The organism is Microvirga sesbaniae, assembly GCF_025460805.1.
Taxonomy (GTDB): domain Bacteria; phylum Pseudomonadota; class Alphaproteobacteria; order Rhizobiales; family Beijerinckiaceae; genus Microvirga; species Microvirga sesbaniae.
The window spans coordinates 31700-81200 of record NZ_JAMXFJ010000022.1; the positions used below are offsets into that span (position 1 = coordinate 31700).

General features: G+C 65.5%; 39 protein-coding genes. 22 read left to right on the forward strand and 17 right to left on the reverse strand.

Features of this window, described 5'->3' with window-relative positions; all coding sequences use genetic code 11:
- Positions 1 to 268 precede the first annotated feature (268 nt).
- Complete coding sequence (locus OCW50_RS23540; protein WP_373371497.1) at positions 269 to 1750, forward strand: methyl-accepting chemotaxis protein; 1482 nt, start codon at positions 269 to 271, stop codon at positions 1748 to 1750.
- A gap of 32 nt (positions 1751 to 1782) precedes the next feature.
- On the opposite strand, the gene OCW50_RS23545 is transcribed toward OCW50_RS23540, so the two are convergent.
- Complete coding sequence (locus OCW50_RS23545; RefSeq protein WP_262268684.1) at positions 1783 to 2064, reverse strand: hypothetical protein; 282 nt, start codon at positions 2062 to 2064, stop codon at positions 1783 to 1785.
- Between the two features lie 254 nt (positions 2065 to 2318).
- On the opposite strand from OCW50_RS23545, the gene OCW50_RS23550 reads away from it, so the two are divergent.
- Positions 2319 to 2516 carry a hypothetical protein gene (locus OCW50_RS23550; RefSeq protein WP_262268685.1) on the forward strand — a complete coding sequence of 66 codons (198 nt, stop codon included), beginning with the start codon at positions 2319 to 2321 and terminating at the stop codon, positions 2514 to 2516.
- Positions 2517 to 2581: 65 nt separating this feature from the next.
- Here the strand turns inward: OCW50_RS23550 and OCW50_RS23555 are convergent, their stop codons facing one another.
- Both OCW50_RS23555 and OCW50_RS23560 read right to left on the reverse strand, forming a co-directional pair.
- The gene (locus OCW50_RS23555; RefSeq protein WP_262268686.1) at positions 2582 to 3574 is read right to left on the reverse strand and encodes a phasin family protein; all 993 of its coding nucleotides are present in this window, start codon (positions 3572 to 3574) and stop codon (positions 2582 to 2584) included.
- Between the two features lie 77 nt (positions 3575 to 3651).
- Entirely contained in the window at positions 3652 to 3849 is a 198-nt protein-coding gene (locus OCW50_RS23560) for a hypothetical protein (RefSeq protein WP_262268687.1), read from the reverse strand.
- Positions 3850 to 4431: 582 nt separating this feature from the next.
- On the opposite strand from OCW50_RS23560, the gene OCW50_RS23565 reads away from it, so the two are divergent.
- Together OCW50_RS23565 and OCW50_RS23570 are read left to right on the forward strand one after the other, a co-directional pair.
- On the forward strand, positions 4432 to 5640 hold the full coding sequence (locus tag OCW50_RS23565) for an efflux RND transporter periplasmic adaptor subunit (protein WP_262299176.1): 1209 nt from the start codon (positions 4432 to 4434) through the stop codon (positions 5638 to 5640).
- Positions 5640 to 8786 (forward strand): efflux RND transporter permease subunit, encoded by a 3147-nt coding sequence (locus tag OCW50_RS23570; protein ID WP_262299205.1) that lies wholly within the window; start codon positions 5640 to 5642, stop codon positions 8784 to 8786. Before OCW50_RS23565 ends, OCW50_RS23570 begins: the two co-directional genes overlap by 1 nt.
- A 22-nt stretch (positions 8787 to 8808) precedes the next feature.
- Here the strand turns inward: OCW50_RS23570 and OCW50_RS23575 are convergent, their stop codons facing one another.
- Positions 8809 to 9183 carry a hypothetical protein gene (locus OCW50_RS23575; protein WP_262299177.1) on the reverse strand — a complete coding sequence of 125 codons (375 nt, stop codon included), beginning with the start codon at positions 9181 to 9183 and terminating at the stop codon, positions 8809 to 8811.
- Between the two features lie 147 nt (positions 9184 to 9330).
- Here OCW50_RS23575 and OCW50_RS23580 point away from each other — a divergent pair, with 147 nt between their 5' ends.
- A complete protein-coding gene (locus OCW50_RS23580; protein WP_262299178.1) occupies positions 9331 to 11364 on the forward strand; it encodes a prolyl oligopeptidase family serine peptidase in 2034 nt (677 codons plus the stop codon).
- 229 nt (positions 11365 to 11593) lie between these two features.
- Positions 11594 to 14029, forward strand: coding sequence for a helicase-related protein (locus OCW50_RS23585; RefSeq protein WP_262299179.1), 2436 nt, complete (start codon positions 11594 to 11596; stop codon positions 14027 to 14029).
- A gap of 144 nt (positions 14030 to 14173) precedes the next feature.
- On the opposite strand, the gene OCW50_RS23590 is transcribed toward OCW50_RS23585, so the two are convergent.
- A complete protein-coding gene (locus tag OCW50_RS23590; protein ID WP_262299180.1) occupies positions 14174 to 15343 on the reverse strand; it encodes a M20 aminoacylase family protein in 1170 nt (389 codons plus the stop codon).
- Positions 15344 to 15439: 96 nt separating this feature from the next.
- Here OCW50_RS23590 and OCW50_RS23595 point away from each other — a divergent pair, with 96 nt between their 5' ends.
- From OCW50_RS23595 to OCW50_RS23620, 6 genes are all read left to right on the forward strand, one after another.
- A complete protein-coding gene (locus tag OCW50_RS23595) occupies positions 15440 to 16153 on the forward strand; it encodes a phosphoribosyltransferase (protein WP_262299181.1) in 714 nt (237 codons plus the stop codon).
- Between the two features lie 159 nt (positions 16154 to 16312).
- Positions 16313 to 17353 carry an ABC transporter substrate-binding protein gene (locus OCW50_RS23600; RefSeq protein ID WP_262299182.1) on the forward strand — a complete coding sequence of 347 codons (1041 nt, stop codon included), beginning with the start codon at positions 16313 to 16315 and terminating at the stop codon, positions 17351 to 17353.
- A 10-nt stretch (positions 17354 to 17363) separates the two neighbouring features.
- The gene (locus OCW50_RS23605; protein WP_262299183.1) at positions 17364 to 18212 is read left to right on the forward strand and encodes an ABC transporter permease; all 849 of its coding nucleotides are present in this window, start codon (positions 17364 to 17366) and stop codon (positions 18210 to 18212) included.
- The gene (locus tag OCW50_RS23610) at positions 18209 to 19000 is read left to right on the forward strand and encodes an ABC transporter permease (protein ID WP_262299184.1); all 792 of its coding nucleotides are present in this window, start codon (positions 18209 to 18211) and stop codon (positions 18998 to 19000) included. The genes OCW50_RS23605 and OCW50_RS23610 overlap by 4 nt, the downstream gene beginning before the upstream one ends.
- A 6-nt stretch (positions 19001 to 19006) precedes the next feature.
- Positions 19007 to 20074 (forward strand): ABC transporter ATP-binding protein, encoded by a 1068-nt coding sequence (locus OCW50_RS23615; RefSeq protein ID WP_262299185.1) that lies wholly within the window; start codon positions 19007 to 19009, stop codon positions 20072 to 20074.
- Positions 20074 to 21399: an amidohydrolase family protein gene (locus tag OCW50_RS23620; RefSeq protein WP_262299186.1), complete on the forward strand. Its 1326-nt coding sequence runs from the start codon at positions 20074 to 20076 to the stop codon at positions 21397 to 21399. Before OCW50_RS23615 ends, OCW50_RS23620 begins: the two co-directional genes overlap by 1 nt.
- A gap of 3 nt (positions 21400 to 21402) precedes the next feature.
- Here OCW50_RS23620 and OCW50_RS23625 read toward each other — a convergent pair whose 3' ends face one another.
- A complete protein-coding gene (locus tag OCW50_RS23625; protein WP_262299187.1) occupies positions 21403 to 23277 on the reverse strand; it encodes an adenine deaminase in 1875 nt (624 codons plus the stop codon).
- An 83-nt stretch (positions 23278 to 23360) separates the two neighbouring features.
- On the opposite strand from OCW50_RS23625, the gene OCW50_RS23630 reads away from it, so the two are divergent.
- Positions 23361 to 24284: a nucleoside hydrolase gene (locus OCW50_RS23630; RefSeq protein WP_262299188.1), complete on the forward strand. Its 924-nt coding sequence runs from the start codon at positions 23361 to 23363 to the stop codon at positions 24282 to 24284.
- 36 nt (positions 24285 to 24320) lie between these two features.
- Positions 24321 to 24854 carry an ankyrin repeat domain-containing protein gene (locus tag OCW50_RS23635; RefSeq protein WP_262268701.1) on the forward strand — a complete coding sequence of 178 codons (534 nt, stop codon included), beginning with the start codon at positions 24321 to 24323 and terminating at the stop codon, positions 24852 to 24854.
- Between the two features lie 99 nt (positions 24855 to 24953).
- On the opposite strand, the gene OCW50_RS23640 is transcribed toward OCW50_RS23635, so the two are convergent.
- From OCW50_RS23640 to OCW50_RS23665, 6 genes are all read right to left on the reverse strand, one after another.
- Complete coding sequence (locus tag OCW50_RS23640) at positions 24954 to 25811, reverse strand: SAM-dependent methyltransferase (protein WP_262299189.1); 858 nt, start codon at positions 25809 to 25811, stop codon at positions 24954 to 24956.
- Positions 25808 to 26962, reverse strand: a complete 1155-nt coding sequence (locus tag OCW50_RS23645; protein ID WP_262299190.1) for an NAD(P)/FAD-dependent oxidoreductase — start codon at positions 26960 to 26962, stop codon at positions 25808 to 25810. The genes OCW50_RS23640 and OCW50_RS23645 overlap by 4 nt, the downstream gene beginning before the upstream one ends.
- Positions 26959 to 27672: a methyltransferase domain-containing protein gene (locus OCW50_RS23650; protein ID WP_262299191.1), complete on the reverse strand. Its 714-nt coding sequence runs from the start codon at positions 27670 to 27672 to the stop codon at positions 26959 to 26961. Before OCW50_RS23650 ends, OCW50_RS23645 begins: the two co-directional genes overlap by 4 nt.
- An 8-nt stretch (positions 27673 to 27680) precedes the next feature.
- Positions 27681 to 28772 carry a type III polyketide synthase gene (locus OCW50_RS23655; RefSeq protein WP_262299192.1) on the reverse strand — a complete coding sequence of 364 codons (1092 nt, stop codon included), beginning with the start codon at positions 28770 to 28772 and terminating at the stop codon, positions 27681 to 27683.
- 111 nt (positions 28773 to 28883) lie between these two features.
- Positions 28884 to 29804 (reverse strand): DMT family transporter, encoded by a 921-nt coding sequence (locus OCW50_RS23660; RefSeq protein ID WP_262299193.1) that lies wholly within the window; start codon positions 29802 to 29804, stop codon positions 28884 to 28886.
- A gap of 90 nt (positions 29805 to 29894) precedes the next feature.
- Positions 29895 to 30200 carry a hypothetical protein gene (locus OCW50_RS23665; RefSeq protein WP_262299194.1) on the reverse strand — a complete coding sequence of 102 codons (306 nt, stop codon included), beginning with the start codon at positions 30198 to 30200 and terminating at the stop codon, positions 29895 to 29897.
- A gap of 386 nt (positions 30201 to 30586) precedes the next feature.
- Here OCW50_RS23665 and purT point away from each other — a divergent pair, with 386 nt between their 5' ends.
- The 4 genes from purT to OCW50_RS23685 all read left to right on the forward strand — a co-directional run bounded on the left by purT (position 30587) and on the right by OCW50_RS23685 (position 36101).
- The gene (gene purT, locus OCW50_RS23670) at positions 30587 to 31759 is read left to right on the forward strand and encodes a formate-dependent phosphoribosylglycinamide formyltransferase (RefSeq protein ID WP_262299195.1); all 1173 of its coding nucleotides are present in this window, start codon (positions 30587 to 30589) and stop codon (positions 31757 to 31759) included.
- A gap of 171 nt (positions 31760 to 31930) precedes the next feature.
- Positions 31931 to 34621 (forward strand): PAS domain-containing protein, encoded by a 2691-nt coding sequence (locus OCW50_RS23675; RefSeq protein WP_262299196.1) that lies wholly within the window; start codon positions 31931 to 31933, stop codon positions 34619 to 34621.
- On the forward strand, positions 34621 to 35052 hold the full coding sequence (locus OCW50_RS23680) for a response regulator (RefSeq protein ID WP_262299197.1): 432 nt from the start codon (positions 34621 to 34623) through the stop codon (positions 35050 to 35052). Before OCW50_RS23675 ends, OCW50_RS23680 begins: the two co-directional genes overlap by 1 nt.
- Positions 35049 to 36101, forward strand: a complete 1053-nt coding sequence (locus OCW50_RS23685) for a sensor histidine kinase (protein ID WP_262268711.1) — start codon at positions 35049 to 35051, stop codon at positions 36099 to 36101. The genes OCW50_RS23680 and OCW50_RS23685 overlap by 4 nt, the downstream gene beginning before the upstream one ends.
- A gap of 496 nt (positions 36102 to 36597) precedes the next feature.
- On the opposite strand, the gene OCW50_RS23690 is transcribed toward OCW50_RS23685, so the two are convergent.
- Positions 36598 to 36765, reverse strand: coding sequence for a hypothetical protein (locus OCW50_RS23690; RefSeq protein ID WP_262299198.1), 168 nt, complete (start codon positions 36763 to 36765; stop codon positions 36598 to 36600).
- Between the two features lie 590 nt (positions 36766 to 37355).
- Between OCW50_RS23690 and OCW50_RS23695 the strand changes: the two genes are divergently transcribed.
- Positions 37356 to 38999 (forward strand): Na/Pi cotransporter family protein, encoded by a 1644-nt coding sequence (locus OCW50_RS23695; RefSeq protein WP_262268713.1) that lies wholly within the window; start codon positions 37356 to 37358, stop codon positions 38997 to 38999.
- Between the two features lie 8 nt (positions 39000 to 39007).
- Here the strand turns inward: OCW50_RS23695 and OCW50_RS23700 are convergent, their stop codons facing one another.
- Positions 39008 to 39208, reverse strand: coding sequence for a hypothetical protein (locus tag OCW50_RS23700; protein ID WP_262268714.1), 201 nt, complete (start codon positions 39206 to 39208; stop codon positions 39008 to 39010).
- Between the two features lie 126 nt (positions 39209 to 39334).
- Between OCW50_RS23700 and gcvA the strand changes: the two genes are divergently transcribed.
- Positions 39335 to 40252 carry a transcriptional regulator GcvA gene (gene gcvA, locus OCW50_RS23705; protein WP_262299199.1) on the forward strand — a complete coding sequence of 306 codons (918 nt, stop codon included), beginning with the start codon at positions 39335 to 39337 and terminating at the stop codon, positions 40250 to 40252.
- A gap of 39 nt (positions 40253 to 40291) precedes the next feature.
- Here gcvA and mdoH read toward each other — a convergent pair whose 3' ends face one another.
- Together mdoH and OCW50_RS23715 are read right to left on the reverse strand one after the other, a co-directional pair.
- Positions 40292 to 42487, reverse strand: a complete 2196-nt coding sequence (gene mdoH, locus OCW50_RS23710; RefSeq protein ID WP_262299200.1) for a glucans biosynthesis glucosyltransferase MdoH — start codon at positions 42485 to 42487, stop codon at positions 40292 to 40294.
- A complete protein-coding gene (locus tag OCW50_RS23715; RefSeq protein WP_262299201.1) occupies positions 42463 to 43983 on the reverse strand; it encodes an OpgD/OpgG family glucan biosynthesis protein in 1521 nt (506 codons plus the stop codon). Before OCW50_RS23715 ends, mdoH begins: the two co-directional genes overlap by 25 nt.
- A 235-nt stretch (positions 43984 to 44218) precedes the next feature.
- On the opposite strand from OCW50_RS23715, the gene glmU reads away from it, so the two are divergent.
- Positions 44219 to 45595, forward strand: coding sequence for a bifunctional UDP-N-acetylglucosamine diphosphorylase/glucosamine-1-phosphate N-acetyltransferase GlmU (gene glmU, locus OCW50_RS23720; protein ID WP_262299202.1), 1377 nt, complete (start codon positions 44219 to 44221; stop codon positions 45593 to 45595).
- Between the two features lie 103 nt (positions 45596 to 45698).
- Complete coding sequence (gene glmS / locus OCW50_RS23725; protein WP_262299203.1) at positions 45699 to 47525, forward strand: glutamine--fructose-6-phosphate transaminase (isomerizing); 1827 nt, start codon at positions 45699 to 45701, stop codon at positions 47523 to 47525.
- A gap of 541 nt (positions 47526 to 48066) precedes the next feature.
- Here the strand turns inward: glmS and OCW50_RS23730 are convergent.
- Positions 48067 to 48300 carry a hypothetical protein gene (locus OCW50_RS23730; protein WP_262299204.1) on the reverse strand — a complete coding sequence of 78 codons (234 nt, stop codon included), beginning with the start codon at positions 48298 to 48300 and terminating at the stop codon, positions 48067 to 48069.
- Positions 48301 to 49501 lie beyond the last annotated feature (1201 nt).

Genomic DNA, 49501 nt, shown 5'->3' on the forward strand with positions numbered 1-49501 from the left:
GCGCCGGCGCCCCCAAGGGCCGGCGCCCCCTATCCGCGGCCCTGCGGGTCACTGGCGCGGCCCTGCGGGTCACTGGCGCGGCCCTGCGGGTCACTGGCGCGGCCCTGCGGGTCACTGGCGCGGCCCTGCGGGTCCGTCCGATGCGCTAGGTGGAATTACGTAGTTCCGCACTTACCAGTCATTATCCTTTTCTCCTCACCCTCGATAACAGCAACAGTCGCAGTTTCGTGGCGAGTCCTGTCATTGTTTTGAGTGTCGGAGCCGATCTATGTTGGGTATCTTGTCTCAAGTCCGATCCGAAATGGATGCGAAACTTGCAGCGCTCGACAGAGCGCAGGCGATCATTGAATTTAATCTTGACGGCACCATCGTCACAGCCAACGAGAATTTCCTTCGCACGGTCGGCTACTCCCTTCAGGAGATCCAGGGGAGGCATCACAGCATGTTCGTCGAGCCCGCCGACCGGGAGACGCCGGCCTATGACGAATTCTGGCGCAGGCTGAGAGCCGGTGAATATCAGGCGGCGCGTTACAGGCGCCTCGGCAAGGGCGGTCGGGAGGTCTGGATCGAGGCGAGCTACAATCCCCTGATCGGGCGCGATGGAAGGCCCTTCAAGGTCGTCAAGTTCGCGACCGACATCACCCGGCAGATGAACGACCAGGCCGATCTGAAGGGGCAGGTCGAGGCGATCGGGAAGTCTCAGGCGGTGATCTCGTTCGATCTCGATGGACACATCCTCGACGCGAATGACAATTTCCTCGCGGCCGTCGGGTACACTCTTCCGGAGATCCAGGGACGGCACCACAGCATGTTCGTCGAGCCGGGACAGAGGGCCAGCCCGGAATACCTGGAGTTCTGGCGCCGGCTTAAGAACGGCGAGTTCCAGGCGGCACAATACAAGCGGATCGGAAAGGGCGGGCGGGAGATCTGGATCGAGGCGAGCTACAACCCGATCCTGGACGCCTGCGGACGCCCGTACAAGGTCGTGAAATATGCGACCGACGTGACCCAGCAGGTCGGACTTCTGATCAGTCTCAGGGGCATGATCGAGACCAACTTCGGCGAGATCGATGCGGCCGTCGGCCAATCCTCTCGGGAGGCGACCTCCGCCGGGCAAGCCGCGACCGCGACCTCCAGCAATGTGCAGATGATGGCGTCCGCCTCGGAGGAACTGGCCGCCTCGGTCCGTGAAATCGCCCAGAGCATGGCGACATCGCGGGCCGCGACCGACACCGCCTTTGCCGAGGCGGAAAGCGCGAACGAATACACGAACAAGCTCTCCGCGGCCGCGGAGGCGATGGGGGGCATCATCGGCCTCATTCAGAGCATCGCCGGTCAGATCAACCTGCTGGCCCTGAATGCGACGATCGAGTCCGCCCGGGCCGGCGAGGCTGGTCGCGGCTTTGCCGTGGTTGCCAGCGAGGTGAAAAATCTGGCCTCGCAGGCGGCCAGGGCCACCGAGCAGATCTCCACCGAAATCGACGGGGTCCGGACCGTGTCGAGCGGGGTGGTCGAGGCGCTCGCGAAGATTCGCGGATCCATCGAGACCATGCGGGCGCACGTGGTCGGAGCGGCCACCGCTGTCGAGGAACAGAGCGCCGTCACGCAGGAGATGTCGTCCAACATGCAGGATGCGTCCCATGCGGTGACGCGCATCGCCGGCAGCATCGGGGCCATCTCGGCGGCGGTCGGACGGGTGTCGGACGCGGTCGACACGACGAAGAAGGCCGCGCAGGTGCTGGCCCGTTAGACGAAAACCCTGAGACCGGGGACGTGGTCCCGTCAGGCGAAGGTTGCCTCCATCTGCTCCTCGATCGCCATGAGTTCCCGGATGTAAGGGGCTCGCCGCTCCCGGTGCTCGTGCCGGAGGCTCGCGATCGTCGCGCTCTTGCGCGCCTCGTCGTCGGCGCTCTGCCTGACCGCGTCGAGGCTTTTCTCATGGGCGAAGTCGAGATCGGCGAGGTCCGCGAGAACGGCCTGCAACCGGGGCAGGAGATCGGGCGCGTAGCACCCGGCCCCGTGTGACACACTCGCGGAACGGACACGTTCGACAGCACTGGTCATGCCTTCCTCCGACGTGTTCTTGAAGCCAGCATTTCCTTCGAGGGATTAATCTAGGTTAGCGCCACGACTTTGGTCAGGATGGGGCAGCTTGGCGCTGCAAATTTGCCGTCCCGTGTTTCCCTTAAGGCTCGCGCGCCTTGCCGGATCGGCCTCGCGGCGGTCGGACGCGGCGACGGGAGCCCTGCCATAATGGCAATCGGTTTGACGTTTAGTCTGCAGTCCTGTCGTCGTTCGGGCGGGCCGTGGAGGCACACATGATCAGCTGGATCGTTCGGATATTGATGGTTGCCGCCGGAGTCGTCACGAGCTGGTTCGTCGCCAAGGACGCCCCGATCTTCGGAGTGGCCCAGATGATGGTAGCGCTCCTCCTGCTGACCTTCGTGGTTGCCGTCCTGGCCTTTTGGCCGCATCGCTGGACGGCGGCCCTCGACCGGTCCGACAAGCCGCTCTGACCCGCGTCGCGCGGACCCGAGGGACGCCCCCGGCTCGTGGCCGGGAGCGCGATTGCACCGGACGGTCAAGCTGCCCGGCCGACCCGTTCCGCGAGCTGCTTCACTTCGACTGTCGCGTTGCGGGCGGCCTCGTCGGCCAGCTGCATCGTGAGTTCCGCCATGCGGCGGCTGTTGTCGACGGTCTGCTCCAGATTGTCCCGGATGAGGGAACTTTGAACCGTCACGAAGTCGTTCATGGAGCGGCAGCGGGCGAGGGCATTCAGGCCGTCGAGATTCGTCTGCAGTCGCTTCTGGCTCAGTTCGAACCATTCCCGCGACACGTCCTGGAAGCCACGCACGAAGACCGCGTTCGATCGGGCCGCGCCCGGGGCGGTGCCGGAATCCTGCGCCGCGAGGCCGCGGGCCTCTCCGTCGTTGCGAGCGAACATCTGCATGGCTTGGCCCGTCGAGCGGCGGGCGAGTTCGGAAAACAGCCCAAAACTGTTCTCGACGACCTGCTGCATCGACTTGGCGATGGTCTGAGCCCCTTCAGTCCCGGCTCGCACCGTCTCGGCGAGATCCTCGGTGACGCGTTGAACCGCCTCGACCGGTTCGCGGAGCCGGCGCGCCTCGGAGCGCTTGCCCTCGTCGAATGCCACCATGTCGTCCTCCACCTTCTCTGCGACCGCCTCGGCCTCGTCGTCGCTCAGAACCTTGAGCACGGCCGGCAGAAGCTCCTTTCTGTCGTCCCGGATATGCTGCTGGAACACCCGTCTCAGCTCTGCCACCTTGGCGAGGAACTCGCCGTTGTTCTTCGGCATGCGCTCGATGTCGGCCAGAAGTGCGGTGGTTTCCTCATGATCGCCGAGAGCCTGGCGCAGGAGGTCGTCCATTCCGTGCCGGCGCAGAACCGGCAGCAGATGCTGCTCCTGGAGGGCCGCCAGAAGGGTCAGCTCCTCCTGCAGCTCCGCGAACAGACGCTCACGGGTTTTGACCGCGTTGTCCGACGTGGCCAGAAGCTTTTCGAAGAGATCCCGCGCCCGGTCGGGCGGGGCTTGGGTGATTTTTCGTGTGGTCATGATTCGACCTCCAGGTTCCGATGAGACATGATCCTGCGCTCGGCGCAGGCTGCACCATGGCGGGTGTGAGATTTCGACTAGTGCTGCAGCCCCAATGGCCAGGGAGCAAAAAGGTTCGGACGCCTCCACAAGACGAAATGGTCCTGTGTGGCGAGATCGAGACGGGTGTCTTTCTCCAGCAGGGCGATCTGCGCCTCCACGGCCTTGAGCTCACGCTCGAGCTTGGCCGTGCGCCGGAGCTCGGAAGAAATAGGCTTTCGTTTCTTGCTCTTCATCAAGCACTCCATGGTCCGGCGCAGCCCATCGCCTTCGATGAAGGAGCGGACGGCGTACGGATGGCCATGATTGTGCCCCCGGTGAATCGTTCATTGTCGTGGTTGCTGAGGATGATACCGAAGCATCGCTGTTCGTCTGTCAGAAACCCGACACAAGGAAAGAATTTGTTAACACAGGTTAAAGTGCCGCAGGCATTCCCGGGCCGGGTTCCGGCAGCCGGCCGGGCCGTCTCGGAACCGAGGCATGGCCCGGATGTTCATGCCTAGCGCATCGGACGGAAAAGTGGACCCGGTTTTCCGCCTCATCCGATGCGCCAGTCAAGAGAAGGAGCCTCGGACCCAAAAGTGGTGTCCACTCTTGGGTCCGAGGCTGTAGCGCATCGTGCGGACCCGGCGGGTCCGCGCCGAACGATGCGCCGCTTAAGGGGTTGAGCATCGGATCGATCCCAAAAGTGGGTTCAAATTTGGGATCGATCCGATGCTCTAGGGTCGGCGATCTGCGGCCTGCCGCTCGCCCTTGAGGAATCGCTCAAGGTCAGTGCGTCCGATCGGAGCAGTTCGTGTCGCGGTCTGGAGGGCACATTGATCAGGCGCATCCTTCTCATTGCCGTCTTGGGCTTGGCGCTGGCTTGCGGCATCTATCTCTCTATGAGCCGCGCACCGGAGACCGCGGCGCGGCCGCAGGCCCCCGTGGCCCCGGCGCAGCCTCCGCCGCAGGTCGGGATCATCGTCGCTCAGCCGGCCGAAGTGCCGCTTCCCGTCGTGTTCGCCGGTCGCGTGGCGGGCTTCCGCGACGTCGAGGTGCGCCCGCGCGTCGGCGGTCTCCTGCTCAAGCGTGAGTTCGAGGAGGGGGCGCCCGTCAAGCAGGATCAGGTGCTCTTCCGGATCGATCCGGCGAGCTACGAGGTGGCTCTGAGCCGTGCGGAGGCGCAGCTGCTCCAGGCACAGGCGGCCCTGCGCCAGGCCGAGGAAAATTTCAACCGCATCGAGCCGCTGGCCCGGCGCGGGGTGTCGACGGACGTGCAGCTCGAGGAGGCGCGCTCCCAGCGCGACCAGGCCCGCGCCGGTGTCCAGCTTGCCGAAGCCGAGGTTCAGAACGCGAGGCTCAACCTCGGCTACACGACCGTCACGGCGCCCGCTGCCGGAATCACGGCGCTGAAATCGCCCCCGGTCGGAGCCCTGATCCAGGCCCAGCAGACGCTTCTGACAACCATATCGCAGCTCGACCCGGCCTATGTGAACTTCTCCTTCACGGACGAGGAGGGGCGGGAGTTCCGCGCCCTGAACGAGCGGCGGGAGAAACCCATTTCCGAGAAGGACCTGAAGGTCGAGCTGCGGTTCGGCCAGGGGGCCGAGTACCCGCAAACCGGCAGGATCGACACCGCCGCCCAGCGGGTCGACCCGCAGACCGGGACGATCCAGGCACGGGCGATCTTCCCGAACCCGGACGGCGCCTTGCTGCCGGGCCAGTTTGTGCGGGTGCGTCTGATCGGCATCACATTGCCCGGAGCCATCGTCGTGCCCCGTCAGGCCGTAAGCCAGGGGCCGCAGGGGCCGGCGATCTACGTGGTCGGGGCGAACGACGTCGCACAGGCGGTGCCGGTCCGGCTGGGACCGGAGGTGCCCGAAGGATGGGTGATCCAGTCCGGCCTGAAGGGAGGCGAGCGGGTCGTGGTCGACGGCGTCATCCGGGTGCGCCCCGGCCAGCCCGTCCGGCCCGTTCCGGTCGACCCGCAGGCCGCGCAGACGACCGGGACGGCCAGCGGCCAGCAGCCTGGAGCGCGGCCATGATCTCGAAATTCTTCATCGATCGGCCGATCTTCGCCTCCGTCCTGTCGATCGTGATCGTGCTCGTCGGTCTGATCGCCATGCGGGTGCTGCCGGTTGCCCAGTACCCCGAGATCGTTCCTCCGCAGGTGGTGGTCTCCGCCACCTACCCGGGCGCCAGCGCTCAAACCATCGCTGAAACCGTCGCGGCTCCGCTCGAGCAGCAGGTCAACGGCGTCGAGGACATGATCTATCTGCAATCCACCTCCACGGGCTCGGGGACCATGAGCCTGTCGGTGTATTTCCGGACCGGCACCAATGCCGATCAGGCGACGATCAACGTCAACAACCGGGTCCAGCGGGCCACCGCGGTTCTTCCCGAGGAAGTGCGCCGCCAGGGTGTGACGGTGACCAAGCGGTCGTCCTCCATCCTCCAGATCGTGGCGCTGTCGTCGCCGGATCGCCGCTACGACACGATCTACATCTCCAATTATGCGCTGGTGAACATCATCGACGAGCTGCGGCGTACGCCGGGCGTCGGCGACGCGTCCCTGTTCGGCGCCTCCGATTACTCCATGCGCATCTGGCTGAAACCCGACAAGGTCGCCCAGTACAACCTGACGCCGAGCGACATCGCTGCCGCGATCCGCGACCAGAACGCCCAGTTTGCTGCGGGGCGATTCGGCGAGGAGCCGAGTCCGGGCCAGCAGGCCTTCACCTACTCGGTCACGACCCAGGGGCGCCTGGCCGATCCGCGCGAGTTCGAGCAGATCATCCTGCGTTCGGACGAGAACGGCGGGGCGCTGCGCCTGAGGGATGTGGCCAGGGTGGAGCTCGGGTCGCAGAACTATTCGACGGTCGCGTCGCTGAACGGAGCCCCGACCGTTCCCATAGGCATCTACCTTCAGCCGGATGCCAACGCCCTCGACGTATCCAATGCCGTCGCCGCCACCATGAACCGGCTGGCGCAGCGCTTCCCCGAAGGTCTGCGCTACGATGTGCCGTTCAATACCACCAGGTTCATCGAGGTCTCCATCGAGGAGGTGGTCAGGACGTTCATCGAAGCGATCGTGCTGGTCGTCCTCGTGGTCTTCCTCTTCCTGCAGAACTGGCGCGCGACGCTGATCCCGCTGCTCGCCGTTCCGGTGTCGATCATCGGAACGTTCGGAGGCATGTATCTCCTCGGTTTCTCGATCAACCTGCTCACCCTGTTCGGCATGATCCTCGCCATCGGCATCGTGGTGGACGATGCGATCATCGTGCTGGAGAACGTCGAGCGGATCATGACGACGGAGCGCAAGCCTCCCCGCGACGCCGCCATCCAGGCCATGCAGGAGGTGAGCGGCCCGGTGATCGCGGTGGTGCTCGTTCTGTGCGCGGTCTTCATCCCGGTGTCGTTTCTCGGCGGCCTCGCCGGCGAGCTCTACCGCCAGTTCGCCGTCACCATCGCGGTGTCGGTGGTGATCTCCGGAATCGTCGCCCTGACGCTCACGCCGGCCCTGTGCGCGCTGCTGCTAAAGGAGGGGCACCGGGAGCCCTGGCTGCCCTTCCGGATCTTCAATCGTGGCTTCGACCGGGTGACGCGCACCTTCACGGCCGGCACGGCATTCTTTCTTCGCCACGCCGCGGCCGCCCTCGTCGTCATCGCCGTGATGCTCGGCGCGACCTGGTGGCTGTTCGAGCGGGTGCCGGGCGGCCTCGTGCCGGCAGAGGATCTCGGGTCGGTTTTCGTCGTGACGTCCCTGCCGCCCGCGGCATCTCTCGACCGCACCCTTGCGGTGACGGGCAAGGTGACCGAAGGGGTCATGCAGAACCCGGCCGTGGCCGATGTGGTGACCCTGGCGGGGTTCGATCTCCTGTCCGGCGCGCAGAAGACCAACGCGGGCGTCTCCTTCGTGTCGCTGAAGGACTGGTCCGAGCGCACCGACCCGCGGCTCGACGCCCGCAACCTCGCTCCGGCCTTCGCGGCCCTCAACGCCAATTTCCGGGACGGCGTCGCCATCGGGTTCAACCCGCCGCCGATCCAGGGGCTGAGCACGACCGGAGGCTTCGAGTTCTATCTTCAGGACCGCTCCGGCGGGAGCCTGGACAACCTCGCGCAGGCCGCGCAGCGCGTCGTTCAGGCGGCCGGACAGCGCCCCGAAGTGACGGGCGTTTCCACCACTTTCAACACCGGCGTGCCGCAGTACCGGATCGACGTGGATCGCGACAAGGCGAAGGCGCTCGGCGTTCCCATCTCGGCCATCTTCGACACGATGCAGAGCACGTTCGGCAGCCTCTACGTCAACGATTTCAGCCTGTTCGGGCGCACCTACCGGGTCAGCCTCTCGTCCGAGGCCGAGTTCCGGCAATCGCCCGACGACCTGCGGCACGTATTCGTCCGGTCGGACAACGGCACGATGGTTCCCCTCAACGTGCTCCTCACGACCGTCCGCATCGTGGGGCCCGACGTGGTCGACCGGTTCAATGTCTTTCCGGCCGCGAAGATACAAGGCAATCCGGCGCCGGGCTTTTCCTCGGGACAGGCCATCGCGGCCATGGAGCAGGTCGTCGCCCAGACCCTGCCGTCCGACTACTCGATCGGCTGGACGGGATCGGCCTATCAGGAGCTGCAATCGGCCGGCACCGGATCCCAGGGGTTCCTCCTGGGCCTCGTCATGGTCTTCCTCATCCTGGCCGCCCAGTACGAGCGGTGGTCGCTGCCCTTCGCCGTCATCACGGCCGTGCCCTTCGCGGTCTTCGGCGCCATCCTGGCGATCTGGTTGCGCGGGATCGAGAACGACATCTACTTCCAGGTCGGGCTCGTCACCCTGATCGGGCTTGCGGCCAAGAACGCAATCCTGATCGTCGAGTTCGCGGCCGAGCGCTACAGGGCCGGGGAAACGGCCTTCGATGCCGCCCTGGATGCGGCCCGGCTCCGCTTCCGTCCCATCGTCATGACGTCGCTCGCCTTCATCCTCGGCGTGGTGCCGCTCGCGATTTCGACGGGCGCAGGCTCGGCGAGCCGTCATTCCGTCGGCACCGGCGTCATCGGCGGAATGCTGGCGGCAACCTTCCTGGTCGTCCTGTTCGTACCGCTGTTCTTCCGCCTTGTGACGCGGGACCGCAAGCGTTCGGACAGGGACGCGGCGGCGGTCGTGCCCGAGAGCGTGCCGGCGAAGGAGGTTTAGAGCGAACGGGCGCGGCGGAGCCTCAGCGCTTGCGCAGGCGCTCGATGGCCTCCTTGTGCGCGGCTGGGTCGACATCGTACTCCGCGGCCAGACGGGCGATCTCGGCCTGCCTCTCGTCCGCGGAGAGCCTGGGGTTGAGGCTCGCGACCGCGGCCAGGAACGAGGCGCCCGCGAAAACCGGGTCGCGGCGCCTCGCGGTCTGCTCCCGCTCCTTCTTCAATTCGGCCTGACGCTGCCTGTAGGTCTCGAGCGGGCCCAGTGCCCGCAGCGCCCGGTTGCGCAAGGCCGGGAGGGGCACGCCATGCTCCTCGGCGATCTCCGGAAGGACCTCTTCCGGATCTTCTCCCGCCAGGAGGGCATCGGAGAGTTCTTCGAGTGCAGCGACGAATGGATCCATGTCGGCCCCTTCAGATGCGTTCATCGTCAACGGATGGTGATAGGTTCGGTTCTCGGCGAGATGTTGCCCGGGACCCGGGGTGCCCAATAATCCATCGAACCGATTCTCGCCCGCCGAAACGCAACAACCTGAACGGAAAGCACGATCATGGCCGAACGGACGCAGGAGCGACCCGATCCCTATCTCTGGCTGGAGGATGTGGAGGGCGATGAGGCGCTCTCCTGGGTGCGGGCGCACAACGAGATCACGAGGGCCGCCTTGTGCGATGCAGGCTTCCAGGCCGACAAGCAGGCGCTCTACGAGATCTCCACACGCCCCGACAATATTCCCTTCATCACGAGAAGGCGCGGCCTTCTCTACAATTTCTGGCAGGACATGAACCACGTGCGCGGCCTGTGGCGGCGCACGTCGATGGAGCGCTATCGGACCTCGGATCCGTCCTGGGAGACGGTGCTCGACGTCGACGCGCTGGCGAAGGACGAAGGCGCGGACTGGGTCTGGAAAGGGTGCGGGACGCTCCAGCCAGAGCAGCGCTACGGCCTGGTCAGCCTCTCCCGCGGGGGCGCCGACGCCGCGGTCGTGCGCGAATTCGACCTCGTCGAGAAACGCTTCGTGGACGACGGCTTCGCGCTTCCCGAGGCCAAGGGCGGGGCGACCTGGCTCGACAAGGACCAGTTGCTGGTGTCCACGACGCTCGGCGACAATGCCGCGACCGCTTCGGGCTATCCGCGGACGGTGCGGCTGTGGCAGCGCGGCACCGACTTCCATCAATCTCCGCTGCTGTTTCAGGGCGAGTTCAACGACATCTACATCTCGGCATCGGTCGACCTCGAGCCGGGCTATGAACGAATCTTCTATCGGCGCCAGATGACCTTCGAGGAGGGGATCAGCTACCTGGCGCAGGAGCAGGGCGATCCGCTGCTCATCGATCTCCCGCGGGACGCCCGGTTCGACGTGGAGAAGGACTGGCTGCTCGTGAAGCTGAAAAGCGACTGGGCCCTGCCGGACCGCGCCTATCCGGCCGACGCGCTTCTGGCGATCAGCTTCTCCCGGTTCATGGCGGGCGACCGTCGCTTCGAGGTCCTGTTCGAGCCCGGTCCGCGGCGTGTCCTGTCCGGGTTCTGGTGGACCAGGACCCGCCTCGTGCTGACGGTTCTCGACAATCTGGCGAGCCAGATCTGGTTGGCGACGCCGGGAGCGTCCTGGCAGATGGAGCGGCTCGCGGGCCTGCCGGAGACCGCGGCGGTTCACGCCATGGCGCTCGACGCGAGCCAGCTCGAACGGACGGACGAGTTCCTGCTCTCGGTCTCGAGCTTCATCGAGCCCACGAAGCTCGCCCTCGTGACCGAGGACAAGCGGATCGAGGTTTTGAAGGAATCGCCTCCCGCCTTCGATGCCTCGAACCTGGAGGTGACCCGGCACGAGGCGGTGTCCGTGGACGGCGAGCGCATTCCCTATTACCAGATCGGTCCGAAGGAGCAGGGTGGCCAGCGTCCGACCGTGCTCTACGGCTATGGCGGCTTCTCGGTTTCCCTGACGCCCGGCTATTTGGGCGGGATCGGCAAAACCTGGCTGGAGCGCGGCCATGTCTGGGTGGTCGCCAACATCCGGGGGGGCGGCGAGTTCGGAGCCGCCTGGCATAAGGCGGGAATGCGTGAGGGCAAGCGCCTGTCCCACGATGATTTTGCCGCCATCGCCCAGGATCTCGTCGGGCGCGGCGTCACCTCGGCAGGGCAGCTTGCGGCCTATGGCGGCTCGAATGGCGGACTGCTGGTCGGCAACATGCTGACCCGTTACCCGGAGCTGTTCGGGGCGATCTGGTGCACCGTGCCGCTCCTCGACATGCAGCGCTACACCCGTCTGCTGGCAGGACCGAGCTGGGTGGCCGAATACGGGGACCCGGACCGTCCCGAGGATTGGGCCTACATGGCGGGTTTCTCGGCCTATCAGAACCTGCAGGAGGGGCAGACCTATCCGCCTGTGCTTCTGGTGACGTCGCGACGGGACGACCGGGTTCATCCGGGCCACGCCCGCAAAATGGCCGCCAGGCTCGAGGCCATGGAGCAGCCGGTGCTCTTCTACGAGCCCGAGGATGGCGGTCACGGGGCGGCCAACAAGGAGCAGGCGGCCTTTCTCACCGCCCTGGGATTGTCGTTCCTTCGGAAGACCCTCATCCCTTGATATTCGGCCGTTTCGTCGTCACATAGAGGGAGAAAGATTCGGCCGCCCAATGCTTTAGATCGCCTCCCGCGGCAGAAGGGGACGATCCTCGGCCAGGCCGGAAACCCTTCCCCGCAAACATCTGCGCCTTTCGGGTGTTGAAACCGGTGTGAAACCGATCCGTCCTGAGGCGCTCCTCAAATGGACCGGGGCGGCCCCGCCTGGGCTGCTCCGGTCAGCGAAAGTCTGAATGTCCAAGAAGTCGAAACATCTCGTCAGTCTCAATCACCTGCCCGGGATCCTGCTCGCCAGCACGGCCGAATGCGAGCGCTGGATCGACGCCGGTCTGATCCCCGTGGCTGAGCGCCGGACCTTCCAGAAGCGCGGACGCAGCTTCGAGGCTCCCATGTTCGATCCGGACGTGGTCGCCGCGCTGGCGGCCGAGGTTCCGGCCTGGCGCGTGCAAGGAGGCGAGACGCCCGAGCGCAATGGACCTGCCCGCCGGAACGCGGACGAGGACAGGACCCAACCCGTGGATGAAGCCGCGCATCGCCGCCGGCAGAGCATTCTCGCTCCGGTTCGGAAGAACACCGGGATCTATGTCGCCGAGGACATCCGCCGGATCGAGAGCGGTCGCTGGAAGCCGGAGCGGGTCTTCGCCGGATACCGGGCGGTGTTCAGCCGGCCCATGCAGATCCTCCCGGACGGCGTTCCCGTCGACATCGCGGTCGAGTACGCGTTCGCCGAACCGGTCGAGGTCGCGGCGGTCGTGCTCGCGCCGGCGCGCGTGGAGCGGACCGAGCTCGCGGCCGCGTCCGAGGCGCTCGAGGCTCGCCTGATCGCGCTCCAGGATGCAACCTTTGCGGCCTGCGAGCAGGAGTTGGCCGCCTGGCGCGACGAACTCGAGACCTATCTCGATGCCTATGAGGATGCGAACGAGCGGCAGGCGATCCTCGGCGGCATCCGCTCGGCCCTCGAAAGGCTCGACCGGATCCATGCCTCGGACAAGAGCGGTCCCGCGGGAGCCGGGCGCAAGCTCCGGCAGAAGCTCGACGATTTCCGCTCCAAGGCGGCCGCCCGGCGGCTGCGGCACCTGCGCGAGGCGCAGATCCGGGAGGCGTCGGGCTACGAGAGCTATGCGGCGATCTTCCCCGTGGCGCGGTCCCTGAACCGCCGGTTCCTGTTCCTGGCGGGGCCGACCAATTCGGGCAAGACCCACGAGGCGCTCAGGCTCGCCGGCGAGGCTCAGTCAGCCGAGATCCTGTCGCCCCTGCGGCTCCTCGCGCTCGAGCATTACGAACGCATGAATGAGCAGGGCTTCGCGGCCGGCATGATCACCGGTGAGGAGCGTGTGCTTCCGGAAGGCGCGACCCATATCGCCCGCACCATCGAGACCCTGGATCTGCACCGGGTGGTCGACGTGTGCGTGATCGACGAGGTCCAGATGCTGGGCGACCCGAGCCGCGGCTGGGCCTGGACCCAGGCGATGGTCGGAGCGCCGGCGAAGCTCGTGGTCCTGACCGGCGCACCCGAGGCGATCCCCCTCGTGGAGCATCTGCTTGCCATGACCGGCGAGCCGCTGGAGGTGAAGATCCTCAAGCGCAAGGGCAAGCTGCGCGTCGAAGGTGTTCCGGCCAATCTCAACAAGCTGATGCGGGGCGACGCGGTCGTGGCCTTCACCCGCCGCGACGTGCACGATCTGCGCACGCGCCTGGTCGCGGCCGGGCGCACGGTGGCCACCGTCTATGGCGCCCTCGGGCCGGAGGTCCGCCGCGCCGAGGCGGCGCGGTTCCGCAACGGCGAGGCGGACGTTCTCGTCGCAACCGACGCCATCGGCATGGGGTTGAACATCGGCCCGCTGAGGCGGGTCGTGTTCTCGACGCTGCGCAAGTTCGACGGCGTGCGGGAGCGGCAGCTCAACGCCATGGAGATCAAGCAGATCGCCGGCCGGGCAGGGCGCTTCGGCCACCACGACGAGGGCCTCGTGACGGCGCTGCCGGAGGTCGGAGCCTATGCGCAGGTCGAGACCGTCATCCGCAACGCGCTGAACGGGGATGCCGCGAAGCTGCGCGGCAAGGCGTTCGTCCGTCCGAACCAGGAGACCGTGCTGTCCGCAAGCGAGGTCCTGCAGACGGACCGCCTCGGCCGCGTGCTGCGCCACCTGAACGACACCCTCGTCGCAGGGCACCCTGACCTGCGCATGGCCGACATGGACGAGATGATCGAGCTGGCATCGCTCCTCGATACGGTGGACCTGCCGGTCCTCGACCGCCTGTCCTATTCCATGGCGCCGGTCGACGGTCGCGAGCGGCTGGCGGTCGAGCTCCTCCTCGACTGGGCGCGGCAGCATGCGGCGCACGGCCGGGTCCAGGCTCCGGATTTCGGCGTGAACACGGATCTTCTCAAGCTGGAAGCCAGGGTGAAGATCGCCACCAGCTGGCTGTGGCTGGCGCAGCGCTACCCGCAGGTCTTCGAGGATGTGGACGCGGTGGTCGACCTGCGCGCGAGCCTCAATGCGAAGATCGAGGAGAAGCTCGTTGCGACCTCCGTGTCGCACCGCCGGAGACCCGACGAGAAGGTGCGGCGCGACCGGAGCGCGAAGCCCCGACGGCAGAAGAACAGGCGCCGCGGTCGGGACGAGGCTCCCGCGGGCGAGACGGAAACCTATCGTGCCGGGGGCCGGTGAGCACCAGACCTTGAGGGCTGCCGTTTGAATGCCATGGCCCGCCTCGTGTCGGCCATCCCGGTGCGATTGAGCGCGGCGCTTCACGGCATCGGGATCACCGGGACGGGCCCGGTGATGACGGAGCATGCAGACCGCCGGTAAGCCTCAAGCCGCCAGTTCCTGCTCCACGAGGGCGACCCAGAAGGCAACGCCGGTCGGAATGGCCTCGTCGTTGAAGTCGTAAGCCGTGTTGTGGTGCAGGGCTCCGTCGACGGCAGGCCCGTTGCCGAGCCAGACATAGGCTCCCGGTGCGGCCTCGCTGAAGAACGCGAAGTCGTCGCCTGCGGTCGAGGGCTCGAAATCCGTCACGACCTTGGCGCCACACACGGCCCGCGCCGCTTCGAGCGCACGGGCCGTGGCATCGGCCTGGTTGACGACCGGCGGGATGCGGCGGCGGAATTCGTATGACGCCTCGATCCCGAACATCGCCGCGACCCCGCGCGCCAGACGCTCGATCTCCTCTTCGAGCTGATCGCGCACATGTGCGGAATAGGCTCGCGCCGTTCCGCCGATCTCCACCACGTCCGGAATGACGTTGAGGGCCCGCGGATCGCCGGCCTGGACGGAGCAGGCGCTCACCACGGCGGGCTGGAGCGGATTGACCACCCGGCCGACGATCGTCTGGAGCGCGGAGAGGAAATGACCGCTCGCCGTGATCGGGTCCTTGCCGAGATGAGGTTTCGCCCCGTGAGTCCCGATGCCCTTGAAGGTCACGAGCCAAGTATCCGACGAGGCGAGCTGCGGGCCCGCGGTAACGGCCATTTCGTCGATCGCCAGTCCGGGCATGTTGTGCAGCCCGTAGACGGCGTCGCAGGGAAAGAGGTCGAACAGGCCGTCCTCGACCATCTTCTTGGCACCGCCGCGGCCTTCCTCGGCCGGCTGGAAGATGAAATGCACCGTGCCGGAAAAGTTGCGGGTCTTGGCCAGATGACGGGCCGCTCCGAGGAGCAGCGTCGTATGGCCGTCATGACCGCAGGCATGCATCCTTCCGGCAACTCTCGACTTGTAGGGACGCTCCGCCTGCTCCGGCATGGCGAGAGCGTCCATGTCGGCGCGCAGGCCGATGGTCCGGGCGCCGTCGCCGATCTGCAAGGTGCCGACGACGCCCGTCTTCCCCAGGCCCCGATGCACCCGAAGACCGGCCTCTTCCAGCAGGGAGGCCACGATCCCGCTCGTGCGCTCCTCCTCGAAACCCAGCTCCGGATGAGCATGGAGATCCTGGCGGAGTTCGCGCAGGAAGGAGAGATCCGCTTGAATGAGGTCCTGTCGGGGCATCGCGATGTGGTCCTGGATTTGCGGCCGGAATCGTTCGATAACGCGGCTGAAGACCCACCACAATCATCCTGTGCGACCCAAGGAACGAGACGAGCGATGCAGCCGCACGACTTCTGGCAGGAGATCCACCCGCCTCGGACCTTCGAGCGGTCGCCCTCCGACGGGCATCGCGGGTTCTTCCCGGCCGAGTTCGCGGATGGGCGCCAACTGCGCCTCCCGATCCGCGAGCTGGCTGACGGAGATCACGCGCTGGCGTCGCTCATCATCAACCAGGCGGGCTTCGCCGTCGAGGAAGCCCTGTGCGCCGGCCTCGCCGAACTGGCCCGACCCTTCGACCCGGAGGTGGTGGTCGGACTGCCGACCCTGGGCCTGACTCTGGCGAGCGGCACCGCGAAGAGGCTGGGACACGCCCGCTACGTGCCGCTCGGGACCTCGCGCAAGTTCTGGTACCGCGAGGAGCTCTCCGTCCCGATGAGCTCCATCACGAGCCCCGAGCAGGTGAAGCGCCTCTATCTCGATCCGCGCATGCTGCCGCTGGTGGAAAACCGGCGCGTGCTGCTCGTGGACGACGTGATCAGCAGCGGCCGCTCCATCGTCGCCGCCCTGCGGCTGCTCGACGCCTGCGGCGTCCGACCCGTCGCCATCGGGGCGGCGATGCTGCAGACGAATGCGTGGCAGGAGCCGGTTTCGGCCGTCTATCCCGGAGCACGGGACCGGGTCGTGGGAGTGCTCCGGACACCGCGCCTGAAGCGGAACCCGGCCGGAGGCTGGACTCCCCGACAGGCCGACATCGATTTGCAAGTTTTTTGAGCAGAATGGCTGTAAGGTGGGCAGGGTCCCCGACGTGCGGGGCTTTCCAGAGGCCGTGGTTGTGTTAATGCGTGGACCCCACAGGGCGGTCAACGACCGCGTAAGGGGCATCGGCACCCTTTCCTTGGCCGTGAAACAGTGAACCCGGGAGACACTCAGATGGCAGGGCGTTGGCAGAAACCTTTGGCGGGCATGGCGTTTGTTCTGACGGCGCTGGCCGGGGCCCCGGCCATGGCCCAGAACAAGACGCTGACGATCTCCTGGTGGGGCTTCAACGGTGACAAGCTGGAAGAAATCATTCTCAAGCCCTTCCGCGCCCAGTGCGGCTGCGAGCTGGTCTTCGAGACGGGCAACAACGCCGACCGCCTGAACAAGATCAAGATCCGCGGCGGCAGCGGCGTGGACGTCGTCTACCTGACCGACAGCTATTCGCAGCTCGGGATCCAGGAAGGACTGTTCCAGCCGGTCGACCGCTCGAAGATCCCCAACGTCAACGGCATCTACGATCTCGCCAAGGAGCCGCAGGGCAAATACGGCCCGGCCTACACCATCGGACGGGTCGGCATCATCTACGACAGCGCCAAGGTGTCGGCCCCGATCACGTCCTGGAACGACCTGTGGCGCGACGATCTCAAGCGCCGCGTTTCGCTGCCGGGCATCACCACCACGGCGGGCCCGATGACGGTTCTCGTCGCGGCCAACAAGGCCGGCGTCGATCCGTACAAGGACGAGAGCGCGGCCTTCAAGGCGCTCGAGCAGCTGAAGCCCAACGTGGTGAAGAACTACAATACGGGTTCGGAGCTCGTGAACCTGTTCTCCACCGGCGAGGTCTCGGTGGCCATGGCCCAGGACTTCACCCTGGCCCAGATCCAGGCCGCGGTCCCGACCGTGCGCTGGGCCGAGCTGAAGGAGGGCGACTACGCCACCCTGAACACGGTCAACATCGCCAAGGGAGCCGCGAACCCCGAACTGGCGCACCAGTTCATCAACTTCATCCTGGATCCCAAGATCCAGCAGACCCTGGCCGAGCGGGGCGTGGATGCTCCGGTGGCCACCGCCGTTCAGCTGAAGCCCGAGGAGGCCGCCCGCTGGACCTATGGCCAGAAGATGATCTCGTCGCTGAAGCGTCTCGACTACGAAAAGCTCAACGCGGCCAAGGGCGACTGGCTCGACGCCTGGAGCGAGGTCTTCGGGAAATAAACCGGCCATCATGACAGCAAGACGCTTCTGGCGCCGGAACGGCGCAACCGGGTGGGCGCTGACGGCGCCTGCCACGCTCGCCGTGGTGGCGTTCCTGATCGTGCCGATCGGGGCTGTGATCGCCGGCACCTTCATGGATCCGCGCGGGGTCTTCGCTCCCTACATTTCCTATTTCAACAGCGGCTTCCGCACGACCGTCCTGTTCCGGACGCTGCAGATCTCGGCCTTCACGACGGTCATCTCCCTGATCTTCGGCTTCATGACCGCCTATGTGGTGTCCCGCGCGCCGGGCAAGGTGAAGAGCCTGCTCATCGTGGCGGCCGTATTTCCCCTTCTGACCGGCGTCGTCGTCCGCGCCTTCGCCTGGCTCATCATCCTGGGCCGCAACGGGATCCTGAACCAGGCCCTTCTCGCGCTCGGCATCGTCAACGAACCGCTCGAGATGCTCTATACGCAGGGCGCCGTCATCGTCGGCATGGTCTATCTCTTCGTGCCGCTGATGGTCCTGTCCCTGGTGGGAGTCCTCGAGAACATCCCCAAGGATGTGCTGCAAGCCTCGTCGTCGCTCGGCGCCTCGCCCATGGCGACGTTCTGGCAGGTGCTGCTTCCTCTGGCCGTCCCGGGACTCATCGTCGGCGCCGTGCTGGTCTTCACCGGCAGCTTCACGGCCTACGCGACCCCGCAGCTTCTCGGCGGCGAACGCCAGACCGTTCTCGCCACGCTGCTGCAGCAGCGCGCCATGGTGTCGTTCGACTGGGTCGGGGCTTCGACCATCGCGGCCATCATGACGGTTATCACGATCTCCATCGTTCTCGCGATGAGCCACGTCGCCCGCCGAATCAACCCCATGGCCACGTGATGTCCGACAGACCTCATCCCCTCCTGATCGTCATCGCGGCGCTAGTCTATCTCTTCCTGATGGTGCCGCTCGTCATCGTGGTCGGCGCGGCCCTCAGCGACACGACGTACCTGACCTTTCCGCCGCAGGGGCTGTCCCTGCGGTGGTTCGAGAACATCTTCCAGATCAGCGCCTTCCGGCGAACGATCGTCACGAGCCTGCAGATCGCGTTCCTCGGGACGCTGATCGCGCTCCTGATCGGCATCCCGGCCGCCTATGCGCTCAACCGCTTCCGGGTCGAGCTTCCGAAATGGCTCGGCACCCTGTTCCTGCTGCCGATCCTCGTGCCCGAGATCGTGTTCGGCTTCGCCCTGCTGAAGTCGCTCACGGTCGGGACAGGGGCGCCGATTTTCCTGGCCCTTCTCATCGGCCACACGCTCATTGTCCTGCCCTACGTGGTGCGGGTGATCAGCGCGAGCCTCGCGTCCTTCGACTTCTCCATCGAGGAGGCGGCAATCAGCCTGGGCAGCGCTCCGGTGAAGACCTTCTTCACCATCGTTCTGCCGAATGTCCGGGGAGGGGTCATCGCGGCATTCATCCTGGCCTTCATCACCTCGCTCAACGACGTGTCGGTGTCGCTCTTCCTGACAGGACCGGGCATCAGCACCCTGCCGATCCAGATCCTCGCCCATGTGGAGCAGTTCTTCGATCCCACGGTCGCGTCCGTGTCCGTCCTCTTGATGGTCCTCACGGTCGCCGTGATGGCCATCGTGGAGCGGACCCTCGGCCTCACCTTTCTAGCGAAGTAGCTTTCCGTGACACAGCCTCTCCATATCGAAGCCGTTTCCGCCCATTATGGAACGACCAGGGTTCTCGAAGACCTCTCGCTCTCTGTCCAGGCAGGCGAGCTCGTGTCCCTTCTGGGCGCCAGCGGCTGCGGCAAGACCACGACCCTGCGCCTGATCGCCGGGTTCCTGTCGCCCACCAGCGGGTCGATCACGCTCGGCGGCCGCGACCTGACCCGTCTGCCGACCCACAAGCGCGATATCGGCCTGGTCTTCCAGAACTACGCCCTGTTCCCGCACCTCTCGGTGCTCGACAACGTTGCCTTCGGGTTGAAGCAGCGCGGGATCGCCGCCGACGAGCGCCGCAGGCGAGCCATGGCGATGCTGGACCGCGTCGGGCTCTCTGTCCTGGCGGACCGCGCCCCCGGAGCGCTCTCCGGCGGCCAGAAGCAGCGCGTCGCCCTGGCCCGGGCTCTCGTCATCGAACCGCCGCTGCTGATGTTCGACGAGCCGCTCTCGAATCTCGATGCGAAGCTCCGGGTCGACATGCGCGTCGAGATCCGCCAGCTCCAGCGGGCCAACGGCACCACGTCGGTCTACGTCACGCACGACCAGGAGGAGGCGTTCTCGATCTCCGACCGTGTCGCCATCATGAACGCCGGACGTCTGATGCAGTTCGACCGGCCGGAGGTGCTCTACCGGCGCCCGGCCAATACCTTCGTGGCCCGTTTCGTCGGGTTCGAGAACGTCATCCCGTTCCAGGTGGTCGCGCGCGACGGCGACATGGTGACGGCCGAAACGGCCGGGATGAGGCTGGGGCTCTCGCAGAGCCTGTACGGGACCATTCCCGACGCCTTCCTGCTCGCGACGCGCCCGGACGGCCTGACCGTTTCGTCCGATGCGGCTGCCGACGGCCTTCCGGCGCGGCTGGGCTTGCGGACCTATCTCGGTCGGGCTTACCAGTATCAATGCGAGACCGCGGCCGGCCATCTCGTGGCCAACGGCAGCCTCACGGCGCCCCTGCAGGCCGGAGCCCGGGTGAAGCTCGTGCCGGTTCCCGAGCAATGCACCATCCTGGCGGCCGGGGGGGACGAGTGATGGCGTCGATCCTCATCGCGAATGCCTGCCTGCTCCCCATCGACGAGACCATGAGCGTCATCGAGCCAGGATGGGTGCATGTCGAGGGGAGTACCATCCGGGCGCTCGGCTCCGGTGAGCCGCCGCCTATCGAAGGCGCCGAGATCGTGGACGTCGGCGGCGACCTGGTCATGCCCGGCATGGTCAATCCCCACGCGCATCTGGCCATGACGCTCTTCCGCGGCCTCGGCGAGGACGTGGACGACCGGCTGTTCCGCTATGTGCTCCCCATGGAGCGCAAGTTCGTGACGCCCGAGATGGTCCGCGTCGGCACCCTTCTCGGCGCGCTCGAATCCATCGAGGCGGGCGTCACCACCATCGCGGACATGTATTACTTCGAGACGGAGGTCGGCCGCGCCCTGGACCAGGCCGGGCTGCGGGGCGTCGTCGGCCAGACGCTCGCGACCTTCGATCCGCCCGATCACAGGACCGTCGATGAGGGCTTCGCGCTTGTCGAGGAACTGGCGGCCGAGTTCTCCGGGCATGAGCGGATCGTTCCCTCCATTGCGCCGCACGCGCCCTATTCGACCGATGTCGCCATCATGGCCCGCGTCGCCCGCTGGGCCGAGGCGCATCCCGGCGTTCCGGTGCAGCTCCATCTCGCCGAGATGGACAGCGAGATGGAATGGTGCCGCAAGAACCATGGGCTGCGGCCCGTCGCGGTGGTCGAGAAGGCGGGTCTTCTTCGTCCGGGGCTGATTGCGGCGCATTGCCTGCACGTCGATCCGTTCGAGATCGAGCGCATGGCGAAGGCGGATGTGCGCGTCGCCCACAACGCGCGCTCGAACGCGAAGGCGGGACGCGGCATCGCCCCCATCGAGGCCATGCGTGCGGCCGGCATCAAGGTCGGCATCGCCACGGACGGTCCGATGAGCGGCAACACTCTCGACCTGTTCAGCCAGTTCGGTCCGGTCTCCATGTTCCAGAAGCTGCTCGGTCACAGCCGCAAGCCCATGCCGGCCGCCCAGGTGATCCGCATGGCGACCCTGGAAGGCGCGCAGGTGCTCGGCCTCGACGGACGCATCGGCTCCCTCGCGCCCGGCAAGCAGGCGGATCTCATCCGCATCGATCTGTCCGCGCCGCGCCTGCAGCCGGTCTACGACATCTACGCCACGCTGGTGTTCTCCGCCATGCCGGTGGACGTGCAGGACGTGATGGTCGGCGGCCGCTGGATCATGCGCGGGCGCCAGGTCGAGAGCCTGGAGCGCAAGAAGGTCCTGCGCGACGCAGGGCAGATCGCGGCCGCGTTCAAGGCCGAGATGGCCCGCATCGACGCGGCCGGATGAGGTCTACCAGACGACCGGGTGCGTCTGCCCGGTCGCCACGTTGACGAAGCCCTGCGGGGCGGCCTCGCAGGGCGCCACCAGGACCCAGCGCCAGGGCGCGCACGTCAAGGTCGCGAACTGGAGTCGCTCCGGGAAGCCCGGGTACCAGCGCGGCGAGAATGTGGGCTCGTAGAGCCACTCGATCTCTTCCGCCGCCGCATAGAGCCGCTGCATCTCCGCATCGAGGTCCTCCGCGGAGCGCTGCGTCATCAGCCCGCCGATCTCATAGCGCACTTCGGCCAGGATTTTGCCGCCGCTCGCCAGAACCCAGCCGCCGCCGATCTCCGCGACCCGGTTCGCCACCATGGCCATGGCTTCGTCGGAGGAGCCGACGATCCAGAGATTGTGCTTGTCGTGCGCGACCGTGCAGCCGACCGCCGTGTCGGACGTCTTGGGTCCGCAGCCGAGCCAGAACATGCGCGAGATATGTGCCTCGCCCGAGAAGCGGTCGACGATGGAAAACTTCGTGACGTTCCGGCCCGGATCCCGCTGCACGGCGCCGTTCTCGACCGGGAGCTCCATGGTGATGAAATCGTCGTGCCAGTGGAACGGGCGCAGCAGGGCGGCCTGCATCGTGACCCGGCCCGGCGCTGCCGCGATGGCGAAATCTTTCGGTTCGATCCGGCGCTGGATGTTCACGGTCCGCGAAGCCCAGTCGGGCCAGTCGATGGCGGGCAGGGGGCCGAGATAGTCCGGTCCTTTGGACACCGGCTTGCCGTCTGCCCAGACCTCGGCGATGGATACCTTCGCGACGTCGTCGAGCAGCACGATGTCCGCGAAGCGGCCCGGCGCGATGCTGCCGACCCAGGGCGTCAGCCGCATGTGGCGGGCCGGGTTGATGGTCACGCACTGGATCGCGATGTCCGGGGACAGACCCGTCTCGATGGCGAGACGGGCATTGTGGTCCGTGGCGCCCATCCGCAGGGTGTCCGAGGCGCTGCGGTCGTCGGTCGCAAAGGCGATCTGCGACCAGTCGGAGAGGCCGCGCTGGAGGAGGCCGGAGATGATCTCCGGCATCGAATGCGGCCTGATCTCGATGAAGATGCCGTGGCGAAGCTTGTCCCACACCTCCTCGGCCGTCCAACCTTCGTGGTCCGAGGCAAGGCCCGCCGCCGCGAAGGCGTTGATGGAATTCAGATCACGCAGGCCTGCCCCATGGCCTTCCACGACGCCGCGTTTCTCGAAAGTGGCCTGGATCATGCCCCAGAGCCGCCGGTGCGAGGGATTGTCCGGGTTGCAGACGGCCGGCCAGTCCATGACCTCGTCAAGGCCCGCCACCATGAGGCTCTCTTTCAGGAATCCTGCCTGCTCGTCGTAGCCGTAATGGCCGCCGCCCCATTCATAGGCGGTCGGCGGAACGGCCGATCCCGGCAGCGGGAAGATCTTCATCGGCGAGCCGTGACGCCGGGCGGTCAACCAGAATTCGAGGTTGTGAGGCCCGTCCACGTTCGAGAATTCGTGGCTCGCCTCGCAGGTCCACGTGTTGCCGCGCGGCAGGACGAGCGCGGCCTCGTATTCCGGCGTGAGGTGCGAGCTCTCGATATGCTTGTGCACCTCGCCGAAGCCGGGAACCGCAGCAAGACCGCGCCGATCCACCCGAGCCTCGGCCGCACCGGGGAAGGTGCCCGCCGGCCCGGTCCAGGCGATGCGGCGGCCACGGATGGCGATCTCCTGATCGTCGAGCCAGGTGCGGGTATGGACGTCGAGCAGGCGCCCGACGCGCAGCAGCAGGTCGGCAGGTCTCTTGCCCAGGGCGACCAGAACCAGATCCTGTCTTATCGCCACCTCGTCCGCGGCATTCACGAGACGATCGTCGGGGAGCGAGGCTGAAGGGTTCACGGGGCACCTGTGGCTATGGTCAAATCCCGTCCGGTGTCGGATAAGCGATCGAACGGACTCACAGCAAGGTTTCTAGCCCCATCATGCCCGACGCAAAACCCCGGCGGATCGTCATCGACACGGACCCGGGCATCGACGATGCCATCGGGATCCTGCTTGCTCTCGCCTCATCCGAGTTCTCGATTACCGGCCTGACGACGGTCGCCGGGAACATCGGCATCGAAACGACGACCCGCAACGCCGGCCGTCTGCTCGCCTTCGCCGGCCGGGAGGATATCCCGGTCGTTCGGGGGGAAGCGGCGCCGCTCTCGCGGCCGGGACCCGAACCGTTGAACCTCCATGGCGAGAACGGGATCGGCGGCGTCTCTCTGCCCGATCCCGGCCGACCGCCCGAGAGCCGGCCTGCCGTCCCATGGCTCGCGGATCTCCTGCTCGATCAGCCCGCCGGCACCATCGAGATTCTCGCTCTCGGGCCGCTCACGAACTTGGCTCGGCTGTTCCTGGACCATCCCGATGCGGCCCGGCGGATCGGCGGGATCATCGCCATGGGGGGCGTGATCCATGAGACCGGCAATGTCGGCCCGCGGTCCGAGTTCAATCTCTGGGCCGATCCCGAGGCCGCCGAGGTGGTCGTGTCGTCGGGATTGCCCCTGGTGCTGGTGCCGCTCGACGTCACCCGGCGGGTGCGAGCGTCACGGGAGTTCGCGCTGGCCTTGCGGGCGGCCGGAACGCCTCTGGCCGTCATGGTGGCCGATCTCGTCGAATCCTATTTCGAGACGAAGACGCATCAGGAGAGCCGTCCGCTGCATGACCCCTGCGTGATGCTCTTCGCCTTGGCGCCTGAGCTCTTCCGCCTCGAGGATCTGCACCTGGTCGTCAACACCGGATCAACCGGGGAGGCGGGAGCGTTGACCGTGGACGCCAGGGGGAGTGCGGTTCGGGTCGCCACCGGCGTCGACGGACCGGCGGTCCTCGATCTTCTCGCCAGGACCTTGACTGCCGCCTGACGCATGATGCGCCGCAGGCGGGACTCGGAGAGCACGATGCAGAATGAACCGCCCAAGCCCGAACTGGACGAGGAGACCATCGCGTTCGCCCAGCGGGTGTTCCAGCATGCGAGAGCCGGACAGGCGCAGGAACTCGGCGAATTGCTGCGCATGGGCCTGCCGCCGAACCTGCGCAACGAGAAGGGGGATTCGCTGCTGATGCTGGCGAGCTACCACGGCCATGTGGACGCGGTGCGGGTGCTCCTTGCGCAGGGGGCGGATCCGGACCTCGCGAACGATCGTGGCCAGACGCCGCTCGCCGGTGCCGCCTTCAAGGGCGATATGGCCACGGTCCAATGCCTGCTGGACGGCGGTGCGGATGCCAACGGTCGCAGCGAAGGCGGCAAGACCCCGCTCATGGTCGCCGCCATGTTCAATCGGACCGAAATCGTCGATGCGCTTCTCGCGCGGGGAGCGGTTCTCGATGCGCAGGACGCGGGCGGCCTCACGGCCGAAGCGCTGGCCGGTGCCATGGGAGCCGCCGACACCGCGGATCAACTCTCCAGGGCAGCGCGCCAGTCCCGAGATTAGAGCATTTTTCGGTGAAGTGGATCCGGTTCACCGTCAAAGAATGCGTTGAGAGCATCGGACCCAAAAGTGGACTTGCACTTTTGGGATCCATCCGATGCTCTATGCTCTATCCGACGGCTTATGGGCCGTCAGGAGCCCGTAGCGCATCGATCCAGTGCGATAGGCGAGCCAGATCCGGGGAAGGCTCAAGGCGAAGACGCGGTTCTTCGAGCGCGCATCGAGCAGGTAGCGCCTGTAATCCGGTCGGGTCAGGAGCTTCGTCGCCACCCGGCCGGCGCAGAGCGACCAGGTGCGCCTCACTCTCCGGCTGAGATCCTCGAACCCATCCATGTCGAACCCGGCCTTTTCGGCCCAGGCGCGATACTCCGCTTCCGTGCCCATGCCGGGCAGCCGGCCCTCGCGGCAGATCGGTTCGAGCAGAAGACGCTCCTCCCAGGACCGCGACCGGTCCCGGGCGAGCCAGGCATAGATTGCAAGCCGGCCCCCGGGTTTCAGGGTTCGGTACGCCTCATCGAAGAACCGCTGCTTGTCCGGCATGTGCTCGGAGCTTTCGATCGCGATGACATGGTCGAACGCGCCGTCCTCGAACGTGTTCGCGAGCCAGTCCTGCCGCAGAAAACGGAGGCGCGGTGAGCCGACGACACGCTGGTCCGCGCGCCCGATCTGGGCGGCCGACAGGGTCACCCCGGTAACCCGGACACCATGATGGCGGGCAAGCCATTCGGCCGTCGCGCCGTAACCGCAGCCGACGTCGCAGACGTGCTGTCCGGGCACGAGCGCCAAGGCGTCGGCAAGATGCGCGATCAGGGCTTCGACCGCCCCGTCCGGCGTCTCGCGGCCTGTCGTCCACAGCCCATGATGCACGTGCTCGCCCCAGATGTCGCGGTAGAACCGGTCGAGCTCGTCGTAATGCTCGGCGACGGCTGCGGAGGATTGCGGTTCCCGAGGGATGATCATGGGGGCGCCAAAGCGCGGGCCACGGCGGCCTCCTGCACCCGCGTCAGGGACGTGACATGGCGCATGGCATCAGGCCAGATCCGGCTCACATGAAACACCGCGTGCCGGCCCGCCTCATGGCGCACGGTGCGGTTCAGCGCCGAGGCCAGCCGGATCGAGCGCCCGATGTCGGATCGGACCCGATGGTGAAAGATCGAGCTGGCCGTGCCATGGGAGAGATAGGTCGCGGCGGCCAGGCACCCGCTGTGCAGCGCAATCGACATGCCTTCTCCGGTAAACGAGGGAATGACCCCGACCTGGTCGCCCAGGCGATACAAGCCCTGCGGCTCGCGGGCATCGGGGGCATGGAGAAAGCCATAGGGGATCTGGAAGATCGACAACGGGCGCGGGAAGAGCGGTTGCGCGTCCTGCAGGCGCTCGGTCAAGGGCGGGCACTCGTCAGCCATGTGGGCGATGAGCGCATCCCACCGCCTCCCGAGTTCGTCGAACCGTTGGCGGGACACGACGAGGCAGAGATTGGCGATGTCCTTCTCGATCATCTGAAGCCCGGCATATCCGCCGGAGAAGAGAATGACCTCGACGCAGCCCTGGAGCGCCCGCTGCTGGCTCTTGGCCAATCGGTAATGCAGCTTGAAGCCGATGAGATCGCCCATGGTGTTCGCCGTCGGCCGCTTCACGCCTCTCACGTCGTGTTTGCCCGACGCCAGGAAGACTGTGTCCGCCTGGATCGGGCGGCTGGCGGCAAGCGCGAACCGAGCCGTGGTCCGGTCGAACGAGATGGACCTGACAGGCTCGTTTCGGACGATTCGGGCGCCTCGGGAGCGCGCCTGAACCAGCAGGGCCTCGTCCAGGACCTTTCGGGACAATCCTCTGGCCACGAAAGGCAGGGAGACCTCCGTCGCGCCGCGCTTGCGGACGAGGCGCAGGCGCGAGATCCGGCTTGCTCCGAGGCCATCGAGATCGATGCCGAGACGGGACAGATAGGTCTGCGCCTCGATGCTCAGAAACTCGCCGCAGACCTTGTGCCGGGGCTGCGCATCGCGCTCGAGCAGAAGAACGGGACGTCCCGCCTCGGCCAGGATGCAGGCCGCCGACGCGCCGGCCAGTCCGCCGCCGACAATCACGATCTCCTCGTGCCATCCGCCGCTCATTTCAACCGGCTCACGCAGAGACGGAAGGAGGGATACCACCGGATCCGGGCCGTCCCGGGTCCGAGACCGGCGGCAGCCAGGATCCGCTCCCAATCGTCCCGACGGAAGCTTCGGGCGATCGAGATCGGCCCGTCGTGCCGGACGAAGCGGTGCCAGCGCGCCGCCCAGGAGAGCGCGCGGAAGAAATGGAACGGGATCGGATGGCGGTAGAGATCGGCGATGAACCAGCCGCGCGCGGCGGTCCGCTCCATCCAGCGCACGAAGCCCGCGACCTCCTGGTCCGACATGTGATGGGTCGTCTGCGAGCAGATGATGAAATCGATGGGGCGTTCGGGCTGGAAATCGAACACGTTTCCTGTCCGGAAGTCGATGGGAACGTCGGCGGGGGTCGCAGCGCGCGCGATCGGCTCGCTCATGGGGTTGAGATCGACGCCGATCAGGTCCACGGGGCGGCCGCGGCGCCGGCTCCAGGAATGGATCCGCCGCAGCAGGTCCCCGTATCCATAGCCGACGTCCAGGATCGTCACGCGGTCGCTGGGGTTCAGGTGACGGGTGGCACGGTCGAGCCATTTCAGGACAGGTCCGTGGGTCATGGTCACCACATTGACGGCCGCCAGATCCTTCAGGCAGGCGCGGTAATCGTCGAGGCTGACAGGCTCCGTGTCCATCCACTCGGTCTCGGGGCTGCGCTGGGCGAAACTCCGGCTCATGGAGGCCTCTATCCGGCGAGGGTGAAGCGGAACGTCTCGGCCGCCAGTCCCGGTCCGAAGGCCATGCCGAAACCGTTCGAGCTCGGGGGAGCACCCTGCATGATCCGGCCCAGGACGAACATCAGCGTGGCCGAGGACATGTTGCCGAAGTCCCGCAGCACGCCGCGGGACCAGCGCAGGGCGTCCGGGGAGAGATCGAGGCCCTGTTCGACCGCGTCGAGGATCGTTCGCCCGCCGGCGTGGACGGCCCAAAGATCGAATTCGTCCTTGCGCTGGCCGCGCAGGATGCCGCCCTCGTCGTTGCGGGTGGCCTCGTGGCGCAGCGCCTTGGCAATCTGCTGCGGGACCTCTCCGGACAGGCTCATCTCGAACCCGGCATCGCCGATCCGCCAGGTGATCAGGTTGCGGGTGTCGGGGATCGTCGCGACGCGGAAATCCTTGAGCGCGATGCCTTGCGGATCCGCCGACACGAGGCTGGCCGCGCACCCATCGCCGAAGAGCAGGGCGCTGAGGATCACCTCGAGGTCGGACGTCTCCTGAAGGTGGAGCGTGCAGAGCTCCAGATTGACCACCAGGACCCTTGCCTCCGGCTCGGACCGGACGATGTGATGGGCCACCTTCAGGGCATTCACGGCAGCCGCGCAGCCCATGAATCCCACCATGGTCCGCTCGATCGAGGGGTTGAGCCCCAAGCGCTCCATGATCTGCTGATCGAGCCCCGGTGCGGTGAAGCCGGTGCAGGATGCCACCACCAGGTGGGTGAGGGAGGATAGGTCCTCGTTCAGCTCGAGCGCCTCGACGGCCTGCTGGGCGAGATCGACGGCATGGGTCTCGAAACGCTGCATCCGGGCGCCGGTCCCGGCAAACGCGCCGGGCCGGAAAAAGCCCTCCCGGTCGGCCGCCGCCTCGGGGTTCTCGCTCGGAGACAGGGTGGAGTAGCGATGTTCGATGCCCGACCGCTGAACCATGCGGCGGAAGATCAGCTTGTTTTTCCGGTCGGGGAGAAACTGGTCCACGAAGCCGATGAAGGTCTGATGGACGTCATGCTGCGGGACGGCAGTGCCGATCCGGTTGATATACGCGCCTGCCAAGGAAACCACCTGTCAACCTCGGCCCTGGCCCGGACGTCGAGCGATCAGAGCCCTTCAGGTCAAGAATAGGGCGCTGCCGGGTGGAGAAAACGACGGTTGGCGCACAAGTCGCACCCGGCCTCAGCTTTGCGCAGGTGGCGCAGCCGTTCCGGCCGGGACAGCCTCGGCCGGCGTACCCGTCCGGGGCTGCCCGCGCTTGAGGGTCTGCTCCCGGGCGAAGATGAACAATCCGGCCGCCACGACGATGAAGATGCCGACCAGGGCCAGGGCGTCGGGCCATTCGTCGAAGAACAGCGCCCCGATCGCCAGAGCCCAGAGGATCTGGCTGTACTGGGCCGCTCCCAGCCGGTCGGCCGGAGCGTACAGGGTCGCGATGATGAACAGCGCCTGCGCGACGAAGGCTGTCGCCGCGAAGGACAGCAGCAGGACCCACTGCTGGGCGGTGGGCCAGGCAAAGCCCGGGATCATCAGAAGTCCCGCCAGAACGGTCGTGGCCAGAAAGACCGTTCCGATCAGGGTGAAGCGCTTCTCGGTATGACCGATCATCCGGCCGGTGATGACCCCGCCGGCGGCGCACAGAGCCGTGGCGAGCGCGGCCAGATGGCCCGGGAGAAACTCCTTGAATCCCGGCCGGACGATGATCAGCACGCCGATGAAGGCCGCGCAGACCGCGAGACCCCGGCGCCACCGGACATGCTCCTTGAGCACGAAGATGGAGAGCACGGTGACGAGGCTCGGCATGAGGAACAGGAGCGCGAACGCTTCCGCGAAGGGCAGACTCCGGAACGCCATGACGCTGAACGGAGTGGTCGCGGCGATCAGGAAGACCCTGAGCCCCATGAGCCATGGCCGGTTCCAGCGCACCAGATCGACGATCCTGTCACCGCTCTTCATGAAGACGGGCGACAGGAGAAGGGGGATGAGATAGCCGAAGAACGTCACTTCGAAGGGATCGAGCCCATGCCCGATCTCCTTCACGACGGCATCGCCCCAGGCGAAGACGGCAAAGGCAAGGAAAGCGAGAAGAATACCTTTGACCATGATGGGACAATCCCGCGGGACGGCGGCAATGAGGCACGGAGGACGGAGCCGTCGTGCGGCGCATCCGGACGAGCTGGCAGGATAGAGAACTTATCTCGGCATGACGAGGCGCGGGCGCTTGCGCTCCACCACCACGACCTTCGGCCCGTCGCTGCGCTCGGGCATGATCATGCGTTCGGGCATCCGCTCGGGACGACGCGGCTGGGCCGGGGTCTTCAGCACCACAGGGCGGACTTCGTCCTGCGGCAGCCCCATCAGCTGCGCGGCGATCTCGACCTGGCTGTCGATGTCGTCCGTCAGGCCCTGGGCGGCGACGATCGCCTCCTCGAGGACCGGAGGTTCGACCCGGGTGACGCGCCGATGCCGGCTCTCGGACGGTTTCTTCTTGGCAAGCATTGGGTTTCTCCTGCGCAGACCCCTTAACCCATCGAACTTCCGATTGCGTAATGCGCGATTGAGACGGCAGGGCTGCATCCAACGCAAGCGAAGCCCGCTCCTGCCTTGCTGTTGAACGCTACCCGGAGAAACTTGATCCATGACCCGCCGCGAAAAAGCCCAAAGCGGACGTGCGGCCCATTCGGCCGTCGCGAGGACGAGAGGCTGGCGCTATCCTGAGCGGACCGAGTCGATCCAAGCCTGAGCGGACCTTGCCGGGACTCGACCGGGCGGCTCGGGTCGTTCATTGGTGAGTCAGGGCGCTGCCTGTTCCACGCGATCGGCGGACCAGGTCCCGCGCAGCGTTTTTCGGGTACAAGGCCCAGCTCTCAACGAAAGGCATCGCCGTGTTCACAGCCAAGATTCTCCTTCTCGGATCCGGCGAACTCGGAAAGGAGTTCGTGATCTCGACCAAGCGTTACGGTTGCCACGTGGTCGCCTGCGACAGCTATGCGAACGCGCCGGCCATGCAGGTGGCGGACGAGACGGAAGTCTTCTCCATGCTCGATCCCGACGCCCTCAGGGCCGCCATCGAGAAGCACAGGCCGGATTTCATCGTCCCGGAGATCGAGGCGATCCGCACGGAGGTTCTGCAGGAATTCGAGGCCGAGGGCTTTACCGTCGTGCCCTCGGCCCGGGCCGCCTCGCTGACCATGAACCGGGACCGGATCCGGGAGCTCGCCGCCACTGAACTCGGCCTGCGCACGTCCAGGTACCGTTATGCCGAGAGCCTGGAGGAGGTGAAGGCCGGGGTCGAGCACACGGGTCTGCCCTGCGTGATCAAGCCGGTCATGTCCTCGTCCGGCAAAGGGCAGAGCACGGTGCGCACGGCCGATCAGCTCGAGCAGGCCTGGAACGACGCGGTGGCGAACATGCGCGGGGACCGGAAGAAGGTCATCGTCGAGGAATTCGTGGCCTTCGAGTACGAGATCACCCTGCTGACGATCCGATCCCGCGAGGGCGTTTCCTTCTGCGAGCCCATCGGCCATCGCCAGGAACGGGGAGACTACCAGGAGTCCTGGCAGCCGACCCCCATGACCGACACGCTCCTCGGCGACGCCAGGGAGATGGCCAGGAAGGTGGTGGACAACCTGGGCGGCTACGGGATCTTCGGGGTCGAGTTCTTCGTGACCCGCGACGAGGTGATTTTCTCCGAGCTTTCGCCGCGGCCGCACGATACCGGGCTCGTGACGCTCCTGTCCCAAAACCTGTCGGAGTTCGACCTGCATGCCCGCGCGGTCCTTGGACTGCCGATCCCGCCGGTCCGGCTGCATGGCCCTACGGCGTCGGCGGTGATTCTGGCCGACCGGGAGGCCGAGCGCTTCACCATCGGGGGATTGCGGGAGGCTCTCGCTCTGGCGACACCCGATGCCGACGTGGAGGTGCGCCTTTTTGGAAAACCGACCACCCGCAAGCATCGCCGCATGGGCGTCGCCCTGGCGTCGGGCCACACCGTCGAGGACGCCCGCGAGCGGGCGCGCGAGGCGGCGGCGCGGGTCCGGATCAAGTATGGCGGGTGAGCGGGGCCGATGACGCCTCGCTCCGGTGCGCTCCTGAAGGTCCGAGTGTCGGATCGGTCACAGTTGCCGGGAGAGTGTCGCATCCTATGGTACTTGGCCGGAAGCCACCTACATACCGTTCAGCTCTGTCAGACAATGAACCAGGGGGCTGGCGGCTGACCAGCATTGCGATTGAAGACGATCGATTTCGAAGCGCTGTTCAGTGCCTCTCCCAACCCCTACGTGCTGTTGGACCCGTCGCTCACCATCGTCGGGATGAACGATGCCTATCTTCAGGTCACGATGCGCCGGCGGGAGGATCTGGTCGGACGCAACATATTCGAGGCCTTTCCCAGCGATCCGGACTCCGCCAGCCACCGGCAGTTGCGCAATTCGTTGGAAACGGTCATCCGGGACCGGGTGGCGGACCATCTGCCGCTCATCGAATACGCCATCCCGTTGCCGAACGGACAGGGTTTCGAAGAGCGCTTCTGGAGCGCGACCCACACGCCGCTCTTCAACCAGAACGGCGAGGTGGCCTTCGTTCTCCAGCATACGGTCGACGTCACCGAGCTTCACCGGCTGCGGAACCTGGCGAAGAGCACGGTCCTGCCGTCCGGCCCATCCGCTCTGATCGAGACGGACATGTTCCGAAGGGCTCAGGCCGTCCAGGAGGCGAACCAGGCTCTGAGCGAGGAACGCCAGCACCTGCGGGGATTGTTCCAGCAGGCGCCGGGATTCATGGCCGCTCTCAGCGGACCGGATCACATCTTCACCATGGCCAATGCGGCCTATCTCCAGCTGGTCGGTCGTGAGAACATCCTTGGAAAGCCGGTCCGGGAAGCGCTTCCGGAGGTGGTGGGACAGGGCTTCATCGATCTGCTCGATCGCGTCTATCGCGGGGGGCAGCCCTTCGTCGGCCGAAGCATTCGAATCGTCCTGAAGCAGAGCCCTGACGCGGTTCAGGAAGAAAGGTTCCTGGACTTCGTCTACCAGCCGATCTTCGGGCCGGACGGGCAGGTCTCGGGCATCTTCGTCCAGGGGCACGACGTCACCGAGACCCGTCAGGCCGAAGAGGCTCTCAGGGCCGAGACGCGGAATCTGGCCATCCTCAACCGGACCGGGGCGTCGATCGCCGCGGAGCTGGATCTCGATCGCGTCGTCCAGATCGTCACGGATGCGGGCGTGGCACTGACCGATGCTCAGTTCGGGGCCTTCTTCTACAATGTCCTGGACGAGAAGGGCGAGAGCTACATGCTCTACGCCCTGTCCGGCGTGGAGCGCGAGGCGTTCGCCGGGTTCCCGATGCCCAGGGCGACGGCCGTGTTCCAGCCGACCTTCCAGGGCGAGGGGATCATCCGGTCCGACGATATTCTCCGGGATCCGCGCTACGGGCGGAACGGCCCCCATCGGGGAATGCCTGAGGGACATCTGCCGGTTCGCAGCTATCTGGCGGTGCCGGTCACGTCCCGCTCGGGCGATGTCCTCGGCGGGCTGTTCTTCGGCCATCCCCAGCCGGGCATGTTCAGGCAGGAACATGAGGTCCTGCTCGCCGGCATCGCCGGGCAGGCGGCCGTCGCGATCGACAATGCCCGCCTGTTCCAGGCCGCCCAGCGGGAGCTGGAGGAGCGGCGCCGGGTCGAAATCGCCTTGAGGGAAAGCGAGGAGCGCTTCCGGGCCATCGCCAATTCGATCGATCAGCTGATCTGGGCGACCCGGCCGGACGGCTTCCACGATTACTACAATCAACGCTGGTACGAATATACGGGCGTCCCGGAGGGCTCCACGGATGGCGAGGCCTGGAACGGCATGTTCCATCCGGACGATCAGGAGCGCGCCTGGGGCGTCTGGCGTCACTGCCTTGAGACCGGAGAGCCCTACCACATCGAGTACCGGCTTCGTCATCGCTCCGGGGAATACCGCTGGGTCCTCGGGCGGGCGCAGCCGGTTCGTGACGAGGAAGGGCGGATCAGACGCTGGTTCGGCACCTGCACCGATATCCATGATCTGAAACAGGCCCAGGTCGCGCTCCGGGAGAGCCGGGAGCGCGCGCTGCGGACCGAGGAGGAAACCCGCAGGCTGGCCGCCATCCTGGCGGACCGGGTGGCGGAGCTCGATGCGGCCAACGAGGAGATCCAGCGCTTTGCCTATATCGTGAGCCACGACCTGCGGGCACCGCTCGTCAACGTGATGGGCTTCACGAGCGAGCTCGAAGGGGCCCAGGCGGAGATCGAGCGGTTCTACCGGAATGTCGGCCAGGCCGATCCAGGCCTGATCGCGGCCGAGACCCGAGCAGCCATCGAGGAGGATCTGCCCGAAGCCATCGGATTCATTCGGTCCTCGACCGTCAAGATGGACAAGCTGATCGGCGCGATCCTGAAACTGTCCCGGGAGGGTCGCCGGGTTCTGGCCCCCGAGCCCATCGACATGGCCCGACTGCTCGAGGGCCAGCGAGGCAGCGTCGCGCACCAGCTGCACGAACGGGGCGCCGAGCTGCGGATCGAAGCGATCCCCGATCTCACCAGCGACCGGCTCGCCGTCGAGCAGATCTTCGGAAATCTGATCGACAACGCCGTGAAATACCTGCATCCGTCACGCCCGGGCCGTATCGTCATCCGAGGCTGGGAGCGCGGTTCCGATGTCCTCTATGAAATCGAGGACAACGGGCGGGGGATCGATCCGAAGGATTTTGAGAGGATCTTCGATCTGTTCCGGCGTTCCGGGGTGCAGGATCAGCAGGGTGAGGGAATCGGGCTTGCGCACGTGCGCGCTCTCGTGCGAAGGCTCGGAGGCACGATCTCCGTATCGTCCCGGCCAGGGGAGGGCTCGACCTTCACCGTTGCCCTGCCAAGATATGCCAGTCTGAACTCGGAAGCCGCCTGATGCCTCAGCAAAATCCTGTCACCATCATCATGGTCGAGGACGATGAGGGACATGCCCGCCTGATCGAGAAGAACATTCGTCGGGCGGGCGTCTGCAACGAATTGCGCACCTTCGCGAGCGGGACCGCGGCCCTGGAGCATCTCTTCAGCGAGGACGTGCGCAATGCCGGTCCCTTCCTGGTGCTGCTGGATCTCAACCTGCCGGACATGAACGGGGTCGACATTCTCGCCCGGTTGAAGGGCGATGAGAAGCTCAGGCGCGCACCCGTGGTGGTGCTCACGACTACGGACGATCAGCGCGAGGTGCAGCGTTGTTACGACCTGGGCGCCAACGTCTACATCACCAAGCCTGTTGAATACGAGTCGTTCTCCCAGGCCATCCGCCAGCTCGGGCTCTTTCTGTCAGTGATTCAGGTGCCCGAATCCCTATGAGCGAGGGAGAGACCCAAAGCCCACCCGTCCGCCTGCTGTATATCGACGATGATCACGGCCTCGGCCGCCTCGTCGAACGGACCCTATCGCGCCACGGATTCGAGGTCAGGCACGCCCTGAGCGGCGACGAGGGGCTGAACCGGCTCGCCGCCGAGCGGTTCGACGTGGTCGCGCTCGACCACTTCATGCCCGGCAAGGAGGGACTCGAGGTCCTCTCTGATATTCAAGCCATGCCGAACCCTCCTCCCGTCGTGTATGTGACCGGAGCCGACGAGGGCAGGATCGCGGTCGCGGCCCTGAAGGCGGGGGCGGCCGACTACGTCATCAAAGATGTCGGCGGGGTCTTCCTCGATCTGCTGCGGACGGCAGCCGAGCAGGCCCTCGCGGCCGAAAGGCTCCGCCGGGAAAAGGAAGTGGCCGAAAGGGAAATGCGCGAGGCGCGGGAGCGGGCTGAGATGCTTCTCCGCGAGGTCAACCATCGCGTGGCGAACAGCCTCCAGCTCGTTGCGGCCCTCGTGGCCATGCAGCAGCGGGCCCTGAGCCGCGACACCATCGCCCGAGATACCCTGACCGAAACCCAGAGCCGCATCACGGCCATCGCCCAGATCCACCGGCGCCTGTACACGTCGAACGACGTGCGGTTCGTCGAGATGGACACCTACCTGCAGGGTCTGGTGGAGGAACTCGAGGGGGCCATGCGGGCGGCCGGGCGGGAGCATACGATCACCCTGAGCGCCCAGCCGACCTCGGTTCCGACCGACAAGGCGGTGTCCCTGGGCGTGATCGTCACCGAACTCGTCACGAACGCCTTCAAATATGCCTATCCGAACGGCGCCACGGGGGACATCCGCGTCGCCCTGTCGTCGTCGGGAGGGAAGGCGGTGCTCGTCGTCGAAGATGACGGGATCGGGTGGAAGGGCACCGGTGTCGTCCAGGGGAGCGGCCTCGGCACGAAGATCGTGAAGGCCATGGCGTCCAACCTGCAATCCGCCATCGAGTTCGATCAGAGCCATGCCGGGACCCGGGCGGTCCTGTCCTTCGCGATCTGAGTTCGAAAGGGCGAGATCCGAGCGCACCGTGCGAAAAAGTCGACCCGGTTTTTCGCAGCCAACGGTGCGCCGGCCAGGAGGGGAGCATCGGACAATCGGGATCACCGGGACGAGCCCGGTGATGACGGGGTGGGTGACCATTGCAGTGGCGCGACCCTTCCCACGACCCTCCCCACGTCATGGCCGGCCTTGTGCCGGCCATCCCGATCCGGTGAGGCGCGGCGCCCTACGGAAGCGGGATCACCGGCACAAGGCCGGTGATGACGTGGGAGGGTGATCGTTCGGTTCGCGCTCCACCCCCACCCACGTCATGGCCGGGCTTGTCCCGGCCATCCCGATGCGGAAAAGCGCCGCGCCTCGAACAATCGGGATCACCGGGACAAGCCCGGTGATGACGGGGTGGTGGAGCGGCCGAGCGATCAAGACAGGGTCCCGAACGGTGCGCCAGCCAAGAGGGGAGCATCGTGCGGACCCGGAGGGCCGACGCCCGCGAGACCTATCGTGGCTGGTTCTTCTTCGAGGCGCCGGCGCTGAAGCGTGCCCGGATCTCTCCGACGATGATGTTCAGTTCCCGTTGCAGGCGGTTGAGGCGCGACAGGAGTTCGCCGTCCTGCATGCCTGTCGGGCTCGGGCGCGATTCGCCGTTCGGAGCAGGCTGCGTCATGCTGCGCAACTCCTCCAGAGTGGTCGGGCCGATATTGGGCACGGTGAGCCACTGGGCATCTGAGATGCTGGCAACCTCGCGGATGGTGGGACACCTCCCATGGAATTCCGCCAGAATTGCTCCCCGGACCCGTCCGGAGCATTTCTCGATTGGAAATGGATCGTCCAAACCCATCTCACGCCCTCGCACACCAGCCAGTGGAATCCCGTCAATCAACGCCCGAACCGCCTTGGAACTTAGCTTTTAGGACACTTCATGCGTACCGATTATATGACGAAAAGAGCAGACGACCTTAAGGAGATGGGGGCATGCGTTAGGAGTAGCCAAATTGGTATCGGGGCCGTCCTGGTCGATTTTGGGCCGATACCGATATCCTAACGGCTAAGCCTGATCGTCGAACGGGGACGGGGTCCGAGGCTGCGAAACATCGCTGGCGCGGGCTGTCCCATCGGCTATGGGGGCCGCGTCATCCGATATTCTGGAGATCGTTCCGGCACATATTCATTATTAGCCGGCAACCTGATTGCGGTGGCGACGATTGGCCGGTAAGTAACAGGATCGTGCCGCGTCTCCCGGATTCAGAGGACTGAATGTCTGCAACTTCCGTCATGATCCACCTGTTCGGTGAGATTGCCCTGCTTCTGTGGGGTATCAACATGGTCAACAGCGGGGTTCAGCGGGCGTTCGGCAGCGATTTGCGATGGATCCTCGGAGTGGCACTGCGGACACGGCTTCAGGCCTTTCTGGCCGGCCTCGGGGTGACGACCGTCCTACAAAGCAGCACAGCCACGGCCCTCATGGTGGCGTCCTTCACCGCAGGCGGTGCCGTCGACGTCGTTCCTGCCCTGGCCGTGATGCTCGGCGCGAATGTGGGGACGACGCTGATCGTCCAGGTGCTGTCCTTCGACGTGTCTCTGATTTTTCCCGCCCTGATCTTTGGCGGCTTCGTAGCCTACCGCAGGGGGAGGACGAGCCGGATCAAGGATTTGGGGCGAGTGACCATCGGTCTCGGCCTGATGCTGCTGTCGCTGCATCTCCTGGGTGAAACGATAAGGCCGATCGAATCGTCGAAGGTGATCAAGGATCTTCTGGCCGTCATAGCCCCGGATCCCTTGATCCTGGTGCTCCTGTCGGCGTTGTTCGCCTGGCTCGCCCATTCCAGCGTCGCGGCGCTGCTGTTCATCATGTCGCTTGCCGGCGCCGGCGTCATCGACGCTCATTCGGCGCTGGTCATGGTCCTGGGAGCCAACCTCGGCAGCTCTCTCAATCCTCTTCTGGAGGGCGCGGGGGGCGATCCCGCCAAGTTGCGGGTGCCCTTCGGCAACTTCGCCATGCGGGCTGTCGGATGCCTCGCGGCCTTGCCGCTGATCGACCCGATCCTCGCGGCCATGGCGGTGTTCGACCCGAACCCGGCCCGGCTGGCGGCGAATTTCCATACGCTTTTCAACGTCGTCGTGGCGGCGATCTTCATCGTGCCTCTGCCCTGGATCGCGGACCTCCTGCTCAGGACCTTTCCGGAGAAGCTCCGCGCCTCCGATCCGGGCACGCCGCAATATCTCGACACAGACGCCCTCGACACGCCATCGGTCGCCCTCTCCAATGCCGCCCGCGAGGTCCTGCGCATGGTCGATACGGTGGAGTCGATGCTGCGCAGTTCCCAGGATCTCTTCCGCCTGGACGATATCAGCCGGGTCGACCAGGTCAGCCGCACGGACGATGTGCTCGACCGGCTCTTCAGCGCCATTCGCCGCTATCTGAGCTCGATCAACCACGAGGCCCTGAGCGAGGCGGAGGCGAAACGTCTTTCCGACATTCTTGCCTTCGCGATCAATCTGGAACACGTGGGCGACATCATCGACAAGAACCTGATGGAGCTGGCGGCAAAGCGCATCAAGAACCATCTCCGCCTTCCGAAGGACAGCCTGGACGACATCACCGGCATGCATGGGAAGCTGCTGGAGCATCTGCAGCTCGCGGCATCCGTTCTGATGTTCCAGGACCTCGGCTCCGCCCGCAGGCTTGTCTCCGAGAAGGAGCGCTTCCGGGATCTCGAGCGTGCGGTCGCCCAGAAACACCTCGAACAGCTTCGGTCCGGCAGGACGGCCGGCGACACCAGCGCGCTTCAGCTCGACATCGTTCGCGATCTCAAACGAATCGAAGCGCATATCGCGTCGACCGGGCACTCGCTCCTCGAACAGAGCGGGGAGCTCAAGCCGAGCCGCCTGACGTCGTGACCTCCGATCTACTTCTGGTCTCTCAGAGCGCGCCAGTCCATGTAGCGGGCGGGCTCAGGCAAGCCAATGTCGCGCCGCTCGTGATCGGACAGAGCGCCGAGGTCCCAGATCACGGGTCCTGTTCTCCGGGAAACGGGCCGGAACCAGAGCTTCAGGCGCAGCCAAGCGCCCTCGACGCCGCGGAGGCGGCGGGCATCATCGTATCTCATGACAGCTACCTTGCTTGTTCGTCAGGGCGCCAGCGCCCTCGGTGATGAGATCGAGGATGCGCCTGTCGCAGGATCTTGACAAAGCAAATGCCAATAGGCTGGCATAAGTCAGCCTTATGGATCGACATGTCTAAGCTGCCGTCAAAACTCCCTCCCATGAGCGCCGTCAGAGTCTTCGAGGCGGCCGCCCGCCATCAGAGCTTTACCCGTGCGGCCGAGGAACTCGGCATGACGCAGGCGGCCGTGAGCTACCAGATCAAGCTTCTCGAGGATCGGGTCGGGGCTCCGCTGTTCATCCGCTTGCCCCGGCAGGTGACCCTGACGGCCAAGGGCCGGCAGCTCGCTCCTGCCGTAACGGAAGCTTTCGAGGCCCTGCGAAACGCATTCGCGGGCGTGGAGGAAATGGTCCAGACGGTGCTGTCGATCACCACCCTGTCGACATTCGCGTCCAACTGGCTGGTGCCCCGTCTCGGACGCTTCCGGCAGCTCCACCCCAATATCGCGGTTCAGGTCTCCGTCTCGACCGAGATCATCGAGTTCGCTCACAGCGAGTTCGACATCGGAATCAGGAGCGGTACGGGAGATTGGCCCGGGCTCGAAGCGCATGTTCTTTTCCCGAACCAGTTCATGCCCGTATGCAGCCCCGCACTGGTCCGGGACGTTGAACTGCGCGACCCGGTCGACCTTCTCAGCCTTCCGCTCATTTCGCCCAGCGACCCGTGGTGGCGGGATTGGTTCTCCGCGGCCGGGGTGCCGAACGTCGATCTCTCCCGGCATCCCGACAATTCGCTCGGCGTCCAGCAGTTCGAGGGCATGGCGGCGATCGCCGGTCAGGGCGTCGCGCTCATCAATCCCTTCTTCTTTCCCGAGGATCTGGCGTCCGGACGGCTCGTGAAGCCCTTCGACCTGATGGCCACCACGGACCGGAGCTACTGGCTCGTCTACCCGAAGGCGCGCAGGCGCTCCGCGAAGATCGAGGCTTTCCGCGACTGGGTGTTGAGCGAAGTGGCCGGCGACAGCGAGAGGACTTCTCCCGCGGCTTGAACGGAAACCGGGGCCCGAGCCCCGGTTTCGAGCGGATCGTCACTCGGCTGCCTGGGCTTCCGGCGGTTTTGCCTTCAGGTGGACCAGCATGTCGATCAACGCCCGGTCGTGGAGGACGACCATGCGTTCCTTGTTGTGCAGCCAGCTGACCGCATCCTCGACGGTCTCGGCGTCGACCAGCTTGGCCTCGGCCAGGGCCCGCTCCGTCTCGATGACGCCCCGCTTGCGCGGAAGGGCGGGCGGAAGCATCTCGATGTGCCGCTCCCTCAGATTCGCATCCGCGTAGATGGCCCGGAGGCTGTCCGCATCGTCGAAGCCGAACGTCGCATTGCGCGCCTGCAGCTCATTGGCACGGGTTGCAATGGCCGGGGGCTGATGCTCCTCAGGGGTTCTGAGGAGCCCAAGGCGTTTCAGGGCCAGTCCGGCCCCGAGCTGGCCGCTGAGCCACGACAGGGGAATGGCAAGCAGCAGGCCGATGATCGTCGGCGACATCCACAGGAACAGGGACGTGGCGATCATGAAGGCCGAGATCCCCGCCAGGGCGCCGAGAACCGTATGAGCCCGATGGCGGCGGACGATGTCCTTGAAGGGAATCGATCCGTCGTCGCGACGCTGCGGCTGCCAGCCCGTGTCGCGACCGAGCAGGATCTGGAAGACCGACCCGGACTGGATGAGCATCAGGATCGGCGCCAGGAGGGCGGACAGGATGATCTCGATCGTGGACGAGATGACCAAGCGGATGCCGCCGCCGGAGGCGCGCCTGTCCTGGCCGCGGATGAGCATCAGCAGAAGGCCGAAGACCTTCGGTGCCAGCAGAATTCCCATCGTCAGCGCGAAGAGCGCCAGGGCTCGCTCCGGATCGAACCGGGGCCAGATCGGATAGAGCCGAAAGTCCCGGGCGAAATATTCCGGCCGGATATAGGTCGTCTGGAGGACGAGAGCGATACCGACGATGAGCTGGAACAGCCAGAACGGAGAGGCCAGATAGGACATGATGCCGGTGGCGAAATGCTGTCGCGTCGGCAGCTTCAGTCCCTTTGCGCCGATGACCCGCATGTGCTGGAGATTGCCCTGGCACCAGCGCCGGTCGCGGGCGGACAGGTCGATGAGCGACGGCGGGCTCTCCTCGTAGGAGCCCTGGAGATCGGCCAGCATGTAGACCGACCAGCCGGCGCGGCGCAGCAGCGCTGCTTCGACGAAGTCATGGCTCAGGATATGGCCGCCGAATGGGGGCTTGCCCTTGAGGTCCGGGAGGCCGCCATGCGACGCGAAGGCACCGGTGCGGATGATCGCGTTATGGCCCCAGTAGTTGCCGTCGCGTCCCATCCAGACCGCCAGCCCCATGGCGATGACCGGTCCGGTGACCCGGGCGGCATATTGCTGAAGGCGGGCAAAGAGCGTGTTGCGGTTGATGATCAGCGGCAGCGACTGGATGATGCCGGCATCGGGATCGGCTTCCATGGCCGCAGCGAGCCGCACGATGCAGTCGCCGGTCATCAGGCTGTCGGCATCGAGCACCAGCATGTGATCGTAATGGCCGCCCCACCGGGATACGAAATCGGCGATGTTGCCGGCCTTGCGGTGATGGTTCTTCTGCCGATGGCGGTAATAGAACCGGGCACCGGGGCCCAGCCGGTCCCGGAGGGCCAGGAAGGCGCGTTCCTCGGCGATCCAGGCATCCGGATTCGTGGTGTCGGAGAGAATGAAATAGTCGAAATGATCGCCCAGACCCGTTGCGTGAACCGATTCATAGATCGCTTCGAGAGCCGCGAAGGTGCGGTCGGTCTGCTCGTTGTAGACCGGCATGACGATGGCGGTGCGCTGCTGCAGCGAGGACGGCAGCGGGCCTCGATGCCCTGGGCGCCGCAAAAGGGCGAAGAAGCCCAGCAGGGCACTGGTGAACGCAACCGCAATCCACGAGAAATTCACCGTGAACAGGCCAACGAGAACCCACTGGAGGGCGGTGGTACGGCTCACCGACACGACCTGGTACATCTCGTAGGTGCCGTAGGCCGTCAGCAGCAGGCCGCCTCCGAACACGAACAGGCGGGCGAGCCACGTCCCCAGCTTGGGATGCTGCGCAATCGGCCTGCGCTCCTCCGCGTCCGACCAATGCCGCAGCGATTGCGTCGGCATGTCGAGGTGTTTTTCCGGCGGCATAGCGGAAGCCGGCCGCTCGAGGGCGGCCACATTCGGGTTTGAGTCGGAACTTACGGTGTCCAACGATACAGCCATGTCTCGCTAATCGGTTTCCCGCCTGATTCAAGGATCAGACGCATCTCACACGCGTTTTCGTTGCCCGGGTCAAGCTCGAACGCAACACGAACCGTCTTTCGTTCCGGATATGGCAAAAGTTTGAGGTTCTGGAACGTCCCAGGGCCAACGGTTAGAACGGATTTAAGGTCCGCCGGCAAATTGTCACCCAGCGCGTCCCCGGTGAAGTCGACGGTGAAACGCCGCCTCCGCCCGCCGCTGCCGCGTCCGGAGCGCGTGGCCGATACGGTGGCGAGCGGTGGCCGCTCGGGCGAGTTCCATCCCCAGTACTGGCGGTACGCGACCGCAACTTCCGACCCGGCCGCCATCGGCGCCTTGGGCCGCCAGTACGTGAGGATGTTGTCGTTGATCTCCGCGTCCGTCGGGATTTCGAGGAGCTGGACGCTGCCCTGACCCCAGTCGCCGAGGGGCTCGATCCAGAGGCTCGGACGGCGCTCGAACCGCTGTTCGTCGTCCTGGAAGGCTTCGTAGGAGCGTTCCCGCTGCAGAAGTCCGAAGCCCCGCGGGGAGCTATCGACGAATGCCGAAATCTGAAGGGTTTCCGGATTGTGTAACGGGCGCCACAGCCATTCTCCGGACCCGTTCAGCATCTGGAGGCCGGAAGACTCGTAGACCGCCGGCCTGATATCGTCGGAGTTCAGCAGATCGTTGGGGCCGTAGAGGTAGGTCGAAGCGATGCCGCCCAGGCCCACATGTTCCAGGTTGACCCGCGGGAACAGGGTCATTTCCACGTCCACGATGGTCATGTCGCCCGGGCGGAAGGTCATGCGCACCGCCCCGCTGGTCGACTCCGAGTCGAGCACCCCGTGGACCGTGATGGCATTGCTGCCGACCCCGGGCCGTTCGAGCCAGAAGGCACGGAAGACCGGGAACTCCTCGCCGCGGGCTTCGGCCGGGCGCAGGGTCAGCGCGCGTGCGATCGCGCCGTAGGTTTGGCCCCGGGCAATGGCACGAAAGAACGTGCCGCCCTGAACGAAGGCGAAATCGAACGGCTTGCCGTTCCCCAGCTGGGCGATCAGCTTGAAGCCGGAATAGCCGATATCCGCTATATTGTTCGGCAGGTTGATGCGACCGTAATCGAACTGCGTCGGGCTGAAGCCGATCCGCCGGACGGCGCCGTCCTCCACGACGAAAAGGTCGACCGAGTCCCGAAAGACGAAGCCGCGGTGGAGCGGTTCCACCGAGATGCCGCGGGCTTCGGTGCTCCAGATGGCAGGCTGGGTATACCGAATCGCCGAGTATTGCTCCTGGTTCAGATTGGCGAACACGTCCGGCAGGTCGTTCGGGGCGGCCGCGTAAGGCTTCTTGGAGAGTTGTCGCGCGATGTCGACCACGACGGCCGGATCGAACCGCTGGTTGTCGCCCATCCTGGCTGAAATCGTCGCCTGGGGTGTCTGACCTCGGACGACCGGCGCGAAAGCAAGCCCGGCGACGGAGACGCCGATATAGGCCAGCATATCGCGCCGGCGAGGGGAGAAGGGGGACGGGCCCCTTGGCGAAACCGGCACAGCGATACTCTTGTGTGAACGAGGCTCTTCAGCCAGACAGTTGGAATGCCCTATACATATCGTCAATCGTGAGCATGAAGTAAACGAGCCCCATGGTGGAAAGCAGTCCATTGCTCATGAAATGACTACTAGAATACCTCTTCTGATCTCGCCCTCCGGCAATTTGCCATTGGATTGAAACTGTATGACTTCGACCGCTTCCTTCAAGAACCCCTCCGATCGGAGCTGCCTCGCCGTCGTGCTCGCGGCCGGCGAGGGCACCCGGATGAATTCCGGGAAGCCCAAGGTTTTGCACCAGGTCGCGAACCGCTCCATGATCGGACATGTGCTGTCCACCCTCGCGAAGGCCGGCGCCGCGAGCGTCGCGGCAGTCGTCGGACCTGACCGCGAGGATGTGGCGAACGAGGTGCGCAAAGGCTTCCCCGGAGCGCAGATCTTCGTTCAGCGGGACCGTCTCGGAACCGCCCATGCGGTCCTGAGCGCCCGGGACGCTCTCGAGCAGGGGGCAGACGACGTGATCGTCGCATTCGGCGACACGCCGCTGGTCCTGGCCGAGACCTTCGCCAAGCTGCGTGCCCCCTTGGCTCAAGGGGCGGGTCTGGTCGCCATGGGGTTCGAGGCTCGGGATCCCACCGGCTATGGCCGTTTCATCACGGCCGGCGACGAGCTTCTGGCCATCCGTGAGCACAAGGACGCCAACGAGGCCGAGCGGGCGATCACCCTGTGCAACGGCGGCCTGATGGCCATCCGCGGCGACCTGGCCCTCTCCTTGCTCGCGCGGGTCGAAAACAACAACGCCAAAGGCGAGTATTATCTGACCGATATCGTCGAGATCGCCCATGGCCTCGGTTATCGAACGGCCGTCGCCATCGTGCCCGAGGACGAGGTTCACGGCGTCAATGACCGAGCCCAGCTGGCCGCCGCCGAGCGGATGATCCAGGATCGCCTGCGCCGCGACGCCATGGCTTCGGGCGTCACGCTCGTTGCTCCCGAGACGGTTTTTCTCAGTCACGATACGCGCCTGGGCCGGGACGTCCTGGTGGAGCCTCACGTGGTCTTCGGCCCCGGGGTCGTTGTCGAGGATGGTGCCGTCATCCATAGCTTCAGTCATCTCGAGGGGGCGCGGATCGCACCCGGAGCCGGCGTCGGTCCCTTCGCGCGCCTGCGCCCTGGCGCTTCCGTCGGCCCGAAGGCCAAAGTCGGAAACTTTGTCGAGATCAAGAACACCGAACTCGGAGCCGGTGCCAAGGTGAGCCACCTGACCTATCTGGGCGACGCGAGCGTCGGGGCCGGGGCGAATATCGGCGCGGGCACGATCACCTGCAATTACGACGGCTTCGGGAAATATCGGACCGAGATCGGCGAGGGAGCCTTCATCGGGTCGAACTCCTCCCTCGTGGCTCCCGTCGCGATCGGGAAGGGCGCATTCGTCGGGTCCGGCTCGGTTATTACGGACGATATCCCGGATGACGCCTTGGGACTTGGCCGCGGACGGCAGATTGTGAAGGAGAACTGGGCCATCGCATTCCGGGAAAAAGCGCAGGCCGCCAAACGTAAATAAAACCCGTTGTTACAATAGGTTACGTAAGTTGATTCCTCCGCGCTGTCGAGCATCTGTAAGAGAACGGCAAGCGTGGCGCTGATCGGATGAGAGGGTAGCAGGCATGTGCGGAATCGTTGGAATCGTCGGAAAGGCTCCCGTTGCGCCCCAGATCGTCGAAGCCCTCAAGCGGCTTGAGTATCGGGGCTATGATTCCGCCGGCGTCGCGACCCTGGAGGAGGGGCGCCTCCACCGCCGGCGCGCCGAGGGCAAGTTGCGGAACCTCGAGACGAAGCTTTCCCAGTCCCCGCTGTCGGGCGTGATCGGGATCGGCCACACCCGCTGGGCCACCCACGGCAAGCCCAATGAGACCAACGCCCATCCGCATGCCACCGACAGGCTTGCGGTCGTTCACAACGGCATCATCGAAAATTTTCGTGAGCTGAAGACTGGGCTCGAGGCCAAGGGCATCCGGTTCGAAACCGAGACGGACACGGAGGTGGTGGCACAGCTCGTGACCTACGAGATCCGTCAGGGTCGCCCGCCGATCGAGGCGGTCGCCGTGACCTTGCCGCGGCTGCGCGGCGCTTTCGCCCTCGGGTTCCTGTTCTCGGGGGAGGACGACCTGCTGATCGGCGCCCGGCACGGAGCTCCTCTCGCCATCGGATACGGTGACGGCGAGATGTATCTCGGGTCCGACGCGCTGGCGCTGGCGCCGTTCACCGACGAGGTCGCCTATCTGGACGACGGGGATTGGGCGATCCTGACCCGACGCGGGGCCGATATCCGGGACGAGAGCGGCAAGCCGGTGCAGCGGGTTCGTCATAAGATCCCGGTCGGAACGTTTCTGGCCGACAAAGGCAATTACCGCCATTTCATGGCGAAGGAGATCCACGAACAGGCGGAGGTCGTCGGTCGTACGCTCGCCCATTACGTCAATTTCGCATCCGAACGTGTTGAACTTCCTGACGAACTGCCTTTCGACTTCAGGTCTCTCAAGCGTATTTCCATCTCGGCCTGCGGAACGGCCTACCTGGCTGGTTTGATCGCGAAATACTGGTTCGAGCGCCTCGCGCGGATCCCGGTCGAGATCGATGTGGCCTCGGAGTTTCGCTACCGGGAGGCTCCGATGGAGCCGGGCGGCTTGGCGCTTTTCGTCTCCCAGTCGGGCGAGACGGCCGACACCCTCGCGTCGTTGCGCTACGCTACATCCGAGAAGCAGCATACGCTGTCCGTGGTGAATGTGCCGACCTCCACGATGGCCCGCGAGAGCGACGTCATTGCGCAGACCCTCGCCGGCGTGGAGGTGGGAGTCGCCTCGACCAAGGCCTTTACCTGCCAGCTCACCGTGCTCCTGTCGCTTGCCATTGCGGCCGGCCGCGCGCGGGGCACCCTTGGCGCGGAGGAGGAGAAGGAATTGGTGGATGCGCTCATCGCCGTTCCCGGTCAGATGACCGAGGCCATGAAGCGGGAGCACCAGATCGAGATCCTGGCCCGCGACCTGTCCAAGGCGAAGGACGTTCTCTATCTGGGACGCGGCACGTCCTACCCGCTCGCCATGGAAGGCGCCCTGAAGCTCAAGGAGATCTCCTACATCCACGCCGAAGGCTACGCGGCCGGCGAGCTGAAGCACGGACCCATCGCGCTCATCGACGAGACGATGCCGGTCATCGTGATCGCGCCTCACGACGCCATCTTCGAGAAGACGGTCTCCAACATGCAGGAGGTGGCGGCCCGCGGCGGCCGCATCATCCTCATCACGGACGAGCGCGGTGCCCTCGAGGCCGGCCTCGACACCATGGCGACAATCGTGATGCCGTCCATCCACCCGATCGTCGCGCCGATCGTTAACGCGGTTCCGATCCAGCTCCTCGCCTACCATACCGCTGTGTTCATGGGCAAAGACGTGGATCAGCCCCGCAATCTCGCCAAGTCCGTGACTGTGGAGTGAACAGACATGGCTGTTGCTGCTCATTGGCTCTCCTTGGCGGCGATTGACGGGCTGCGCAGTGGGGGTACGACATCTTAGGGGATAGACCTGTTCACAGGCTGGCATACTCTCTTGAAGCAAGCCCACATGGCCCGGCGGCATCGCGAACACTGCGGACAATCATGTCAGACCATTTTTTGCACAGGCCTTACCAGTCTCGCCAAAGCGAAAGCGACTGGGATTCTATCAACTCGACTCAATTGCATCAGTTGTATCCCCACCCGCCACGCGCCGCGAGACCAACAGACGAGGCCCTGGCGGCCGAGAGAAAGAAATCCGCTCCCAAGCGTCACGTCTCGACACCTCGGAGAGCTTGAAGGCTCCGTCATCGGGAATGCGGCGGCTCACACTGAGTCCGTTAATCGGTTGGCATTTGCCCGCATCGGGTCGGGGAGCGACCCGACGGCCGGCCACGAGAACCGGCATCGTGAAATATCTTCTTCCGGCAGCCACCTTGCCAGCAGCATCGTGAAAACGATAGGGAAGGAGAATTGGCGCGGCCTCAAAGTGCGCGTGCTGTCTTGTCAGCAACGTCAAACACGCTGATCGGCGCCCGTGCGGGATCGTCCAACCTGTATAATGTGCTTGTCGAAGGCGATCTTTCGAGCAGGTTGCGGCGTGCGAATGAGAGACCGTACAGGGCGATGCGTCGGTAGGTCGCACGCAGCTGATCGATGCCCGCGCTCTCTTCTGCTGATCCGAGATTTTTCGCCGTGATGGCCTCGACACGTTCCATCCTGGAATTGATGGCGCCTAAGGGGCTTTCCGGCGGGCTACCAGTAATATCGTGAGCATCCCAAGGACAGCACCCGCTCCGCTGGCCCAGAAGTCGAGGAGCCGGACTGAACGGCCCGGAGACAGCCCTTGGAGCGCTTCCAAGGCCCCGGCAACGATGACGAGAGCAAAGAGTATCGAGATCCGTCTCCGTGGATAGCTCAGACCAAAGAGAGCAGCTGCAACAAAGTAAGCAGCCAGGTGTTCCACCTCGTCGGGAGCTCCGGTTCTCACCTCAAGGTAGCCAGGGACGACGCTGAGATAGCCAAGGACGGCTATACAGCACCAAGCGGCTATACGGAGGGTGTTGGGAGAAATAGGCATAGGCAGAGCTTAGTCATGCTCGTCCGGAGCTTCCACGGAAGTGATCTGTCAGGGCACAGGAAATATGAGCGCTCAACAGTTAGACTCCTTGTTCATTGCGCCGAATTCTGCTTCTTTTGAGTTAACGCGTTGGTATATGGATCCGCGTTATTGCATAGTGCTATCGGCTTCACTCTGGATCTGAACTATGATTGCATTGATCTTTTTTGGCCTCGCCGGTGGTTTCATCAGTGCTGTGCTGACTTATCCTCATGGGTTAGTGCTAGCATTCCTGGCCTACGTCTTCGGTGGTGCCGTCAGTATGCTCATACCTAGAACGCTGGCCCTCCTGATACAGGGGGCGAAAGCCCAGGTCAGCGGCTCCGAGAGGTTGTCCTCGACGAACAATGCGGCTGCAATGCGCCATCAGCCACGGAACACGGCCTAGAGCATCGGACCCAAAAGTGGACCCACTTTTGGGATCTATTCCGATGCTCAACCCCTTAAGCGGCGCATCGTCCTTTGCGGAAAACCGGGTCCACTTTTCCGCACGATGCGCCAGAGGCCCGCAGCAACTGCGTGATCTTGCCCGGTCTTCCACTCAGCCTTCTGCGCGAGCCGCCCCACGATGGTAGACGGTTTCCTCGCCGCGACGCTCCCAGCAATACACAGCGCGAGCCTCTGCCTCGCAGGCCCAAAGATCGCGCGAGGACCGTCGGATCAGAAGGCAGGCTTCAAACGATGAAGAAGTCCTTATAGGTCAGCTTCAGGTTCTTGCTGAGTTGCGCAAACTCCACGGCGGCCTTGCTGCCTGAGCCATCGGCATCATACGAGAGAATGCCGGTCTTCTTGTTGTAGAG

Excerpts from the sequence above, each read along its gene's own strand:
- OCW50_RS23540 (WP_373371497.1), top strand. The coding sequence starts at position 269 with ATGTTGGGTATCTTGTCTCAAGTCCGATCCGAAATGGATGCGAAACTT.
- OCW50_RS23545 (WP_262268684.1), bottom strand. The coding sequence starts at position 2,064 with ATGACCAGTGCTGTCGAACGTGTCCGTTCCGCGAGTGTGTCACACGGG.
- OCW50_RS23550 (WP_262268685.1), top strand. The coding sequence starts at position 2,319 with ATGATCAGCTGGATCGTTCGGATATTGATGGTTGCCGCCGGAGTCGTC.
- OCW50_RS23555 (WP_262268686.1), bottom strand. The coding sequence starts at position 3,574 with ATGACCACACGAAAAATCACCCAAGCCCCGCCCGACCGGGCGCGGGAT.
- OCW50_RS23560 (WP_262268687.1), bottom strand. The coding sequence starts at position 3,849 with ATGAAGAGCAAGAAACGAAAGCCTATTTCTTCCGAGCTCCGGCGCACG.
- OCW50_RS23575 (WP_262299177.1), bottom strand. The coding sequence starts at position 9,183 with ATGGATCCATTCGTCGCTGCACTCGAAGAACTCTCCGATGCCCTCCTG.
- OCW50_RS23580 (WP_262299178.1), top strand. The coding sequence starts at position 9,331 with ATGGCCGAACGGACGCAGGAGCGACCCGATCCCTATCTCTGGCTGGAG.
- OCW50_RS23585 (WP_262299179.1), top strand. The coding sequence starts at position 11,594 with ATGTCCAAGAAGTCGAAACATCTCGTCAGTCTCAATCACCTGCCCGGG.
- OCW50_RS23590 (WP_262299180.1), bottom strand. The coding sequence starts at position 15,343 with ATGCCCCGACAGGACCTCATTCAAGCGGATCTCTCCTTCCTGCGCGAA.
- OCW50_RS23595 (WP_262299181.1), top strand. The coding sequence starts at position 15,440 with ATGCAGCCGCACGACTTCTGGCAGGAGATCCACCCGCCTCGGACCTTC.
- OCW50_RS23600 (WP_262299182.1), top strand. The coding sequence starts at position 16,313 with ATGGCAGGGCGTTGGCAGAAACCTTTGGCGGGCATGGCGTTTGTTCTG.
- OCW50_RS23605 (WP_262299183.1), top strand. The coding sequence starts at position 17,364 with ATGACAGCAAGACGCTTCTGGCGCCGGAACGGCGCAACCGGGTGGGCG.
- OCW50_RS23620 (WP_262299186.1), top strand. The coding sequence starts at position 20,074 with ATGGCGTCGATCCTCATCGCGAATGCCTGCCTGCTCCCCATCGACGAG.
- OCW50_RS23630 (WP_262299188.1), top strand. The coding sequence starts at position 23,361 with ATGCCCGACGCAAAACCCCGGCGGATCGTCATCGACACGGACCCGGGC.
- OCW50_RS23635 (WP_262268701.1), top strand. The coding sequence starts at position 24,321 with ATGCAGAATGAACCGCCCAAGCCCGAACTGGACGAGGAGACCATCGCG.
- OCW50_RS23640 (WP_262299189.1), bottom strand. The coding sequence starts at position 25,811 with ATGATCATCCCTCGGGAACCGCAATCCTCCGCAGCCGTCGCCGAGCAT.
- OCW50_RS23645 (WP_262299190.1), bottom strand. The coding sequence starts at position 26,962 with ATGAGCGGCGGATGGCACGAGGAGATCGTGATTGTCGGCGGCGGACTG.
- OCW50_RS23650 (WP_262299191.1), bottom strand. The coding sequence starts at position 27,672 with ATGAGCCGGAGTTTCGCCCAGCGCAGCCCCGAGACCGAGTGGATGGAC.
- OCW50_RS23660 (WP_262299193.1), bottom strand. The coding sequence starts at position 29,804 with ATGGTCAAAGGTATTCTTCTCGCTTTCCTTGCCTTTGCCGTCTTCGCC.
- OCW50_RS23665 (WP_262299194.1), bottom strand. The coding sequence starts at position 30,200 with ATGCTTGCCAAGAAGAAACCGTCCGAGAGCCGGCATCGGCGCGTCACC.
- OCW50_RS23680 (WP_262299197.1), top strand. The coding sequence starts at position 34,621 with ATGCCTCAGCAAAATCCTGTCACCATCATCATGGTCGAGGACGATGAG.
- OCW50_RS23685 (WP_262268711.1), top strand. The coding sequence starts at position 35,049 with ATGAGCGAGGGAGAGACCCAAAGCCCACCCGTCCGCCTGCTGTATATC.
- OCW50_RS23690 (WP_262299198.1), bottom strand. The coding sequence starts at position 36,765 with ATGACGCAGCCTGCTCCGAACGGCGAATCGCGCCCGAGCCCGACAGGC.
- OCW50_RS23695 (WP_262268713.1), top strand. The coding sequence starts at position 37,356 with ATGTCTGCAACTTCCGTCATGATCCACCTGTTCGGTGAGATTGCCCTG.
- OCW50_RS23700 (WP_262268714.1), bottom strand. The coding sequence starts at position 39,208 with ATGAGATACGATGATGCCCGCCGCCTCCGCGGCGTCGAGGGCGCTTGG.
- gcvA (WP_262299199.1), top strand. The coding sequence starts at position 39,335 with ATGTCTAAGCTGCCGTCAAAACTCCCTCCCATGAGCGCCGTCAGAGTC.
- mdoH (WP_262299200.1), bottom strand. The coding sequence starts at position 42,487 with ATGGCTGTATCGTTGGACACCGTAAGTTCCGACTCAAACCCGAATGTG.
- OCW50_RS23715 (WP_262299201.1), bottom strand. The coding sequence starts at position 43,983 with ATGCTGGCCTATATCGGCGTCTCCGTCGCCGGGCTTGCTTTCGCGCCG.
- glmU (WP_262299202.1), top strand. The coding sequence starts at position 44,219 with ATGACTTCGACCGCTTCCTTCAAGAACCCCTCCGATCGGAGCTGCCTC.
- glmS (WP_262299203.1), top strand. The coding sequence starts at position 45,699 with ATGTGCGGAATCGTTGGAATCGTCGGAAAGGCTCCCGTTGCGCCCCAG.
- OCW50_RS23730 (WP_262299204.1), bottom strand. The coding sequence starts at position 48,300 with ATGGAACGTGTCGAGGCCATCACGGCGAAAAATCTCGGATCAGCAGAA.